This is a genomic window from Gilliamella sp. B2887 (assembly GCF_026537015.1).
Lineage (GTDB): Bacteria > Pseudomonadota > Gammaproteobacteria > Enterobacterales > Orbaceae > Gilliamella.
The window spans coordinates 57,672-115,342 of record NZ_JAFNMX010000002.1; the positions used below are offsets into that span (position 1 = coordinate 57,672).

Genomic DNA, 57,671 nt, shown 5'->3' on the forward strand with positions numbered 1-57,671 from the left:
TCTACCGGTTTTAACAATACCGGTAATAGTTAACTCTTCATCAAAATGAGAACCTTGCTTAGATTTACCCGAAATTGATATTTCATGACCAACGTTTAAATTGGTAAAGTTAGCTACATCGGTACCAATCATCACTTCATGGTCTTTTTTGGGCAAACCGCCCTCAATATGCCAATAAGGACTGGTTTTAGTAATTTGATTGAAGTTTGTACCGACAATGGTATAGGGTTGCTGATTAACACGCACATTACCATAGCGAAACGGTGTGACGCCAAGTAGTTTATCTTGTGGTAATAAGCTTACAGCTTTTTGTACATCAACCATTGACATCGTTGGTTGATTATTACCAGGTAATAATAATAAATTCGCACCATAAGAACGAAACTCCTGCCCCATCTGTCTTGGAAGATCAAAACAAAGCGTAACCATACCTAATAATACCGTTGCGCCAATCGCCACGCCTAATAATGCAATAGTAATACGTGAGCGTCGACGAATGAGCGAACTCAATACAGTTTTAATAATAAAGCGTCGATTTTTATTCATCATCATATCTACCTTTGCCCTTATCGTCCATGCAGTACTTCAGTAGGGCGTAAAAACATCATAATACGCAATGCAGGTAGACTACCTAAAAAAGTAATTAGGGCCACCATTATTAATACTAAAGGAACAATAATCATTTTAGGTTCGACAAACGAACCGAATACGGTATGACCAATAATTTGCGCAAAGCCAAGACCAATAAAGTAACCAAAAATACCACCAATTAAGGCAATAATTAAAATTTCGATTAAAATGAGCATGGCAACTGCCCCATTAGTCGCGCCGAGCGCTTTGAGTAAGCCAATTTCGGTACTGCGCTCAATCACATTTGCCGTTACTAAATTTGATATAGCTAAGGCAGAACACATCAATGATAAAACAGTTAACAATAGCATTAATAACTGAGTTTTTTGTAAAATAGAACCTTCTGAATCAGCCACTTGCATAATGGCTTTAACGCGAACATCTGGCATTAGCTCTTCTAGTTGATAAGCAATTGAACTTATATAAGCAGTACAATACCAGGTATCCCATTCGGTGCGGGATAAGCTATTAGGATCTTGCGCTGCTTTACGGGCTAATTCGTTTTCAGGAGTGGTTAATGCGCTCACATCAACTCGTTCAACCAGTCCATTTTTATCAGCTAACTGCTGTGCGATAGGGAGTGGAACATATAATTGTGAATCTTCAACACCACCACTATGAAAAATATTGTGTACGGTTAAAGTTATTTTTTGTTTAGTTAATGCAGAAGTAATCTCGATACGGTCACCTAATTTTAAACTCCACTGTTTAGCCACCGACTCACCAACCATTACACCTTGCAGGTTATCATCAGTCATCTTATCGCCTTCAATTGTCCACCATGATTTCATGGCTAACATACCAGTATCGACCTCATCGCCAGTTGGTATTTTAAGGTGTTGATTAAACCAAGTTCCGACAAGTGTAATGGGTTTATTATTTAACATTGCTTGAACATTAAGATAAGGAGCAAAATCGACAATATTATATGCCCAGAAAATCATCTTAATTTTAACTAAATCTTCTTGTTTGATGTATTGTATCGTTTGTTGATGATCATTATTATCCAACTTGTACATTTCGCTTACTAATGCGGTACTTTTAGGTACAATATTTAGGTTGGCACCATACGCTTTTAATTCTTGATTGACTTTGTCACCAACATCAAACATTACATTTAACATGGCAGTGGCTAAAGAAACACCCAAAGCAACAGTAAGCGCAATTAAAAAGAGCTTCTTTTTTTGGCGTACTAACACGCTTAGTAACATTCTACGAAACATACTCTATTCCTTGGATACTCTTTATTTAAAACGACCTTTTTCGGCTTCAAGATGCGCAGGACGAATCACCATATTGCCGTCAATAATTTCATATTTAAGTGGTACTGGGTTACAACCTCCAGCAAAACCAATAGTAGCAATGTTCATTACGACATCACACAAAATGCAAACGACTTGATTACCACGTTGGTAGTAACCACTTGCGCCACAAATATCACAAGCATCAAAGCCAACACCATAGGCATTTTCGCTTTTTTTAATCACAATAAAGCGAACCAAAGTACCATCGTTTGCTTGGTAACCATAACGATGCAAATTACCATCATTGATGTGATCAAGAGGAATAACAATTAAATTGTCCGCATTGGCTACAATTGGTTCGGCAGGTGTCAGCTCTACCCCTTTTTCAAAAATATAACGCGCTCGTGTCACTGTATAAGCTGTCATAGCAACGCCAGCCATCAGCAATAATGATGTCCTTCTATCCCGAAGTAATTGCGATTTAAGTTTGCGAATTTGTGCTGGATTGCTACCCACTAACGAGGTTGTTTTTGATTTAAAGTAGAGAATAATCGTTAACAGCGATAAGATTGACATAAAAATAAACGTGAAAAAATTGACATGACTTAAAATAAACATCACCCATTCCATCATCCATTTTTGTGAAGCGATAAATCGTCTAACAATTAAAATTTGCATAATATTAATACCATTTTGAATGGTAAAAATAATCATTAAAAGCATTGTGACTATTGTAACTATCCGATTAGATAACCTGCCACACAGTCGATAAGTAAATAAACCAATTAATACACAAATCAGTAAAGCAAAACCATATCCGACCCATTTGAACAAATATTCATTATTAAAAATAGATTCCATTCCGACAGAAAATTCAAATGGATAAAGCATTAAATTCGGTAGGTATTGTGCCGTAATTAATCCACAAGCCAGCACATATAACATTATCAATAAAACCTTAGTCAAGGTTTTATAACAAAAATTTTGCATACAAATGCAAACTAATAAAGGTAAGGCAATAATGACCCAAGGTATAATTATACCAAGATCATAAAATTCACGGACTGCAAATCCAGTGTTACGTTTTAAAATGGCATAAATTAATGCTGCAATAAATCCTAATATGAAACCAACAGAAATAATTTTTTTTTGATGGAAGGTGTTTGATTTGGCTATTATTGCACTGAGAAGTGCAATCATAATTACAGGAATAAACGTATTGTCGGTAACTTTGATAAGATATTGAAGCATAATCATTGCCTGGTTTTTATAATATAGATCGGCGAACTTAATGCTCGCCTTAAATCATCCTAATTTAAAAAACATTATACTGCTTTTTTATAACACATTACCATGCACGAGGGAGATAATCAAAATCCCAAGAAACTTCAATTGGTTTACTCCAGAAACGTCCTTCAACACCAGTCTCTTTGTCTACATGCAATAAATAACCTTGTTTTTCTGGATTTTCAATAATAAAGGTCACTTTATATTTACCTGCACCTTCAAGTTTAATGTTATTACCATAATGTGGACCATCTGATGCACTCATAGGCATAAAGTTACCTTCAATGGCTTTATTACTGCCTTCTTTTTGGATTTTATATTTTACGGTTAAATAAGGAACAAAACTGCCCACTCCATAACCTAATTTATTGCCTTCTGCTGCTGAAATATCAGCTTCAATATGCATGTCAGCCTTTGATGCTGGTAAACCACCAATACCAGCTGGCTCCATATCAACAGGTTGGAAATATACTGCACCAATATGTAATGGACCAACTGTCACTTCGTCACCGATTGGAAATTCTTCAAAACCTTTTTGTTCACCTGGTGCAGGTGCCGCAGCATGAGCAAATGAAGATAATGCACATATTGATGAAATACCCACGGCTATAAATAATTTTTTCATTGGAGACTCCTTTACAATTTAAATAGTAGTTTAACAATCTTATTGATCAGTTTTAGCTACTTTTGATTAACTATCTGTTATTACTCTTTGATAACAGCACTATCACTTTCAGTACATTCTTTGTTTTGTCAAAACAAGGTTACTAAAATAGTCTGTTACTTTTCCACCTTTGTGATTTAATCGTTAAACCTTAACAAGAAAAATTTTTATCTATTGCTCTTTCTGATTATTTTTACTTTTTTTGTAGTACATCACTGACAGTACCACAATAAGTACCATAATTACCTGTGGTATCAATGTCTCGACAGTTGGATAGATACCTAAAATTTCTACCGAATGTACAAAATCAACGGGTGTAACAGGGATAATATCAGCTTCCTGTAACTCTTTTACACCACCGCCAGCAAAAGCTACCGCCATCACATACATTAGCATGCTTGTGCAAATAAAAAATGGTTTAAGTGGTAATCTCACTGCTCCAAAGCGAATGACAATAAAGATAATTGATAAAATGATTGTTCCTACACACAGACCATACCACACCATATCCATATGTTCTTTGGCATCCGCTAACATGGCTTGATAAAAGATAATGGTTTCAGCACCTTCCCTAAATACGGCTAAAAATGCAGCAAATCCTAAGGCAAAACTACTGCCAGTCGTCACCGCTGTTTGGACTTTACCTTCTACATAGCTTTTCCAAGCTTCCGCTTCAGATTTTGAAACCATCCAGTTACTGATAAATAACAGGACAACAGTAGCTAATAACATGGCACCACCTTCCATAATTTCTTGGTTAGCACCGCTTAAACCAACAACAGTATGCAAGGAAATTGCTGCAAGAATGCTAGCAAAAATGGCTACTAATGAGCTAACATACACCACCTTCAACATTGGTTTATTATTAGTACGCACTAAATAGGCAGAAATGGCTGCAATCACCAATATGGCTTCTAAACCTTCACGGAAGATAATGATGAAAGAAGCAAGAAAGACACTCAAACCACTCTCTTTTTTACCATCTAATTCGTTTGCATCTTCATGTAACATTTTTAAAATTACATCGATTTCAGCACGAACTGTTTTATTCGGTGCGCCGTTGGTCATTAATCGCTTAATTTTAGCAAATTGATATTCAGTATCTGTTCCACGCTTTCCTGAAATATAAGACATTACCGCTCGTTCAACGCCATGCTTTTCATAAAAACCAAAATAGGCATTATTAACTCGAGCCTTAGCTCGTTCGACGTCTTTTATGAAATAGATATCATAGGCATCATTTAAGATTACATCCATTTCATCAATAATTTCGTTCCAGCTTTTGTATTGTTTTTCTTTGGCATAAGATGAGGGTACAAAAGCAACCAAGCTAGCAATAAGCAGTAAAGCTAGCGTAAAAAACTTTTTCATAACGTCCTTTACCTTTTTACTTACCTAACAAAATCATACTTAACGGTACATCATCCTTTGGCAATTGTAATGCTTGGCTTATTGCTTCTGATTTAATGGAATGAATATAACGAGCACTTAATTTTAAAGCCGCCGCTGCTAAATACACATTTTGGCTCATAGCACCAACTGCGGTATAACTAAAGTTAGTGATTTCCTCTGGTGTAATATCAGTTAATGCACCTGCATCTAACACAAAGATCAACGAATAAGCTGCACGTTTAGTAAAACTTTGCTGACCAATATCACCACGGATATCTTGATTATTGATTTCGTGCAGGTAATGACCTTCCCATTCATATAAAAAAGTGCCCTTTTCACTTGCAACATAAATGCGCACATAAGGAGCTTTGCCTTTTGCCATCGGTACTGTCCAACCTGACTTACCACGGTTTAATCCGCTAGCGGCCCAAAGTACTGTAGATAATTCATCAACTGTAACTTGCTCTGAAGGAAATCCACCGCCTGGGGTAGATGCGCGTTTTTTAAGACTTTCAAACAGGCTCATTCCATCTTTAGTTTGTGGTGTCGGTAAAGTAATATCGGCATAACAAAATGATAAAGAAAACAATAATAAAAATAGAACGGCAACGGTCTTCCGTAAACCCCAAGGCATAGCACACCTCTGACCTTTTGGTAATAATGTGGTGATATCTTATTGCTAATGATCATAATTATCAATATCAAATAATAATAATTATCATTTTGAAACAAAATTAAACTGATTATAATTATGAATAATAATCAAACCAATTATCGTTATCGAACATACTCAAATCTCAGCTTTATAGCATTTATTAGCTAGTTATAAAAATACTAATCAAAACAAATTCAATAAGAAAATGCACTAGAAAGTTAATAAAGGTTAATGTTAATATTTAATTATAAAACAGATAGTTATAACCATAATCTCTTTATGTACCGGAATAAACCATTGCAGTTCAAAACGGAAATAGAAACTAAGAAAATGTTTCCAATACATACACGGAGTTTTCTTTTGAGTAAAATTCATTCATCTTTTTCAAAAAGTTTCAGATTATACCTATGTTTCAGTATAAAGACATCGAAAATTCACCTAATCAATTTAGAAATAAAATTATTTAATAACAATATGTTAATAAGATACATAATAATAATTAATAATTAATGCTTTAGTACTTTTACTAAAACAGAAGCAGTAGTGAAAGTAATGTTTTGTCAGTTCTTGATGTTCATTAGTTATCTTCGTACAATAAACAAAATTTTTATTTTGGTTTGTTATGCAATTACATTTAGTGATTAATACGTTTGGATCCGATTTGCAGCGCCGTTATGGAGAAAAAATCTATAAATTGACGTTACATGGTGGATTTAGTTGCCCAAATCGTGATGGTACTCTTGGTGTTGGTGGTTGCACTTTTTGTAATGTGGCGTCAATTATCGATGAATCTATCCAAGTCAAATCAATTTCGCAGCAGCTTGCCACACAAGCGCATCAAATGAAAAAATCGAAGCGCTACCTTGCCTACTTTCAAGCTTATACCAGTACTTATGCTGAGGTTGAAATTCTTAAAAATATGTATCAAGAAGCACTCAATAGTGCTGATATTGTCGGTCTTTGTGTTGGTACACGTCCAGATTGTGTACCTAAAGAAGCATTAAACTTACTTGCTCATTATCAAGATCAAGGATACGAAGTTTGGTTAGAACTGGGTTTGCAAACCGCTAATGATCAAACATTACACCATATTAATCGTGGGCATACCTATGACGATTATTACCAAACAGTACAAAAAGCTCGCCAACTGGGGATTAAAGTTTGTACACATTTAATTATTGGTCTACCGAAGGAAACCAAACAAGATAATTTATTTACGTTAGAACAAGTATTAAATTGTGGTGTGGATGGCTTAAAACTGCACCCGTTGCATATTGTTGATGGTAGTATTATGGCCAAGGCATGGCGCGCTGGACGTCTTGATGTGTTGTCATTAGAAGAATATGTAGATATTGCTGGTGATATTATCAGGCAAACTCCAGCGAATATTTTATATCATCGAATTTCAGCCAATGCCAGAAAGCCAACTTTACTTGCCCCTGATTGGTGTGAAAACCATTGGCAATCGATGAATGCCGTCGATCATAATTTACGTCAATTTGGCGTGCAAGGTAGCGCCATCGGCGATAATTATTGTTTTAAATCATAGGATGATTTAATGGATAGCATTCAAATAGTAAATCATGCATAAAATGATTTACTAATCATCCTATCTTGATATTAATGAATGAATTGTAAAATATTTTTCAACGGATTATCAGCAAACTGTAGATGGTAAAACAATGGGCTTGAGTGAACTTGCTGCCCATTTGCAATTATTGCGTAGTGTGGTCAAACAACGCTTCGGCAGTTAGAATTCCTCTTTTAAATTGGTTGGTATGAATAAAAAATAGAGAAATTGAGACTATGATGTCAATAATTGAACATTAAAATATCTGATAAAGCCTTTTTCAAAGGAAAAATTATTCAACTAATTTAAAGGGGTCAATAAGTTGGTTACGATTCAAATGATTTTATACGTAAAAACTCATTTGTATTAACCGTCATAATAAACTTGACTCTTAAAATCAAACTTTGCGCAACAATCAATACTAAGTATATAATATCCCTTTATTACTCGAGGCAATTTGCATGCAATTAGCTTTTTGTATCTATAAATATTTTCCCTATGGCGGTTTGCAACGTGATTTTTTGCAAATTGCTAAAGCCTGTCATGATCGAGGTCATAAAATTCGTGTTTATGTAATGGAGTGGAAAGGCGATATACCTGACGAATTTGAAGTTATATTGGTTGCCAAAAAAGGCCTTTCAAACCATAGCCGAAATCAAGCTTATTACAATTGGGTTAGGGATCATCTTAAGTCTAATCCAGTCGATTGTATTATTGGTTTTAACAAAATGCCCGGCTTAGATGTCTATTTTGCTGGTGATACTTGTTTTGCCGAAAAATCTGCACACAAAGGTTTTTTTTATAAACAATGCAAACGTTATAAACACTATTTAACATTTGAACAAGCTGTTTTTAATCAAACCTCAACCACTAAAATCATGGTGTTAACAAAACAACAAATTCATGATTTCAAAAATTATTATCATACTCAAGATGAACGCTTTTATTTATTACCACCAGGAATTGCTCTAAATCGCAAATACAATGTTTATGCCCCAATAAAGCGTGAACAATTTCGACAAAAGAATCAAATAAGCCAGGATGATTTTGTAATAGTACAAATTGGTTCAGACTTTAAACGTAAAGGAGTTGATCGTTCATTAAAATCCATTGCTGCTTTACCTAATGAATTAAAACAGAAAGTTACCTACTTGGTTGTTGGACAAGATAAACCTGAACCCTATCAAAAATTGGCTCAAGAATTAAATATTACAAAACATGTACGATTCTTTTCAGGTCGCGATGATATTGCGGATTTTTTATTTTCAGCCGATCTTTTACTTCATCCAGCCAGACAAGAAGCTGCAGGTATGGTATTGATTGAAGCATTAGTAGCAGGTGTACCTGTAATGGTTTCGGGTATTTCTGGCTATGCTTTTCACATTAGCCAGGCTAATGCTGGTATTGTATTAACTGAACCTTATCATCAAAATGATTTAGATCAAGCGTTAATTCAGTCAATCAATAATAAAGAGCAATGGCTGAGTTGGCATAAAAATGCCATTGCCTATAGTAATAATGAAGATTTATATCACCTAGCACAGCGAGCAGCAGACATTATTTTAGGATGTCATCATGAATGAGATTAAACTTAAATCACCCTTTAAGCAGTTATGGCAAAAAAAAGATCCCTTTACTGAGGTTGAACGAATTTCAGGTAAAATCTTTCGTGCAGTCAAACAACGTAAAACTTTAAACTTTCAATTAAAAGGTAAATCATATTTTATAAAAATTCACCGTGGTACAACAATTAAAGAGATTGTAAAAAATCTAATTGCGCTACGTTTACCTGTTTTAGATGCTAAACAAGAATGGGATGCCATTCATCGTTTAGAACAAGCTGGTGTAGATACGATGAATGGTCGCGCATTTGGACGAAAAGGTTTGAATCCACTCACACGTCACTCTTTTATTATTACCGAAGATCTTAACCCTACCATGAGTTTAGAAGATTTTACTAAACCATGGTCTACTCAGCCTCCGAATTATCATTTAAAACGTTCATTGATTGTTAATTTAGCAAATATGACCGCTAAAATGCATGCTGCTGGGGTTAATCATCGTGACTGCTATTTATGTCATTTTTTGCTAGATTTACCGTTATATGAAAACCATCAGCATATTAAATTATCAGTAATTGATTTACATCGAGCCCAAACTCGTAATAAAGTCCCTACGCGTTGGCGCGATAAAGATCTAATTGGACTTTATTTTTCATCAAATCATATAGGCTTAACGGATCGGGATATTTGGCGATTTTTGAAAATTTATTTTAATAAGCCACTTAAAACAATTTTACACGATGAAAATGAATTGATTACAAGTGCACAACAAAAAGCAGAACGTATTGGTCATCGGACAAAGAAGTATCAACTGTAACAATAAGGAAATACTATGTTTATTGAGAAAATTGATATTACAGGATTTCGAGGTATAAGCCAGTTATCTTTGAAATTTAACGCAAGTTCAAGCGTACTAATCGGCGAAAACCGTTGGGGACGCTCTAGTTTAATTAGTGCGCTGTCGTTATTATCCCTAAACAATAAGTTTTATCAATTTGTTGACACTGACTTTTATCACGACCAAAATCATGTTTATGGTGATAGCATAAGCATCAAAATTACTTATTGTGAATCGACCTTAAATGAGCTAGATAATCAAGCTTATCATTCATTAATCCCTGTTAGCTTGTATTCAGAACAAGATAAGTTGCGTCGTATTACATACCATATTAGCGCCGATAAACAAGGTGATGATATTATGAGTCAGCATTTGTTGATTGATGCAAAAGATAAACCATTTGATATTGAAGATCCTAAATTATTGATTGCTCAATTAATCGAATTAAACCCAGTAATGGCGCTAAAAAATACAATTAACAGTAATGATTTACCCATTACTAATCAACCACTGTCACAATATTTTGTTGAGAAACTGTCTACTCAATTAAAAAAACATTCTTCACAATTAAGTCAAAATGAATTACAACGTGGTTTGCAGGCTGCTCGGGCACTTTTGGAGTATTATTTTGTGGATCAGCAGCATCGTTATCACTATAAACAAGTTGCTAAAAAAACGAGCCCACGCAGTGAAGACTGGGATTCGCTTGAACATATCAATAATATTTTAGATGATTTAGATGATTATTACTTACGTACAACTTTGTTGGGGGTATTTGGGTCAATTATTAGTGCCAAAGGTAATAGCACCTTATCAGAAAGTTCAGTACCAATTTTAATATTAGAAGAGCCAGAAAGCCAAATTCACCCAATCATTTTATCGGTTGGATTTCGATTACTTAAACATCTACCGACTCAAAAAATTATTACTTCTAATTCAAGTGATTTAGTATCACTTTTTCCATTAGATAGTATATTTCGCTTGATTCGTCTGCCCAGTAAAATTATTGCTAAATACATTGAGCCATATTCTTTTGGAGCGGATGATAGTCGTCGCATTTTGTTTCATATTTTCTATCGACGTGCCAGTGCCATATTTGCTCGTTGTTGGCTATTGGTGGAAGGTGAAACTGAAGTTTGGTTATTACGAGAACTGGCAGAACAAAGTAATTATCATTTAAGTTCGGAAGGTATACAGTTAATCGAATTTGCCCAATGCGGTTTAAAACCGTTGATAAAGTACGCAAATAGAATGGGCATTCATTGGTATGTAATAACCGATGGTGATATAGCAGGTAAAAAATATGCCGATACCGTAAAATCTCTCTGCCCTGAAGGCAAAGATTTAAGTGATTATTTAACCGTATTGCCTGCTCGAGATATTGAAAATTTTTTATTTAAACATGGATTTAGCGATGTTTATAAATTAGCGGCGTATAATACCGTACAATATATTGATATGCCTATAACTAAAATTATTCAAAAAGCTATCCATCGAAGTTCTAAACCGGATTTAGCCATTGCTATTTGTGATAACGCAAAATCCCGTGGTGTAAGTGCTATACCTAATTTGTTAATGGATACATTTGCTAAAATTGTCAAAGCATCAAAAGATTTAGCTTAAGCGTTTATTAAATAAGTATTATTAAATAGATTAGTTAAAAAATATGGTAAATAATTGCTTGGATAACAGTTCAAAACATAGTGGTTATGTCCCGTTATTTTTTTATTTATTGATTTTCCGCCGAATCATTATCGGCGGATAAGCTTTATTAATAAAAGTATTAGCAATTATTTAGTGATACGTTTGTACTTCGCGCGTTTTGGCTCAACAGCATCTGCTCCTAAAGTACGTTTTTTCCATTCTTCATATTCAGTGAAGTTTCCTTCAAAAAACTCAACATGCCCTTCGTCTTGGTAATCCAAAATATGAGTTGCAATACGATCAAGGAACCAGCGGTCGTGCGAAATCACTAAGGCGCAACCAGGAAACTCTAATAACGCATTTTCAAGCGCACGCAATGTCTCAACATCTAGGTCATTGGTCGGTTCATCAAGCAATAACACATTACCACCAACTTGTAATAATTTGGCTAAATGTACCCGACCGCGCTCACCACCTGAAAGTTCACCAACGCGTTTTTGTTGATCAACGCCTTTAAAATTAAAGCGACCGACATAAGCACGACTTGGAATTTCGAAATTGCCAATGCACATAATATCTTGTCCGTTGGATATTTCATCCCATACGGTCTTTTTATCATCCATGCTATCTCGGAATTGATCAACCGATGCTAATTGCACAGTATCACCTAAGTTAATAGTACCTGAATCCGGTTGTTCTTTACCTGACAACATTCTAAACAGGGTTGATTTACCCGCCCCATTTGGGCCAATGATTCCCACAATTGCCCCTTTTGGAATGGTGAATGAAAGATTATCAATCAGTAAGCGATCACCATAAGATTTACTTAAATTACTTACTTCGATAACTTTGTCACCTAAACGTTGCCCAGGTGGAATAAAAAGTTCGTTTGTTTCGTTACGTTTTTGATAATCATTACTGTTTAGCTCTTCAAATCTTGCTAAACGGGCTTTACTTTTCGCTTGACGACCCTTTGGATTTTGCCTTACCCATTCAAGCTCTTTTTCAATCGATTTACGACGTGCAGATTCGGTTGCCGCTTCTTGTGCTAAGCGTTGATCTTTTTGTTCAAGCCAAGATGAGTAGTTGCCTTCCCATGGAATACCTTCACCACGGTCAAGCTCTAAAATCCATCCCGCAACATTATCCAAGAAGTAACGGTCATGGGTTACGGCAACAACTGTTCCTTCATAATCATGCAGAAAACGTTCCAGCCAAGCAACCGACTCAGCGTCAAGATGGTTGGTAGGTTCATCAATTAATAACATATCTGGTTTTTCAAGTAATAACTGACAAATAGCAACGCGACGACGCTCCCCACCGGATAAATTTTCAATTTTCGCATCCCAATCGGGTAAACGTAAGGCATCGGCAGCACGCTCTAATTGGTTATCTAAATTATGTGCATCTTGTGATTGAATAATTGCTTCAAGTTCTGCTTGTTCTTTGGCTAATTTATCAAAATCTGCATCAGGATCAGCGTAGGCTGCATAAACTTCATCTAACCGAGCGAGCGCTTTTTTGGCTTCACCAACCGCCTGTTCAATCGCCTCTCGTACAGTTTGCTTAGGATCAAGCTTGGGCTCTTGAGGTAAATAACCAATTTTAATATCAGGTTGTGGACGAGCTTCGCCTTCAATCTCGGTATCCACTCCGGCCATGATACGTAATAAAGTGGATTTACCTGCACCATTTAAACCTAGCACTCCAATTTTGGCACCCGGAAAAAAACTTAAAGAGATATCTTTTAATATATAGCGTTTAGGGGGAACAATCTTCCCTACGCGGTTCATGGTATAAACATATTGTGCCATAAAACATCATCCGTTTAATTAATTAAAACTAGCAATCGAATCGAATTGCTATGTGATTGATGGCATATATTGTAATGATTCTATCTGTATGGTCTAGGGTTATTTATGAATTATGATGTAAATTAAGAAAATAGTTATCCAGTAGGTGATCTTTAATAGACTAATTAATATATCACCATCCAAAAAGCAGTTATTTAATTCCATTAGATATAAAATATTGGCTTGGAGCTTATCAGTAAAAATATTGAGAATTAACACATCAAATTAATGAAAAATTGAATGATACAGCGGCAAATATTATGCGATATGTTGGTTTTGATTAATAATAAAAAATGGTGGTTTTAATTAAAGTTAAAAACGAGTATTTATTTTGTCTACATTTTTGTAGTGGTTGTTTTTTCATGAGGCATTAACACGAAAACAACAGCAACCTTTTTAATATAAATCACTGAAATATAAATATTATTATCAAAATTGTGAACTTTGTTTTTTAATTTATCCCACCTATAATTAGATGGGATAATCATAAATATCACTAAAATTTACTGTTTACAAAAAAGTAAAAATTTGTTCTTTTGGTAAACGTGATTTAGGTCGATGTGCATTACCATCATTTTCAGATCGATAACCTAGTGTCGCAATCACTAAACTTTTCAATCCTTTTGCTTTTAAATCTAAGATCTCATCCATTTTTTCACAATCAAAACCTTCGACGGCAGTGGAATCAATACCAATAGTAGCAGCGGCGAAAAGCAATTGTCCTAAAGCAAGATAAGCTTGTTTACCCTCCCAACATTGCTGAGACTGAGGTGTTGAGCTATTTAAGTTAACAAAATAACGTCTACCTTGATCCTGAGCATCTTTTAATTCTGCGGTTGGGATACGCCCATCTTTTTCTTCTTGATTTAATAAATTGACCAAATGCGCTTCATCTAATGACGTTTTAATACAAAAAACAATAGTATGTGATGAGTCTGTAACTCGAGGTTGATTAAACTCAGCAATAGCCGGTAAAATTTTATTTTTAACCGTATCATTATTAATCACAAAAAAATGCCATGGCTGAGAATTGACCGATGATGGACTGTTTCTTAAAACCGTTAATAATTGTTCTATTTTTTCTTTAGGAATTTTCTTACTTTTATCGTAATGTTTTGTTGTGTAACGGTTTTGAGAAATTTCGACAATATTCATATCATAACTCCATCTAGATGATTGTTAATAAAGGTAAATTAAGGATTTTTAAATTAGATTAATTAGATATTCTTGTCAAATTTACGATTTGGCTAACATTAAAAAGAATGCATTCAATGTATTTTCAATAAAAATTGATTAATATTGTGCACGCATTTCGCTCAATTACAATATAATTGTTACTTTAATGACATTTCTTTACGGAATTACCAAAAGAAATGGTCACATTAATAAGCTACATCGCTAATTATAATAACCTATATTTATTAATGTATACAAAATATTTACTCTATTATCATTAGATTAAAATGAATAATCAATAAATATTAGCCTTGACATTCAAATTATTATTTGATAAAACTATTGATAATATTTTGAACAATTTAAATTAAACAATTTGAGAGTTTTAATGATTAAAACAAATTACCTTTTGCTCACTCACCTCCTCGCATTTTTTTGCGCGGATGACTTGTGTGTGGAGTAAAGATAATCAATTAAATAACTCGACAAATTAACAAGAACCCGCGCTAAAGTGCGGGTTTTTTTGTTTTCTTAACATGAAATACCGCAATAGCACTAGAATATAAAAAAAGGAAAAAACAATGAGCGATCAAGTCATTATTTTTGATACAACTTTACGCGATGGAGAACAAGCATTACAGGCAAGTTTAAGCGTTAAAGAAAAATTGCAAATCGCGCTTGCGTTAGAAAGAATGCACGTTGATGTCATGGAAGTTGGTTTTCCTATTTCATCTCCTGGTGATTTTGAATCGGTGCAAACCATCGCAAAAACAATTAAAGATAGCCGAGTTTGTGCCCTATCTCGTTGTGTCGATAAAGATATTGATGTTGCAGCAGAAGCGTTAAAAGTTGCCGATCAATTTCGTATTCATACTTTTATGGCAACTTCAACCTTACATGTGCAAGACAAATTAAAAATGACATTTGAAGATGTCGTAAACAGGGCTGTGCACTGTATTAAACGTGCACGTAATTATACTAATGATGTGGAGTTTTCTTGTGAAGATGCAGGCCGTACCCCAATTGATAACTTATGTCGGATTGTTGAAGCAGCAATTCAAGCAGGGGCAACAACGATCAATATTCCAGATACTGTCGGTTATACTGTCCCTTATCAATTTGGTGGCATTATTCGTACCTTATTTGAACGTGTCCCGAACATTGATAAAGCGATTATCTCTGTTCATTGTCATGATGACTTGGGCATGTCGGTGGCTAACTCGATTAGCGCGATTCAAGAAGGCGCTAGGCAAATTGAAGGCGCGATGAATGGTTTGGGAGAACGAGCAGGCAATACAGCCTTAGAAGAAGTTATTATGGCAATAAAAGTTCGTCAAAATATTTTAAACGTTCACACTAATATCAATCATCAAGAAATTTATCGTACCAGCCAAATTGTAAGCCAAATTACTAATACACCAATACCGTCTAATAAGGCGGTTATTGGTAGTAATGCATTTGCACACTCATCAGGAATCCATCAAGATGGGATACTAAAAAACCGCGAAACTTACGAAATCATGACACCTGAATCAATTGGATTAAATCAAATTCAATTGAATCTCACTTCTCGCTCAGGAAGGGCCGCGGTGAAACATCGTTTAGAGGAATTAGGCTATCATGATAAAGATTATAACTTAGATCAAGTCTATAAAGCATTTCTAGAACTTGCCGATAAAAAAGGGCAAGTGTTTGACTACGACCTTGAAGCGCTTATTTTTATAAACCAACTCAAAGATGAAAAAGAGCATTATATTTTGGATTATTTTAATGTTCAATCTGGCTCAACGATTGTATCAACAGCTTCGGTCAGCTTAAAAATTGGAGATAAAAAGTTTTCCGATGCAGCAACGGGTAATGGTCCTGTTGATGCTGTATATCAAGCAATAAATCGAATCACTAATCAACCTATTGCCATTGTTAAATATCAATTAGCCTCAAAAGGACAAGGTGAAAATGCTTTAGGTCAAGTTGATATTGTTGCTGAATACAAAGGACGAAATTTCCATGGAGTAGGACTGGCTACCGATATTGTTCACGCATCGGCATTAGCATTAATTAATGTTTTAAATAATGTTTATCGAGCAAATCAAGTCGCACAAGAAAAACAAAAATTACACCTTGTTTAATATTATTTTGTTATTCAAGTAATAAAGTAAGTCAATACATTAAATTGTTAAGGAATAAGAACATGACACAAACTTACCATATTGCAGTACTACCCGGCGACGGTATTGGTCCAGAAGTAATGAAACAAGCCTATAAAGTACTTGAAGTCATCCGAAAGAAATATAATCTATCTATTACAACCAGTGAATATGATGTTGGTGGCGCTGCAATTGATATTCATGGCTGCCCATTACCTAAAGACACGTTAGAAGGCTGTGAAAAAGCTGATGCAATTTTATTTGGTTCAGTTGGTGGACCTAAATGGACTAATTTACCATCGGATCAACAACCAGAACGTGGAGCATTATTACCCTTACGTAAACACTTTAAATTATTTGCTAATATGCGCCCTGCCCGGTTATACCAAGGTTTAGAAGAGCTTTGTCCATTACGTGCAGATATAGCAAAACATGGGTTTGATATTTTGTGTATGCGTGAATTAACAGGTGGCATCTATTTCGGTTTACCTAAAGGACGTGAAGGTAGCGGAGCTCAAGAAAGAGCCTTTGATACTGAAGTGTATCACCGTTTTGAAATTGAGCGTATCGCTAAAATGGGCTTTGAAGCTGCACGTTTACGTCGTAAAAAAGTGACTTCTGTTGATAAAGCCAATGTACTTCAAACCTCAATTTTATGGCGTGAAGTTGTGACTGAAGTTGCAAAAAATTATCCTGATGTTGCTCTTGAACACATGTATATTGACAATGCCACCATGCAATTAGTAAAAGATCCTTCACAATTTGATGTAATTTTGTGTTCTAATTTATTTGGTGATATTTTGTCCGATGAGTGCGCAATGATTACAGGTTCAATGGGAATGCTACCATCTGCGAGTCTTAATGAGCAAGGATTTGGTTTATACGAACCTGCTGGCGGTAGTGCACCAGATATTGCTGGTAAAAATATTGCTAATCCTGCTGCACAAATCTTGTCATTAGCGTTATTAGTTCGTTACAGCTTAAAACGCGATGATATTGCAACAGCAATCGAAACAGCCGTTAATCAAGCATTAGAAAAAGGCTATCGTACAATTGATCTTGCCCAAAAACAGCCATCAATTTCAACCGATGAAATGGGTGATGTTATTTGTAAACTTATTTAATAGTTTTTGGTCAATCTAATAAAGGGATATTTGAGTATTAAGAATGCATAAGTCATTAATATCTCTTTTAGGTTTTAATGATTATTTAACTATTAGAGAATGATGTATGTTAGCTAAATTTTTAGTACCCGTTATAAGAAATAACAAGGAAAACAGCAATGTCAAAAACACTGTATCAAAAATTGTATGATGCACATATCGTATACGAAGCGCCAAATGAGACGCCTATTTTATATATCGATCGCCATTTAGTTCATGAAGTTACCTCTCCGCAAGCTTTTGATGGTTTACGAGCCATGAATCGTAAAGTACGTCAACCAAATAAAACCTTTGCAACAATGGATCATAACACTTCAACTAAAAGTAATGATCTTAGCGCTTGTAGTGAAATGGCACAAATTCAATTAACTGAACTGGAAAAAAATGCCAAAGAATTCGGGGTTTCGTTATATGGTTTACAAAGCCCTTTACGCGGTATTGTCCATGTTGTCGGACCTGAACAAGGAATGACTTTACCGGGAATGACCATTGTATGTGGTGACTCGCATACAGCCACACATGGAGCGTTTGGTGCATTAGCTTTTGGTATTGGTACTTCAGAAGTTGAGCATGTGTTAGCAACTCAAACTCTAAAACAAGGTCGAGCCAAAACCATGAAAATTGAAGTCAAAGGGCAGGTTGCTGATGGCATTACGGCAAAAGATATAATCCTTGCCATTATTGGTAAAACGACCAGTGCTGGTGGTACTGGGCATGTGGTTGAGTTTTGTGGAGAAGCTATAAAAGCTTTATCCATGGAAGGTCGTATGACTTTATGTAATATGGCAATTGAAATGGGCGCAAAAGCTGGCATTATAGCTCCCGATGAAGTCACATTTGAGTATTTGAAAGGTCGTCAATTTTCACCAAAAGGTGATGAATTTGACAAAGCAGTAGCTTACTGGAAAACATTGAAAACTGATGAAGGCGCCCATTTTGATACCATAGTGACTTTAGAAGGTAAAGATATTGCACCTCAAGTGACATGGGGAACTAACCCAGGTCAAGTAACTTCAATTGATGCTCAAGTGCCAAATCCTAATAATTTTACTGATCCTATCGAAAAAAATTCAGCAGAACGTGCTCTAGCTTATATGGGCCTAACTGCTGGTACCAAAATCTCTGACATAAAAATTAATAAAGTCTTCATTGGTTCTTGTACCAACTCACGTATTGAAGATTTACGCGCAGCTGCTCAGATTGCTAAAGGCCGTAAAGTTGCCGATGGTGTACAAGCATTAGTCGTTCCAGGATCTGGACCTGTTCGAGAACAAGCCGAAGCTGAGGGTTTAGATAAAATCTTCATTGAAGCTGGTTTTGAGTGGCGTTTACCGGGCTGTTCAATGTGTTTAGCGATGAATGATGATAAGTTGGCACCAGGCGATCGCTGTGCATCCACCAGCAACCGCAATTTTGAAGGTCGTCAAGGTCGTGATGCCAGAACGCATTTAGTAAGTCCTGCTATGGCTGCAGCAGCAGCAATTACTGGTCATTTTACTGATATTCGTGAATCATTTTAAGGAGGCTTGTCATGGCTAAATTTACAAAACATACCGGATTGGTCGTTCCTTTAGATGCGGCTAACGTTGATACGGATGCAATTATCCCTAAACAGTTTTTACAAAAAGTAACACGTACAGGCTTTGGTAAACATGCATTTCATGAATGGCGCTTTTTAGATGATGCTGGTCTGCAACCCAATCCTGATTTTGTACTAAACAAACCACGTTATGAAGGGGCGAGTATTTTATTAGCCCGCGAAAACTTTGGCTGCGGCTCTTCACGTGAACATGCGCCATGGGCACTTGCAGATTATGGTTTTAAAACTATCATTGGTTCAAGTTTTGCTGATATTTTTTATAACAACTCATTTAATAATCAGTTACTTTTAGTTAATTTGTCGGAAGAAGATGTTGATGAATTATTTAAAATTGTTGAAGCGAATGAAGGTATCGAATTTACTGTCGATCTGGTTAACGAAGTTGTAATTGCTGATGATAAACAATATTCTTTTAAAATTGATGCGTTTAAACGTCATTGTTTACTAAATGGTTTGGATAATATTGGATTGACTTTACAGCACGAAGCTGCGATCAGCACATTTGAAAATAAAATCCCACCTTTTTTAGCTTAATCATTGAAGGCGCCCTTTAGGCGCCTAACTACGCAAAATCGCCATGGCAATATATTATAATCATATAAAACTGAAATTTTACCAATAAGCAAACGCCTATTTAACCAGTAAAGTTGATACCCAAGCCCCCATCTTCAATATTTATCTATATTTGTTTGCAATACTTAGGCTTAATTACTTGATATGGGCTACTGAGCAGGTCATATTAGTGTTACTGTCGCACCACATGTAAAACAAGTTATTGCCTTATGATCAATCTAATGAAATGATATCTGTTGTGTTTCAAACAGCTAAGGAACATGGTTTAAGTAATCTCATCGACAGTACCAGATTGTGCCGAACAGCATACTTTTGCTGATAGTCAATTTGATTTTGTTGCAAGTCACTATTCCACACACCACTATTGTGACATGGATAAAAGTTGACATGAACTGTATACGATCATTAAAACAAATGGCAAATTAATAATAATGGATGTGGTATTCTTTAAACATCCAGTATCGGATATTTGGTTACAAATAATTGAGGCGTTGCATGATACACCACATGTTTGTGACTATACGCCTCGTGAATAGTTAACCTTTATGACCAAAACAGAATTTACGATCGATAATATTGCTGATCACCCTTTAACATACTGTTTTGATACATAGATTAAACACATGCGCACAACGATACTATTAGTCGAAATTATTGGAACTTATCAAGAATCGCTATTAGTTATACAGAAAATTATTTTTAACGGCAATTTGACGGCTTATTCACAACAAATATTATAATTAATCAAATCAATAGAATTTTTTAATTTTTCCATTCAAATGATTGTAATAACACTTTTGCTTTAACTTATAGCTCAAAGCTGTTTTCGTTGACTTGATGGTGGAATAGACAAAGCTTCTCGATATTTGGCCACTGTCCTTCGAGCAATAATTATTCCTTGCTTTTCCAACATCGAAACTAACTTACTATCACTCAATGGTTTTTTACGGTCTTCTGTGGATATGTATTTTTTTATTAATGCCCGAATAGCTGTTGACGAAGCTTCCCCCCCAGATTCAGTATTAACATGGCTTGAGAAAAAGAATTTTAGTTCAAATATTCCAGCAGGACTCTGTAAATATTTTTGAGTAGTCACACGAGAAATTGTTGATTCATGCATATCAATAGCCGTAGCCACATCCGATAAAATCATTGGTTTCATAGATTCTGCACCATGCTCGAAAAACTCTTGTTGGTGTTCAACAATAAATTGGCTAACTTTTAACAAAGTCTCGTTACGATTTTCTATACTTTTAATAAACCAATTAGCATCTTGTAAATGTGATTTTATATATTGGCTATCGCTTTGACTGGCAATTTTTTCCATAGCTGCATATTGCTGGTTAATACGTAAAGTAGGCATCGTGTCATTATTTAAATCAACAATCCATCTCCCATTCATTTTTTTGACTAATACATCTGGGATCACATAATCTGGAGGGGTAGTATTTACTGAATCACCCGGATAAGGTTGCAAATGCTGAATAAAATCAATAGATTCTTTGAGTTGTTCATCTGTTGCATTCAATATTTTTTTCAGTGTGCGATAATCACGAACTGCTAATAAATCAAGATAATTATCAATAATTTGTTTAACAAATGTTGGTGGAGTCAAATATTGGATTTGAATTGATAAACACTCTTGCAACGTCCTTGCTCCAACCCCTATTGGATCAAAATGCCAAATTCGTTTTAAAACCGTTTCAACTTCTTCAAGTTCAATCTCATCATTACCTTGTTCTTCTAAGATTTCATCCAATGAAACAGTCAAATAGCCTCTTTCATCAATAGCATCAAGAATTGACACAGCAATGGCACGATCAATGTCGCTAAAAGGGGTTAAATCAAGTTGCCATTTTAAATAGTCATATAATGTTTCATGAGTTTCGCCTTGATAAACAGGTAATTCATCATTACGATAATCAGAATGAGTTCCTGAGGGCGTTCCTGCTGTATAAATATCATCTAATGAAGCATCAAGCGGTATATCATCAGGAATTTCTCGGCTATCTAAGGCTTCACGAGTGTCAACGTTTTCACTTAATTCAATTTGCTCAATATTTACTTCATCATATTGATCTGCAATCTCAAGTAACGGATTATTTTCAAGTGCACTTTGAATTTCTTGCTGTAATTCTAACGTTGACAACTGTAACAGTCGTATCGCTAGTTGAAGTTGAGGTGTCATTGACAACTGTTGAGAAATTTTCAGTTGTAAACTGGGTTTTATCATAATCTAAATTCATTTCCTAAGTAAACGCGTTTAACATATTCGTTACTTAAGATATCACTTGGTGAACCCTCAGCAATTAAATGTCCTTTATTTACAATATAAGCCCGTTCACAAACGTCTAATGTTTCGCGCACATTGTGGTCCGTTATTAATACGCCAAGTCCTCTATCGCGTAAATGTTTAATTATATTTTTTATATCAATAACCGATATAGGATCAACTCCTGCGAAAGGTTCGTCAAGTAAAATAAATTTAGGGTTAGCCGCTAACGCTCTAGCAATCTCAACTCTACGTCTTTCACCACCAGATAAAGATTGTCCACTATTGTCACGTATATGGGTGATATGAAATTCCTCAAGAAGTTCTTCAGCTCGTTCAATTTTTTCGTTTTTATCAATATCATTCCGTGTTTCTAAAATGGCCATAATATTGTCAATAACCGAGAGTTTCCTAAAGATTGAAGCTTCTTGAGGTAAATAACCGATTCCCTTTTGAGCTCGTTCGTGTAAAGGTAATATGCTTATATCATGATCATCAAGAAATATTTTACCCGCATTTAAAGTTACAATACCAACAACCATATAAAAAGTGGTGGTTTTACCAGCACCATTAGGCCCTAATAAACCAACAATTTCACCTGAGTTTACAGTTAAACTTACATCTTCAACCACACGACGTTTCTTGTAAATTTTGGCTAAATTTTCCGCTTTTAAAATTGACATTTTATTTATTAATCTCTTTAACTTGGCTTGGAATTATAGTGCTTTTTACTCGACCTTGTTTAGGTTGAGCTAGTATCAACTGCTTTTTAACATTATAAGTAATGATTGAACTAACAACATGATTATCCTGCTGAAATAATTCTGCATTATTCTGCAAGGTGACAATATTTTGTTTAACATCATAGATAATTTGCTCTGAATGTCCTGTCACAATTTTATTATTTTGAGGTAATATTTGTTTAAAGTTTACTGGATTACCATAAGCTGTAATTTTCTGTTTTGTAGAATCCTGCATATCAGTAACAATCACTTTATCAGCTATGATTGTTAAACCATCTTGAGTTATATGTACATTACCACTAAATGTTATGATATTTTTGTCAATATCAATCTGTTGGTTATTAGCATCTATAGTAATAGGTTTATTATTAACTAACATCTTTTTATCTTGTTGTACTTCGGGTGTTGATGTATTTGGTTCATCAGCAAAACACCCATATGAAATAAATAATATAAAAAATAATGGATAAATAAACCGTTTTTGCAATCTCATTTTTTTATTGTGCCCCAGTGTTATAATAAGTTTTTATATTTTCAAGTATGTTCGCGGTTTTTGTTCGTAGATTTCCAGCTAATCCTTGACCCTTTGAAAAAAAACCAACCCCTTTTATAGTAACAAGATCTTTAGAGGTGACATTTTGGGTCGTTAAATCAATAATGGCATTATCTGTTAATATATGCTGTAATTGAGCATCAGTAGTTAAATTATCTAATTGAACATTTTGATTTAGGTAAATCAGCTTATCATTGGTTAACGTAGCTTTTTGTGAGTGAATATGCCATGTAGCAGAATGCATTCGATCATAAATAGTCAAATTGGGTAAATCAAATTCAGTATTATTTGATTCTTCAAAATGTCTAACTTTAACTGATTCTATTTTATAGATGATCTCTCCTGATATGTCATAAATATTTGTTATCATATTATCGCTTTGATATATTGGTGTATCAGTTAAATTGATTGTTGACATTGTATCTGAGTCATCATCTTTCTGATAATTATAATAAACACCAATCACCACAATGATAAGTAAGATATAGATTAAATTTTTTTTATTCATAGCATATTTTTATCACACGAATAAGTTTAATCAATAACAAGGATAAATCGTTATCTTTAAGTTCAGCAATTCAGTTATTTTACTTTATTTTTTATTAAATTAATATCTGACATTAAAAGAAGTTAAATCAATATCAGGTATTAATTCATAAATACTAACATTGCTAATTCGAGCAGAAGAGGGACCCCCATGGTTAAGCCATTCAGTGAATTGGGTTATTTGCAGACTATCTCCTTGAACAAGAATTTCAACATCACCATTATCCAAATTTTTAACGTAACCCAATAATCCAAGTTTTTTCGCTTTTTGTTGAGTAAAAAAACGAAATCCAACCCCTTGTACCCGTCCACTCACTTGAATTTTTAATTGTTTAATCATATTACAACTTTACCCAGTTTTTTCAAAACAAAAACATCCTAGCATAATGATAACCAATAATTTCATTCTTCTTTAACTAAAAGCCAAAGATATAAATCTAACATTTTAAAAATGGTTCGGTTTTACAATCCATGAAATAAAAATTAATCAATAAACCATTCATTTTTTTTCTGCGATACAATTGTTATGGTTTGAAGAATCGTCGACAAATGTTCATGTAAAGCTTGTACTGCAAGCTCTGGATCATGATTTTCCAGTGCAATCAAAATTTTTTCATGTTGTTTAACTAAATCTTCCGGTGGAGAAATATCTTCTAATGTTAAAAATCTTACTCTATCCATCATTGCTTTGATATTTTCTACCGTTTGCCATGCCATGGGACAATCAATTACATTCATTAATATTTGATGGAATTCATCATCTTTTTCCAGAAAATAGCATACATCTTTACATTCATTGGCTTGTTTTTGTTCCGCAAGATTTTTTTGTAACAATGAAATATCTGATTGGCTAATTTCTATAGCGGCGCGTTTGATAATAGCGCATTCAACCGCTTCACGAATAAATTGTCCATCAATTACTTTTTTAATAGAAATTTTGGTTACGAATGTGCCACGTTGAGGGAGAATTTGTACAAGACCTGCTTCAGCTAGTTTAATGAACGCTTCACGAACAGGTTGGCGAGAAACATTGAATTGACTGGAAATTTCTTTTTCTGAAAGTAAAACACCAGGCAATACATAACAGGTAATAATAGCTTTTCTTAATGTACGATAAATTTGTTGATTAACAGGTTCAGAAATATTTAAGTCGATAGATTTAAACATATACCATCTTAAAGTAATAAAATAAATTACTAAGAATAGTAGGTGATTTTTAAGTATATGAAAAGTTTTTTTAATAAAAACTCAAAACAATAAAATGGGTTCTGTCTTATACTTAAATATTTAGAAAAGTGTAATACCATTACTGGTAATTACACTTTGATTTTAGGGATTATTGTTAGTTGTATTGAAAACTCTGCGCTAATTGTTCGACGGTTTGTTTAGCCCCTTTATCCCTTAAAGATAAATAAGCGTTGGTAACTTGATCGATAAAATATTGATTGCTGGATAAATCTTTACCAAAAACATGCGTCAATGATAATAATGCTTTGATTCGTTCTTGATTATCTGGGCTGTTTGATACCAACGCTTTTAGTTGCTCGGCAGCAGGATCACTAACTTCAATAACTTTACCATTATCATCGACACCACTAACATATCGCATCCAAGCCGCGATACCTAAAGCTAAACAATGAAATGGTGTATTATTCGCTAAATGAAAACGAACCGAATCGAGCATGCGTTGTGGTAATTTTAATGTACCATCCATTGCGATTTGCCAAGTACGATGCTTAAGACCCGTGTTACGATAACGATCAAGTAACGAATTCGCGTAGGCTAGTAAATCTATATCTTTTACACGTAAGGTTGTTGCTTGCTCCTGAAGTATAAGGTGACGAGCGGCTTTTACATAATAAGGATCTTGCATACATTCATCTATGTGTAGATACCCAGCCAAATAGCCTAAATAGGCTAAAAAGGAGTGACTACCGTTCAGCATACATAATTTCATTTCTTCATACGGAAAAACATCATTTACTAACTCAGCACCGGATTTTTCCCATTCTGGGCGACCTGCTACAAAATTATCTTCGATAACCCATTGTATGAATGGTTCACCGGCAATACCAACAAGATCCTCTATGCCTCCCAACTGCTTTTGTATTTTTGCCATTGTATCTAACGTTACTGCCGGCACAATTCGATCAACCATTGTAGATGGAAAGCTGACATTTTTTTCAATCCATTGTGTTAAATTTGCATCCCTTATTTTTGCTAAAGCCAAAATCACATTACGTGTTACATGACCATTTTCAGGCATATTGTCACAAGACATGACAGTAAAGGGTTTTAAGCCTTTTTCTTTACGAATACGTAAAGCTTCAACAATTACACCCGGTGCACTTTTAGGATTAGTTGGATTATCTATATCGTGTTTAATAAGTACGTTATTGATATCAATTGATGCTGTTGCGGGTAAATAGCAATAACCTTTTTCGGTAACAGTTAGTGATATAATCGCGATTTGTGGGTGCGTCATGACATCTAGAATTTTCACTATGCCATCTACATCAACATGTAATGCTTCTTTAGCTACACCCACAACTCGGGTAGACCAGTTATCATAGGACATCTCACACACACTAAATAAATAGTTTTGCTCTTTAAGATCAGCGATTTGTTTTTCACCACCCATTAAATTGACTTCACAGTATCCCCAATCACTATTATGTTCTGCAGCTAAAATATCGGTAAACACTGCTTGATGAGCACGATGAAAAGCACCAAAACCAAGATGAACTATTTTCGTTTTAATTTGATTTCTATCATAATTTGGGACAATGACCTCTTTAGGTAGTTGTAATAAAGCTTGATTAGATAATTTCATTATTTTTTTTCCATTTTTATATTTTTATATTTATTCTGCAGCATCTTTTAAATCAGATAAATTACGATCTTTGACTTCTGGCATAAAAATTGCGGAAATTAAACTGATGCATGAATAGAGAATAATCATAACAACAATTGGCCACCAATCATTCACCATATTACAGAAAATTCCCGCTAATATTGGCCCAAACCCTACAGCAATAAGTCCACCCGCTTCTTTGGATATCGCCATTTGTGTAAAACGATTACGAGCCCCAAACATTTCCGCCATTGTAATGTTTTCTAAAGCGAACAGTCCTAATACTGCAACATTATGAATAACAATTAAACATAACATAATGGTATTTACTGGGTGATTTTTATTAACAGTAATGGATAACATTGGATAAGCAAGAATCATTGCTGACAAAGTCATAATGATATAAGGTAGGCGGCGACCAATTTTATCTGATAACAAACCTAAGAAAGGAATTGTGAAGAATCCAACAATCGAACTGATCATTAAAGCATCAGTTGGTATACTTTTTTCAAATAATAATGCTTGTACTAAGTAACCGGCTAAAAAAGTTTGGATTAAACCTGAATTTCCAGCTTGACCAAAACGTAAACCCGTTGCTAACCAAAAAGATTTGCTTTTAAACATTTCTAATAACGAAATATGCTTAATTGATGGTTCATCATTAAATTTTTCTACATTTGCATCACTTATATCATCAAATACAGGACTCTCTTTTAAATTCATTCTAAGCCATATGGCAAAAAACATAACAATGACACTAGCAATGAATGGTACTCGCCAACCCCAAGATATGAGCTGATCTTTGTCCAGTAAAAAAAACATTATTGCCCAAATTGCTGTTGCACTTAAAGTACCACAATTGGTTCCCATTGCGACAAGTGATGAAATAATCCCTCGTTTACCTTTTGGTGCATATTCTGCGAGCATAGTACCAGCACCAGAAATTTCAGCACCAGCACCCAATCCCTGAATAATACGTAAAACAACCAACATTAATGGTGCCAAAATACCAACTTGTGCATAAGTTGGTAAAAATCCTATCAACGTGGTACAAATACCCATCATAGTGATCGTTATAAATAATACTTTCTTTCTACCAATGGCATCCCCCATGCGACCAAAAACAAAAGCGCCAACAATACGTGCAATGTATCCTGCGCCATAGGTTCCCATAGCTAATATCAATGCCATAATTGCTGATTGTTCTGGAAAAAATATTTCGCGAAATACAAGTGCTGCGCCTAAAGAATATAATTGGAAATCCATAAATTCTAATGCGGTTCCAAGCCAACCAGAAACAGCTGCTTTAACTAAATCTGAAGTATTTCTGTCACTTTTATTATTTCCTATCTTATTCATATCTAACTCGCTTATCATTTAGTACATAAAAATTCACCTAACTAAAAGTCAGTAAAACCTTGCAACACTTACTCTGATCTTTTTCGAAAGTTTGGATAGCCTCAATCACATCTGTATAATCAAATCGATGAGTAATAAGTTTTTTAGGATCAATGAGTTTCTTATTTAACCAATTAATAACAATTGGGAATTTATTCGCATTGAGTCGTGAAGAGAATATAGAAAGCTCTTTACTGGTAATGCCCTGTTGTGTTATCTGACATGGATCGCTTGAAAAGCCCATTATGAGAATTCTTGCTGCTGGCGATGCAATTGTAATAGCCTCTTGTAAAATCGATGGGTGACAAGCGGCATCAATAATTACCGTTGGTTTGATATTCAATTTTTCCAATTCATCTTTTACAGAAAATGATGTGTTATTAATAATCCGATCAGCACCGCTATCTTTTGCCATAATTAAACGTTCATCAATGCGATCAACAACGACCACTTCTTTAACGTTATACACACCCTTCAGAGCTTGTACTGAGGTTAATCCCATCGGACCTGCACCATAAATTAATGCAGTATCGTTTGGGGTCGGTTTTAACTGTGCCGTTGAATTAGCAGCTATTGTGAAAGGTTCTATCATTACGGCAAGTTCATCATCGATTTCAGTTGGTATTACATAAGCATTTTTACTTGGTACAACTGCATACTGACTAAATCCACCATCACGATGAACACCCAGTACAGTTAATGATGTACATACATTTGGTCGACCAACCGAGCAAGGATAACAATCTCCACAGCTAAGTACAGGATCGATTGAAACACGCTCACCAATTCTTGATTGCTCAACTCCCTCTCCAACTGCATCAATTACACCAAAAAATTCGTGTCCAATTACTCTTGGATATTTGGCGAAAGGATTATGACCGCGATAAATATGACTATCTGAACCACAAATGCCTACTAATTTAACTTTTACTCTAACTTCTCCAGATTTCGGCAGAGGAACTTCACGCTCTTCAATGGCTAATTCATTAGGTTGTTTTATTACAATACTTTTCATATAAACTCCTTGAACTTACCAATTCCATAAAGTGCCATCTTCTAAACGAGCAATTGGCAGATAAGCTGGGTTGTATGGGTATTTTTTGGCGAGTTTTTCATCAAAATCGATACCTAAACCCGGTTCATCACTTGGATGCATATAACCATCATTAAAAGTCCAATTAGGTGAAAAGACTTCTAACATTTGTTCTGAGTAGCCCATAAACTCCTGTACACCAAAGTTAGGTACCCACATATCAAAATGTAGAGCAGCAGCATGACAAATTGGTGATAAATCAGATGGTCCATGAGAGCCAGTTCTAACTTGATAAAGTGCAGCAAAATCAGCAATACGACGCATGTGAGTAATACCACCTGCATGAGTAATTGTAGTTCGGATATAATCAATCAACTGTTCTTCAATTAGCTGTTTGCAATCCCATATACTGTTAAATACTTCACCGACAGCAATGGGAGTAACTGTATGTTGACGAATTAGACGGAAACATTCTTGATTTTCTGCAGGTGTTGGATCTTCCATCCAAAATAGACGATAATCCTCAATACTTTTACCAAAACGCGCAGCTTCAATTGGAGTTAAGCGATGGTGCATATCATGTAATAAATGCTCGTTGAAACCGAATTTGCTTCTTACCGCTTCAAACAATTTTGGTGTAAAGTCGAGATATTTATCTGTTGCCCAAAACTGCTCTTCAGGATAATTGCCACGCGTAGCAGGCTCATATGCCAGATTTTTCCCTTTGCTTTGACCATATGTCGTTTTCATTCCCGGTATACCGCATTGGACTCGAATTGCTTTAAAACCCATCTCTTTATGTCTAGCATAATCATCCAATACTTCTCCAATATCTTTTCCTGTAGTATGACAATACACCATTACGCCAGTGCGTGAAGCACCGCCCAATAATTGATAAAGTGGCATATTGGCAACTTTACCTTTGATATCCCATAACGCCATATCTATGGCAGATATCGCTGACATCGTCACGGGGCCTCGACGCCAATAGGCACCTTTATAGAAATATTGAAAAATATCTTCTATTTGACTGGCATCTCTCCCTATTAATTGTGGGCAAAGATGATCTTTAAGATAAGAAGCCACTGATAATTCACGTCCATTAAGTGTTGCATCACCAATACCACAAACCCCTTCATCTGTAGTTATTTTCAATGTGACAAAGTTTCGTCCTGGACTGCATACAAAAACTTCGGCTTTAATTATTTTCATTTGATACCTCTTTGTAGAAATTAAGCATCACAAAAATAGCGATATTAATACTACCATACAAGTAGAGTTGTATGTTTTTGCGAGTGGCATCACAAAAATAAGGTAATCTTGTCAAGATGTTTCAGGTTATGGGTACGTTTAAGTAAAAAAATAAGAATAATGTGCAATATTAAGTTAGCAATCATCTCTCATTTGAGTTTCTTGCTTGTATAATGGAGCCAGAAGTATACAGATTTAAACTAAAGCTAACTTGATTAATCAAATCAATGTAATAAAAGTGTTATCGATAATGTCGGCTGTAGTGTCTTATCATTTATAATGATGATTTACATCATTACCAAGTTGACAAAGAATTTTTTTAATTAACGGAAAATATTTTGATACTATTAATAGATAATTATGATTCTTTTACGTTCAATATATATGATTATTTATGCCGATTGGATGCAACTGTCCAAGTGATAAAAAATGATGAAATGACCATTGAACAAATAAAACAGCTCCCCTTTGCTAAAATAATTATTTCACCTGGCCCAGGAACACCAAGTAATGCCGGAGTATCACTTACTGTGATTGCTGAATTTGCTCATTATTGCCCTATATTAGGAATTTGTTTGGGACATCAAGCGATTGCACAGTATTATGGTTATTCTATTTGTAAAGCACCTTTACCTATGCACGGCAAAATCGATGAAATTACACATGATGGTCAAGGATTATTTAAAGGCATTAAAAACCCGCTTTCTATAGTTCGCTATCACTCTTTAATTGTTAACGACAATTTATCTCACACAAACTCTCCACTAATTGTTACTGCGCGCAACAAACAAGGTCTTATTATGGGATTACGTCATAAGACATTACCTATTGAATCGGTGCAATTTCATCCAGAAGCAATCAAAACAGAATCAGGTTTACAAATGATTCATAATTTTATATATGAGTAAAATGAATATGAAAATGTATATTGATTTTGAGAATCAACAGAAATGTTTTTCTGACCCAATAACAATTTTGAGATCTAACGATTACACTACTGTTAAACAGCAATTAGATGCAATTGAAAAATTCACTCAGCAAGGCTTTTATGCGGTCGGTTATCTTGCTTATGAAAGTGCAATGGGATTTAATCAAGCAAATAGAACCAAAAAAATCTCTAACTCAAGTGATGCATTACCTGTGTTACTCTTTGGTATTTACAGGGATTATTCAATAGTTGAATCATCAACCAAAAATGATTATCAACCTTCTCTGTTCGATTTAAAATGCGATACTTCAATTGAAGAATATAATCAAAAAATCGACTATATCCGCGAACAAATTGAATTAGGAAATACTTATCAAACCAATTACACGATTCAATTTAGTGCACCATTTAATGATAATGCCTTTAATTACTATAAATTTTTACAAAAAAATAACCAAGCGCATTATTGTGCTTATCTTGAATTTGAACATTATCAGATTTTATCAATTTCACCTGAGCTATTTTTTAAATTAGACAATCAAACGATTACGACAAGGCCGATGAAAGGAACCGCTGCTCGTGGTTTAAATAATCAACATGATAAACAACAGTTAGAAACATTATTTTCTGAGAAAAATCAGGCTGAAAATATGATGATTGTTGATTTATTACGTAATGATTTAAGCCGAATTGCTAAGACAGGATCAGTCATTGTACCCAAATTATTTTCTACCGAAAAATACCCTACCGTTTGGCAGTTAACCTCAACCATTCAAGCTGAATTAGCAGAAAATGTCAGTTTGTATCAAATTTTTCAAGCATTGTTTCCTTGTGGTTCAATTACTGGTGCACCTAAAACAAGTACAATGCGGATCATTGCAGACACGGAGAACTCACCTAGAGGCATATACTGTGGAACCATAGGTTACATTAAACCCTATAGGAAAGCAGCAATATTTAATATTCCAATTCGGACGTTAACCATTCACAATCAGCAGATACATTATGGTGTTGGAGGAGGAATCACTTGGGATTCAACATCACACGATGAATACGAGGAAATTTTAGCTAAGACCGCTATATTAAACTCCACAACAACGACTCCTCGATATCTTATTGAATCATTATTATTAGAAAATGGGCAATTTTTATTACTCAATGAACATTTAACCAGACTGACTGATTCGGCTAGCTATTTTGATTTTAAATGTGATATTGAATCTATCAAATTGCAATTGGTTAAATTAGCCAATTCAGATACTGAAGGTAGTTATAAAATCAGAATTTTACTACAACAAGATGGTCAATGGAAAATAAGTAAAGATGTTATTAATACAGCTATGAACATTAATGAAATCGTATTGGCACCACAATGCGTGAATAACAAAAATGTCTATTTGTATCACAAAACATCAAACCGTGAACATTTCCCACAATTAACTATAGGTAAGGAATATATTAATTTTAATCAATATAATGAAATAACTGAATTTGTTAACGGCAATCTTGTGCTATTGATTAATAATCAATGGGTAACACCTAAAATTGAATCGGGATTATTGGCTGGTACTATGCGACAATTTTATTTGGATAAAAAACAAATAATTGAAAAAACAATCTTAATTAACGAATTATTAAATGCAGATAAAATTGCCTTTATTAATAGTGTTCGTAAATGGGTTGAAATTGATAATAAAGTATTTGATCGGTTTAAGCGGCTCTTGTGATCTTTTATTATTTAAATATTCCGCCAGAATTCTGACGGAATATTTAATAATTTAATGTGTTATAGAATAAACAAAATCTTGCTCTTCTTCTTGCCAACCTTTTGACAATGCTTTAACTAAAGCATCATAACCATTTTTTGCTAATGGAACATGGCGTTCAAATGGTTTTGTTTCAATATGATTTTTATTATCAGTAACAATCCAACGTCCTTTTATAATTGCATCACCATTATAACTACCATGAAAACCATCAATAAAAAGTTTCACAGTTAATGTTGGTGTGGTCAAAGATGTACTCGAAACCAAATAATCTGGTAGTAACAAACTTAAATCTTGTACTAAACGTTCTTCAAGCTGTTGAGAAAGCGTCGAAACCCATAAATTATTTGTTGCTGTGACATACTTGATATCTTCTGTTTGCAAAACAATACCAGACTTATTTAAAAAACTGACCACATCAACTGAGTCGATCATTAGAAAACGATCGGTTGATTTCAATGTTTTTGGTGTTTGAATAGGTAAACTAGTAGCTAATTGGAAATAACTTTTGTTAGGTATATTCGTTGAACAGCCAACTAATAACATAAATGCAGTTCCGCAAAATGTTAGAAGTAAATTTCTCATCATCTTATTCATTATTTTTTACCCTTTGCTTTCGGTTCTTGATCTTTCTTAATCGGAGCTGAGAAAATCAATGCATTACTTTTATCATTGAGTATATTAAGTAATGGCGTTAATTCATCCATCATTTGTTGAACTTTTTGCAAACTCTCATTCATTTGCTTATTAAGTTCTGATCCTGGTTGTATGCCTTTCATGGTATCATTTAATGTTCTTAAGGTTTTTTGTAGATCTTTTGGCATATTTTGCATTTCATTACTTGCCATTATTTGATTTAATGAATTTATTAAGCGCTGACTTGAAGCGAGCGATTTATTAAATTCCGTCATAGTATTATTCAATGGTAAATGATTAAAATTGTCTAATAACTGCATGACTTTGGCTTGAATTTGAGCAATACCTGTTGACGTTGTTTCTATAGTACTATAACCATATTGATTGGATAAGTTGGCATTATATTTATTTTTTAATTCAGGATAAAAATCAAGATCAATATAAAGCGCACCTGTAAACATATTAGAAGTTTTTAACGAGGCTCTTAATCCATTTTTTTGCTCATTCATTATTAAGTTTGCGATATCGATCTTTTCATCAACCCATTCCGATAAGCGATCAGGCTCAATCCTGATTAAAACAGGTACTTTTTGATTTAAAATAGATGTTTTATCTAACATTTCAGCTGTATAAAATGGGACTTTTGATACTGTACCTAGCCGAATACCATGATATTCAACAGGTGCCCCTTCAACCAATCCTGATATGGATTCAGAGAGCATAATCAGAAACTCTTTATATTCTGTGTATTGTGAATCTTGAATTGATTTTTTATTTTCATATAATTTATATACTGCATATTGCTCAGCTGGCGCTCCTAACTTAGAGCCATCCGGCAAATCAAAACTAATCCCACCAGACATTAAAACATCTAAGGAAGGTACGTTCAGACTAGCACCGGACGAAGACAATGTTAAATCAATGCCTCCTTCCTTCCAAAAGCGGACATTTTGAGTGACTAAAGCATCATAAGGTTTAGTAATAAAAATTTGGTATTTCATTTTACGTGAATTAATATCAAACTCGGAAGTTTCAACATTACCAACACGATAACCATGAAACATCACTGATGCTCCACGTGGAATCACACCATTTTGATCACTTTCAAGATTGACTCGAATTCCTTTAATACTTGGATCAGATAATGGTGGAGTATCGGATAGTATAAAAGGATTATTTTTGAAATTATGCGTATCGTTTCCTGACGCTAACTCAATATAAACACCAGATACAATAGTACCTAACCCTGTCACACCATCACGACCAATCTCCGGTTTGACAACCCAAAAAATAGAATCATTTTTTAGAAGTGGTTCCATATCATTATAGATCCGACCTTTAATAACCACTTTTTCAAAATCTTTTGATAAAGTTACTTCATCGACAATACCGATATCAACACTACGGTTTTTTATAACTGTTTTGCCTGCGACAATACCACTTGCATCTTTCGCAAGTAAGGTAAAAGAAGTCCCTCTATCAGCAAAATGCGAATAGATGATCCAAAGACCAACAATTGCAGTAACAATTGGAATAATCCATATAGCCGAGATAGCTCGAATTTTGATGATTTTCGCTAATTTACTTGATGTTGCCATAGTATTCCTATTTATTATAACTTTTAACTGGAGAGTGATCCCAAATTAAGCGCGGATCAAATTTTTGTGATGCAATCATAGTAATAATCACAACGGTTGCGAAAAAAGTAACTCCTATATCAGGATAAACCCCCATCATTTGTTGATTTCTAACTAGTGAACAAACAACCGATACAACAAATATATCAATCATTGACCATTTACCAATAAACTCAACTGCACCATACAATTTCTTCATTTGCAGGCAATTATGCTTATTTTTTCTTTTCACTGCTATTGCAAAATAGCAAAGCCAGCTTAATGAAATTATTTTCAAAATTGGAATAACGATACTGGCAATAAAAATAACTAATGCCACAGGCACATCACCTGCCTGCCACATATAAATAACACCATCCATAATTGTCGATGTTGATGGTGAACCAAAAACTACCGTTATCATGATCCCAAATACATTCGCAGGAATATAGATAATTAGTGAAGTAACTAATAACGCTATCGTCCACTGTATTTTATCGCGATTTCTCACGGCACTTTTTTGTTTACATCTTGGGCATTTACCAAAAGCTATTGGCATCATGGCATGGCAACAACCGCACAACTTCAAGTTTTGACTTATTGCCGTTTTACCAACTTTTAATGGTGTTTGAGCAAAATTATTAGTATGAATTTCTTCCCAAATTGTTTCTGGTGAAAAAATAACTTGGGCTTTTATATAAAAAAATACAAATAAACAAAATGCCCAAAATGTACTTGTGACACCTATACTGCCATAACTCATTAGTTTTACGAAGCTAACCAAAATGCCTGTGATAAATATTTCAGGCATACACCAATGTTTAAATTTTTCATAAATAATTAATAAATCTCTTTTACGATACTTTGATATTTTAAATTTTGAACAAAGCAAACCAATGATTAGAAGATTTATTATGGGAAAAATTAAAACAAATAAAATAAAAAGTGCTGATATATAACTATATTTATCAAAAAAAAGGGTTTTTGGAATATCTAAAACACTTACACCATTAAAATTACCAACAAGGCGAATATCAATAAAAATAAAACCGCAAGCTACAATAATCATAATCAGTGAACAAACCGCATACATTGCAGCTCGAAATTTCATATTAATGCTTTTTTTGGCTAAAGTTGTATTACAACGAGGACATATAGCTTTATGACCTATTGTTACATCAGCTAATTCTATGACCAAATCACAGTGCGAACATAAAACATATTGTTGTTTATCAACAGTCATTATTTCTCTTTATTTGATAGTTATTTTAAATGTAAAGATGTTTCAGGTTAGCGTAATATTTAAGTAAAAAAATTGATACATTACTTTTACTTTATCACAAGGGGATAATTACTTTTAATATATAAAATGACTAAAACTTCTTCGTTACTCATCATATCAAATGCCATTTTTTTATGAAAGCATTACCAACTCAAATTAGCATAATTTGATTACTCACTTTTGAGTATATCGGTTGGTTAAGAAATGTTTTTTATATATTAAATGAAAAATCTTACCTCAAAATTAAAATGCATAAAACATTATAAAAACCGTATATAAAATTATATCATTATCGAATCCATTCATCTGTTTAAATGTAATCTTGAATCTTTTCGTTTCGTCACTATTTGTTACAATCAAATGAACTATTACCAGTAATATTTAAACAAAAATTGTGAAGGATTTCCCATTATTAACTAAATGATTATTAGATATAAAAAAAACTTGATACTGTATAACAATACAGTATAATGTGTATCAATATACTAACTCATTGGAATTTTATAATATGAACGAAAACAAACAACGAGCACTTTCGGCTGCATTAAGTCAAATAGAAAAACAATTTGGTAAAGGTTCTATTATGCGTTTAGGGGATACCCAAACGTTGGACGTTGATTCTGTCTCTACTGGATCTTTAGGACTCGATATTGCATTAGGTATTGGCGGCTTACCAATGGGTCGAATTGTTGAAATTTTTGGACCAGAATCATCGGGTAAAACAACATTAACTTTATCTGTTATTGCACAAGCGCAAAAAGAAGGCAAAACATGTGCATTTATTGATGCTGAACATGCTTTAGATCCAATTTATGCCGCTAAATTAGGCGTGCAAGTTGATGATTTATTAGTTTCTCAACCTGATACTGGTGAACAGGCACTTGAAATTTGTGATGCCTTAGTTCGTTCTGGTGCTGTTGATGTTATTATTGTTGACTCAGTAGCAGCATTAACACCTAAAGCAGAAATTGAAGGTGAAATGGGTGATTCTCATATGGGATTACAAGCTCGCTTGATGTCACAAGCTTTACGTAAATTAACCGCAAATATTAAAAATGCTAACTGCTTAGTGGTGTTTATTAACCAAATTCGTATGAAAATCGGTGTAATGTTTGGTAATCCAGAAACAACAACTGGCGGTAATGCGCTTAAATTCTATGCATCAGTTCGTTTAGATATTCGACGTATTGGTGCAGTAAAAGAAGGCGAAGATGTTATTGGTAGTGACACACGTGTAAAAGTAGTGAAAAATAAAGTTGCTGCACCATTTAGACAAGCTGAATTTCAAATTCTTTACGGTTGTGGTATTTCTAAAGAAGGAGAATTGATTGATCTAGGTGTCAAACATAAATTAGTTGATAAAGCTGGCGCTTGGTATAGCTACAATGGCGAAAAAGTTGGTCAAGGCAAAGCCAATTCAATTAAGTTTTTACAAGAACATCCAGAAATAGCTGAAGAACTTGAAACAAGACTACGTGATTTATTATTAAACAGTCCTGCCGTTTTTTCTGCTGAGGACGTAGAGACTGCATCGGAAGATGAAAGCTTTGAATAATGGATAAAAAACTCAATAAATTAATCTTAAATAAAGCTGTGCAATTACTTGCACAGCGCGATCATTCATCTTACGAACTAACCAATAAAATTATCCAATTTTTTACAAAAAAAATAAAAAGCTCAGAAGATGAATACTATGAGCAATTGAATCAACTCAAAATTGAAACTGCTGATGTGGTTCAATATTGTACTAATCAAAATTGGATGAGCGATACACAATATATCAAAAAATATATTGTTATGAGATCTAATAAAGGTTATGGAAGATATAAAATCGCTATGGAATTAAAACAACGAGGTCTACCTAATAACTTAACTAATGAACTTTTAAGTAAATTAGATATTAATTGGTCGTATAATGCCTACAAGCAAATATTAAAAAAATTTAACCAAATTAATGTTAAAAATCTCTTGGAAAAACAAAAGATAATGCAATTTTTAGTTACCCGAGGTTATACCCAAGATGATATAAAAGATGTGTATAATTTATTGACTTAAATTTTGATAATATCTAAAATACACAGGAATTAAATTATTCATTACCCATTAGTTAAGCTCACTAAATCATTTTATTTTTCCTTTTATTTGCATGTAATATTAGCTAGAACAACCGTATTATAAAGAATTTTTTACTTTTCTTTACTTTTCAACTTTAGTTGTAACAGGTATATTACTATGTTTAAAAATTTATCGTTTATATGGATGCCTAAATGAAAAGCACTGCAGAAATTCGTCAAAATTTTCTTGACTTTTTCAATAGCAAAGGACATGAAATTGTAGCAAGTAGTTCCCTTGTTCCTCATAATGATCCAACGCTATTATTTACTAACGCGGGAATGAATCAGTTCAAAGATGTATTTCTAGGAATAGAAAAACGTCCCTATACCAGAGCAACAACTGCACAACGTTGTGTTCGCGCTGGCGGTAAACATAATGATTTGGATAATGTGGGTTACACTGCCCGACATCATACTTTTTTTGAAATGTTAGGAAACTTTAGTTTCGGTGACTATTTTAAACATGATGCGATTCATTTTGCTTGGGAGTTATTAACCAGTAGAGAATGGTTTAATATTCCTAAAGAGAAATTAACCGTCACTGTTTATGAAACAGATGATGAAGCATACACAATTTGGGAAAAAGAGATTGGTATACCCAAAGAACGTATCATACGTATCGGTGATAACAAAGGTGCTCCTTTTGCTTCAGACAACTTCTGGCAAATGGGTGATACAGGACCATGCGGACCATGTACAGAAATTTTTTATGATCATGGTGATCACATTTGGGGTGGCCCTCCAGGCAGTCCTGAAGAAGATGGTGACCGATTCATTGAAATTTGGAACATTGTCTTTATGCAGTTTAATCGTCATCCTGATGGCACAATGGAGCCTTTACCAAAGCCATCGGTCGATACTGGTATGGGATTGGAAAGAATTGCTGCAGTTTTACAACATGTTAATTCTAATTATGAAATTGATTTATTTAAAAAATTAATTCATGATGCAGCAGGAATCATTCAAACTAAAAATTTAGAAAGTAAATCTTTACGTGTTATTGCTGACCATATTCGTTCTTGTGCATTTTTAATTTCAGATGGCGTATTGCCTTCTAATGAAGGTCGTGGTTATGTGTTGCGCCGTATTATTCGACGAGCTGTACGTCACGGACATATGTTAGGTGCTAAAGGAATATTTTTCTACAAATTGGTTAAACCTCTCATTGATGTAATGGGAAGTGCAGCAGATGAATTAGCGAATAATCAAAAAATAGTAGAAGATGCACTTAAAATTGAAGAAGAGCAATTCTTAAAAACATTAGAACGAGGATTGTTTTTACTTGATCAAGAATTAGCTAAAATTACCAATTCGGTATTACCTGGTGATGTTGCATTTAAACTTTACGATACTTTTGGTTTTCCATTAGATTTAACCGCAGATGTCTGTCGCGAAAAAAATATTGCCATTGATGAAGATGGATTCAATCTATGTATGGAAGAACAACGTAAACGTGCTCGTGAGTCAAGTGCTTTTAGTGTTGACTATAGCAATGTAATTAAACTTGATGATACTACCGAATTTTTAGGTTATCAAGCTACCGAAGCATCAGGGAAAATAATTGCCATTTTCCAAAATGGTCAAAAAGTTGAAAGTGTCAATGCTGGTGATGAAGCTATTATCATCTTAGATAAAACGCCATTCTATGGAGAATCAGGCGGACAAATTGGTGATAAAGGTTTGTTAACCTCTGCAAACGGCGAGTTTACTGTTTTAGATAGCCAAAAGTATGGCAAAAGCATTGGACATATCGGTAACCTTGTTAAAGGTTCTCTAAAAGTTGGGAACTTAGTAACAGCGGCAATTGATGTTGAGTTAAGAGAACGTATTAAACGCAATCATTCAGCAACCCATTTATTACAAGCTGCATTACAACAAATTTTAGGTAACCATGTTCATCAAAAAGGTTCTTTAGTTACTGATAGTTATCTGCGTTTTGATTTTTCACATAATCAAAGCATTACGCAAGAACAAATTGTTGAAATTGAAAATCTAGTTAATCAACAAATTCGTTGTAATCTACCTGTTGACGTTGAACTGATGCCAATAGATGAAGCTAGAAATAAAGGGGCTATGGCACTATTTGGAGAAAAATATGAAGAAATTGTTCGTGTTTTAACTATGGGCGATTTCTCAATTGAATTATGTGGTGGTACTCATGTAAATAGAACAGGCAATATAGGTTTATTTAAAATAATATCTGAATCAAGCATTGCTTCTGGAGTTCGCCGTATTGAGGCTACTTCTGGGCAAAGTGCAATGGATTTTATACACCAAGAAGCAAATTTATTAAATCAAATTGCACAATTGGTTAAAAGCGATAAATCAGCAGTTTTAGTTCGTGTAGAGCAATTGCTTGAACAAACTAAACTACTTGAAAAAAACATTGAGCAATTAAAAGCGCAAAAAGCTAGCCAACAAAGCGCTCAATTAATTAATCAATGTGAAAAAATCAATAATAAAAATTTACTAATTGCTAAACTTGATAATGTTGAGGCAAAAGTATTACGTACCATGATTGATGATCTTAAAAATCAATTAAAAACGGGAGTAATTATTTTGGCCGCTGTTAATGATAACAAAATCAATTTAGCCGCTGGCGTAACGAATGATTTAATCAATATTGTCAAAGCCGGCGAATTAGTTTCCCAATTAGCATTAAAAGTAGGTGGTAAAGGCGGTGGGCGGCCTGATTTCGCCCAAGCAGGTGGAATGGATCTATCAGCATTACCAGAAGCATTGTCTTCAATGAAAAAGGAAATCAGTAATAAATTACAAGCAAGTTAGCCAGATATATTTCAGTATTGGTTGATATAATATTTATTAACTGAATATTTGAGTATTTCTGTAAAATTCCGTCTTTCTGTCCTATCGATGGGGGGCTGACGAAGCTATATCTTAAAATTGTGATGTATACTTAACTGATATTAGGAGATCTAATGTTAATTTTAACTAGGAGAGTAGGTGAAACACTAATTATTGGTGATGATGTTGTTATTACTATTCTTGGCGTGAAAGGTAATCAAGTCAGAATTGGTATTAATGCACCTAAAGAAGTCTCAATTCATCGAGAAGAGATATACAATAGAATTCATCAATCTCAGAACAAAAATGATGAATTACCTGAGTCCAAAGAGTAATATTGGGCACGAAATAAACAACCAGCACGCGTAAGCAAAAAAATGTTTGACTTATTTTTTGTAAAACGTAATATGTGCGCCACGACATTATGATTTTGTTGTTCAAGCAAAGTCATAATGTTTTTGGTGAGATGGCCGAGAGGCTGAAGGCGCTCCCCTGCTAAGGGAGTATGCGGTCAAAAGCTGCATCGAGGGTTCGAATCCCTCTCTCACCGCCATTTAAAAAAATTAAAATATGCATCCGTAGCTCAGCTGGATAGAGTACCCGGCTACGAACCGGGCGGTCAGGGGTTCGAATCCCTTCGGATGCACCATTTTAACAAATTCAAAATGCATCCGTAGCTCAGCTGGATAGAGTACCCGGCTACGAACCGGGCGGTCAGGGGTTCGAATCCCTTCGGATGCACCATTTTTTTACGAACTTACACGCATCCGTAGCTCAGCTGGATAGAGCACTCGGCTTCGAACCGAGCGGTCAGGGGTTCGAATCCCTTCGGGTGCACCATTGCGGTTGAATCCCGATATAATTCTAGTATACTAAGCTCAAAATATTTAATATCTATAATCAATCTACTTTTTGATTTATATGTTTTGTTAACTGTATTAGAATAATAATTAAAGTAGAAAGATATTTCCTTATTAATAAGAATGGACGTTATTTATGTTGGACCCGAATTTACTCCGAAATGAATTAAATGTTGTCGCTAAAAAATTAGCTCGCCGTGGATTTAAACTAGATGTTGATACTATTAGTCAACTAGAAGAAAAACGCAAAGTACTGCAAATTGAAACTGAAAGCTTACAAGCGCAGCGTAATGCTCGTTCTAAAGCTATTGGTGAAGCTAAGGCTCGAGGCGAAGACATTACAGCTGTACGTGAAGAAGTTAATAAAATCGGTGAAAAACTGAATAATGCTAAAGCTGAGCTTGAAACCTTATTAACTAAAATCAAAGATATTACCTCTACGATTCCGAATACTCCTGATGATTCTGTACCTGATGGTAAAGATGAAAACGACAACGTCGAAATTTCTCGCTTTGGAACTCCAAGAATATTTGACTTTCCAATACAAGATCATGTTGCATTAGGTGAACGTTTAGGGGGGCTCGACTTTGCTGCAGGTGTAAAACTTACTGGTTCACGTTTTGTTGTTATGAAGTCACAGATAGCTCGCCTACATCGTGCTATCACACAATTTATGTTAGATCTTCATACAGAGAAACATGGTTATGCTGAAGTTTATGTGCCCTACCTTGTCAATCAAACTACTTTGTACGGTACCGGACAATTACCAAAATTTGCAGATGACTTATTTCACACAAAACCGCTTGATGAAGAATCAGAAAGCAGTAATTATGCCCTAATTCCAACTGCTGAAGTACCAGTAACTAATTTGGTACGTGACGAGATTCTTGATGAAAGTGTGTTACCTCTAAAAATGACCGCGCATACCCCATGCTTCCGTTCTGAAGCTGGCTCTTACGGTAAAGACACTCGTGGTTTAATCCGTATGCATCAATTTGACAAAGTAGAATTAGTCCAAATTGTTAAACCCGAAGAATCAATGAAAGCTTTAGAAGAATTAACCGCACACGCAGAAAAAGTTTTACAATTATTAGAATTACCATATCGCAAAATTGTATTATGTGCAGGTGATATGGGCTTTGGATCATGTAAAACATATGATCTTGAAGTATGGGTACCGGCACAAAATACTTACCGTGAAATTTCTTCTTGTTCGAATATGTGGGATTTCCAAGCTCGTCGTATGCAAGCACGTTATCGTAATAAAGCTGATAATAAAACTTATTTAGTACATACGTTAAATGGCTCTGGTTTAGCTGTAGGGCGCACGTTAGTTGCAATTTTGGAAAACTATCAGCAAGCTGATGGAAAAATTAAAATTCCGTCCGTACTAGTACCTTATATGAATGGTGTAGAGATAATTGGATAAATAAAATTTGTCCGGCTTTCATTACATATAGATAATAGCGCTAATAATTAGCGCTATTTTTTATTAATAAAGGTGAAAAAATGATAAAGGGCGTTGCGCTTTCAATATTTGCATCATGTCTTTTTGGTTTACTATATTACTACCCTGTTCTATTACAACCACTGTCCGTTATTGATATCTTTTGCTGGCGATTATTAACCTCCTTTCCTGCAATAATTTCTCTAATTATTGTCGAAAAACAAGGGTCAGCAATTATCAATCTATTTGTTCGGATTAAACAACAACCCTTGATTTTAATCGGTCTCATATTTTCTTCATTTCTATTGACCATCCAAATGTTGATTTTTATTTGGGCTCCGATCAATGGTCATGGATTATCAGCTTCACTAGGCTATTTTTTACTGCCATTAACGATGGTCGTTTTTGGACAAATATTCTATAAAGAAAAACTGAGTATTTTTCGAAAAGTAGCAATTCTGCTAGCCTGCATAGGTGTTGTTTTAGAAATTTATATAACTGGCGCTTTTTCGTGGGAAACAGCGGTTATTGCATTGGGTTACCCAATTTACTTTATGACACGCCGTAAATTACAAATAGAAGGCATTTCAGGGACATTTTCAGATTTCTTTTTTATCTTTGTTGGCTGCCTCATTTATTTTAATTTGCATTACTCTTTAAATCAGATTATAAGTGATCTATCTCACTTTCATATTTTTATTCCAATGCTAGGTATCATTACAGCCATTGCTTTTGCCATGTATTTTGTTGCTAGACAGTTGTTACCGCTTGGATTATTTGGATTGCTCGGATATGTAGAGCCAGTACTGCTTACTCTTGTATCGGTGTTATTTTTACATGAATCTGTTTCTAAAGAGCAGGTTGTACCATATGGACTTATTTGGTTATCTGTATGTGTTTTAGCATTAGAAGGTAGTATTTATCTATTACGTACAGTAAAGCGCAAAAAATTGAAATAACTGCCAATAGGCACCATAATAGGAGCCTATTAACAATGGATAGTTAACTATTTGCTGAATGTTACTGGTTGACCATAACTTTCTATAATTGCTTGAATTCTGTCAAGTGTTTCACGAGGCGGAGCTTCTACGCCTTGTAGTTTGTATTCATCGCCCATGGTATCCCATTTATAAGCGCCCATTTTATGATAAGGAAGTAATTCCACTCGTTCTATATTATTCATACCTTCAATAAATTTACCAAGCAAATGTGCTGAGTTATCGTCATCTGTCCACCCAGGAACAACTACGTATCGAATCCAAGTCCGTTTATTAATTTTTTGGAGGTGTTTGGCAAATTCAAGCACACGTTTATTAGATACTCCGACAAGTTTTTGATGAATTTCATCATTGATTTGCTTCAAATCAAGCATTACTAAATCTGTTACCTCTAAAAGCTCATCAACCGTTTGGTCTAACTGCCTCGCATAACCATTAGTATCTAAACATGTACTAATACCTTCTTTATGGCAGGCTTTAAACCATTCAGTGATAAATTCAGATTGCAAGGTAGCCTCGCCACCTGATGCTGTAACACCGCCACCATTAGGGATAATAAAACTTTTATAAGAAACAATTTCTTTCATCAGTTCTTCAACAGTGACTTCTCGCCCAGCTTTCAAATCCCATGTATCACGATTATGGCAATACAAACAACGCATTAAACAGCCTTGAAAAAAAACAATGAAGCGAATTCCAGGACCATCAACAGTACCAAAGGATTCAAAAGAATGAATACGACCTTTTATAGGTTGTTTCGTTGTCATAATAATATTTTGTTCCATACATATTCTCTAATAATTACTCACATTGCTTTTTGCTTTATACTTTTCATTCTTATTTTAACTCAGATAATACTTTGCTTACACCAATTGCATTAATTGATATGATGTGTATTTAACTAAATTATACAAAAGAACAACAATATCTCATTATTCTTGCTGCACTATGATTTTGTTAACTTTAAAGCAACTATTTTTCTATTTAATAAAAAAATAGCGCCTTTAAGGCGCTATTTTAAGTTTAGTTGTTCAATTAACTAAATTACATTGATTGAGTGAAAGTACGTGTAATAACGTCTTTTTGTTGCTCTTTAGTTAATGAATTGAAACGTACTGCATATCCAGAAACACGAATTGTTAATTGTGGATATTTTTCAGGATGTTCCATCGCATCTAATAAAGTTTCGCGATTTAATACGTTCACATTTAAATGTTGACCACCTTCAACAGTAGCTTCATGGTGGAAATAACCATCCATTAAACCTGCTAGGTTACGTTTGCGTGCATCATCATCTTTACCTAATGCATTTGGAACGATAGAGAAAGTATATGAAATGCCATCTTTAGCGTAAGCAAATGGAAGTTTAGCAACAGATGTTAATGAAGCAACAGCACCTTTTTGGTCTCGTCCATGCATTGGGTTAGCACCTGGTCCAAATGGCGCACCAGCACGACGACCGTCTGGAGTATTACCAGTTTTCTTACCATATACAACATTTGAAGTAATGGTTAATACTGACTGAGTAGGAATTGCATTACGATAAGTTTTAAGTTTTTGAATTTTCTTCATGAAACGTTCAACTAAATCAACAGCAATATCATCTACACGCGGATCATTGTTACCGAATTGTGGATATTCACCTTCGATTTCAAAATCAGTTGCTAAACCATCTTCATCACGAATCGTTTTTACTTTTGCGTACTTAATTGCAGATAATGAGTCAGCAGCTACAGATAAACCAGCAATACCACAAGCCATAGTACGAATAACATCACGGTCATGCAACGCCATTAATGACGCTTCATAGCTGTATTTATCGTGCATATAATGAATAGCATTTAAAGCCGTTACGTATTGTTTCGCTAACCAATCCATAAAGTGATCTAAACGAGCGAACACTTTGTCAAAATCAAGATATTCGTCAGTGATTGGCTCTTCTTTAGGACCAACTTGCATTTTTAATTTTTCATCCACACCACCATTGATTGCGTATAGAAGAGTTTTTGCAAGGTTAGCACGAGCACCAAAGAATTGCATTTGTTTACCAACGATCATTGGGCTTACACAACATGCAATTGCATAGTCATCATTATTAAAGTCAGGACGCATTAAATCATCATTTTCATATTGTAATGATGAAGTATCAATTGATACTTTAGATGCAAATTCTTTAAATCCACTTGGTAAGTGTTCAGACCAAAGGATAGTCATGTTTGGTTCCGGTGATGGACCCATTGTATATAAAGTATTTAAGAAACGGAAAGATGTCTTAGTTACTAAAGTACGACCATCAACACCCATACCAGCAATAGATTCAGTTGCCCAAATTGGATCGCCAGAGAATAATTCATCATATTCAGGTGTACGTAAGAAACGAACCATACGTAATTTCATCACGAAATGGTCGACGATTTCTTGTGCTTCTTGCTCAGTGATTAAACCAGCTTCTAAATCACGTTGGAAGTAAATATCAAAGAACGTCGAAGTACGACCTAATGACATTGCCGCACCATTTTGAGATTTAACCGCAGCTAAGTAACCAAAATAAGTCCATTGAACAGCTTCTTGTGCAGTTGTTGCTGGTGCTGAAATATCAAAACCATATTTTGCAGCCATTTCTTTAATTTGACCAAGTGCACGATGTTGCTCAGCAATTTCTTCACGACGTTGCATCGTCATTGGTAAATCAACACCATTTTCAAAGTCAGCTTGTAATGAAGTAAATTGAGCATATTTATCTTGCATTAAGTAATCAATACCGTAAAGTGCCACACGACGGTAGTCACCAATGATACGACCACGGCCATACGCATCAGGAAGACCAGTAATAACGCCTGATTTACGACAACGAAGGATATCTGGAGTATAAATATCAAACACACCTTGATTGTGAGTTTTACGATATTCAGTAAAGATTTTTTTGACTAGTGGATCTAAAGTTCTATCGTAAGCTTTACAAGAGTTTTCAATCATCTTGATACCACCAAACGGAATAATAGCACGTTTTAATGGTTTTTCAGTTTGTAAACCGACAATCTTCTCTAAATCTTTTTCGATGTAACCCGCATCATGAGCAGTAATAGTGGAAATTACACTCGTATCAAAATCAACTGGTGTATGAGTGGAGTTTTCAAATTTGATGCCTTCCATCACTTTTTCCCACAATTTAGTGGTTGCATCTGTAGCGCCAGCTAAGAAAGATTCATCACCCTCATAAGGTGTATAATTCGTTTGAATGAAATCACGAACATTGACATTATTTTGCCAATCACCTTCTTTAAATCCTTTCCAAGCCTTTGCTTGTACTTCGTTTAAATTACTCATAATTATTAACCTCAGGTTTACAAAAATATCTATTTACCCTCTCCTATATGAGGATAAATATCATAAAATCAATGTGGTTTACGCAAATATAAAGCCCAATATGGTAGCGCTACAGCTAAACCACCTAAAATATTTCCAATTGTTACAGGAATTAAATTATTTAAAACAAAATGCTCTACAGTCAGTTCTTTAAATGTATCTGGCGATACCCCTACTGCAGTCCAAAACTCAGGAGATGCAAAGTTATTAATTACAATTCCCATAGGAATCATAAACATGTTTGCAATACTATGCTCAAAACCGCTTGCAACGAACATTGCTACAGGTAAAACCATAATTAACATTTTATCAAGTAAGCTACGTCCAGCATAACTTAACCAAGCTGCCAAGCAAACCATCAAATTAGCCAATAAACCAAGAAAGACGGCTTCAATAAAAGTATGGTGTAACTTATGATCTGCTGTTTGTAGGACATTTAAACCCCACATTCCGTTAGCTACCATATATTGACCAGAACACCAAATAACTGTTACAAACAGTATAGCACCAATAAAGTTACCAATATAGACTAAAATCCAATTACGGATCATTTTTGTCCAACTAACTTTATGAGTCATTTTTGGTAAAATCGTCAATACAGTTGAAGTAAAGAGATCTGCACCACAACAGACTACTAACATTAATCCTAATGAGAAACAGATGCCACCAACTAGTTTAGCTAAACCAAAAGCAACCGTTGCAGTGCCAGTTGTTACAGTAATATAAAATACGAAAGCAATAGAAATAAACACGCCTGCGATAATCGCAGATAAAATAGTACTATATGGGTGTTTACTTAATTTGTAGTTGCCGAGGTCTTCAGCAATTTGTGTCATTTGTGCGGGGGAATATGAATCCACAAGTTTATCGGTACTCAAACTAACATCCTCAAAAAAACTAGGGTTTTATGAGACGCATAGTATACTCAAAATTTGAAGTAGATCACGTTTTTTTTTATTAAAAAATTTTTAAATTTTAAAAATCTTATTTTTTTAAAGATATTACTTCCAATAAAACAATACCCCTATTTCTTGTTTCTTATTTTATTTGTAATAGCTAGTATTATTTAACTTAATTTTATCTGTTATCTAATATATTACTCACTTTTATCAGATAGTTACGTGATTCCTGAGAGACATGTGACGTGACTAATTTTCGAAAAACTTGTTGTGGCGTCATTGAATTAATAATATCAATTGCTCGAACCCGATCATTAGAAAACGTGCGCAATACACTACCTGCCCCACCATTATAAGAAGTAATCATTGCATACCTTAAAGATATGGGATTATTAATACCAGCCAAATATTTTGTTTTTAATAATGATAAGTAAGCTGTACCCATATCGACATTATTATGTGGATCCAGTAAATATTTTCGACTCGGTTCTCCAGACTTACCACGTAATTGAAAAATATCCCGTCCAGCGGTATGCTGCTGTACTTGCATTAATCCAAGCGCATCTGAACGACTTACAGCATAAGGGTTAAAAGCAGACTCGACTTCCATAATTGCTAGAATCAACCTTTCATCAATGAAATAGCGGTTTGAAGCTTCCGTCACTAATGGTAAGAATTTTCTTGCCCGTTCACTAATGTGATTAGGGACCAATTTGATTTCAACATAAGTAATTTTATGCATTCCTGATGAGCGAACTTTCAAGTTATTAGCAAGCACATAATCAGCAAAATTATTTGCTCGACCACTCCAACGAATGGGTTGTTGTTCTTGATCTAAAACCTGATTATATAAAAAAGGTTCTTGTGACAAATTTTGATTAAATTTATCATAACGGATGATATCAACCGGTTCAGGCATTAATAGTGTTGAAACTATTGCTTCTTTCAAAGATTCTATGGGTAAATCGGATAAAGTTTCAATGGTTATCACCCCAGAAACGAAGTTGATATGAACTCGAGTTTGCAAGTTATCTTCATACTGAACATAATCTTTTGGACCAGCAATAAGGACTTCCTGCGGTCCCCAAATTTCTTCTATATTATTTGCATATTGACTAATTAAAATATTGAAGGCATTAGTATCTTTAATATAAAAATCTTCATTTTCTTTAGCTGAATTATTACCTGAACATCCATTTAAAAGACTTACCGCTATAAATAAGATAATGATATTTTTATTGTTTTTCATGTTATACCTCAGTTTTGGGGTTTATATCCATTAATAACAATCTCTTCACCTTCAAATAAAAATTTAACCATTTCCGTTTCAATTTGTTTACGATGCTCAGGATTCATCATATTAAGTTTATTTTCGTTAATTAACATAGTTTGCTTTTTGAGCCATTCTTGCCATGCAGGTTTTGATATTTCATTGAAAATACGCTTACCAAGTTCACCTGGATAAAGCTGAAAATCTAAACCATCTGCTTCTTTTTTTAAATAATGGCAATAAATAATACGACTCATTTTTAACTCTTTTAAGTGCAATTAACCAACATAATTTGATTATACCTGAAAATAATTATAGAAAAGAAGCAAATTAATGAATAGGTTTTAAATTTAAATATTTTTTACAGATGAATATTAATTCACTATATTTGAATAATTATTTACTTTACTCAACAATTAATTAGCATAAAATAAACGATATTCCATTCAATAAAAATAGATCAGGACTTAACAATGCAAGCAAAAATCACACGCCAACTCTTTGATAAGGTCATTTTACCTGTTTATGCCCCAGCCCAATTTATACCTGTTAAAGGGCAAGGCAGCCGAGTATGGGATCAGAATGGTGAAGAATACATTGATTTTGCTGGTGGCATAGCAGTCAATGCCCTAGGTCATTGCCATCCAAAATTAGTTAAAGCGTTGCATGAGCAAAGTGAAAAAATATGGCATGTTAGTAATGTTTTCACCAACGAACCCGCATTAAATTTAGCACAAAAACTAATTGATAATACTTTTGCTGATCGTGTTTTTTTTGCCAATTCAGGAGCTGAAGCAAATGAAGCGGCTTTTAAATTGGCTCGGTATTATGCTATCGAAAAATACAATCCTTATAAAACCAAAATTATCGCCTTTCATCAATCCTTTCATGGACGAACATTTTTTACCGTGTCTGTAGGCGGTCAAGCTAAATATTCAGATGGTTTTGGTCCAAAACCTGCTGACATTATTCATGTTCCATTTAATAATTTTGATGCAGTAAAAGCAGTGATAGATGATCATACCTGTGCTGTCGTGCTAGAACCTGTACAAGGTGAAGGAGGATTAACTTGCGCTTCAGTGGAGTTTTTAAAAGGTGTTCGCGAACTTTGTAATAAATATAATGCTTTGCTTATTTTTGATGAGGTTCAATGTGGAATGGGTCGAACAGGAAGTTTATATACTTATCAACAATATGATGTAACACCGGATATTTTGACTTCTGCCAAAGCGCTGGGCGGTGGATTTCCAATTAGTGCCATGCTAACAACAGAAGACATTGCTACAATAATGCATCCTGGTGTCCATGGTACAACTTATGGCGGTAATCCTTTAGCTTGTGCTGTTGGTTGTGAAGCATTTGATATCATTAACACAACAGAAGTTTTAGAAGGGGTGCAAAAACGACGTGCAATCTTTATTGAACAACTTGAAAAGATTAATGATAGATATAAAGTATTTCGAGAATATCGTGGTAAAGGTCTATTATTAGGCGCAGAACTACAACCAGAGTTCCATAACAAAGCTCGAGATTTTTTAAACGTTGCAACAGAATTTAAAGTAATGATATTAAATGCTGGATCTAACGTATTACGTTTTACTCCTTCATTAATTATCTCGGAAGAAGAAATTCAAGAAGGTATGATACGATTTACAAAAGCAGTCGAAAAAGTTGTCAATGCCTGAGTTTTTCTATACAGTAGCGGCATTTAAATCAATTAAGTGCCATTATAGCATTTAAAGGATACTTTTTATGACTGATATTCGTCCATTAAATTATGCAAAAACACATTTTATCTTAAGTGCACCTGATATTTCTCATTTACCAAGTGACAGTGGTGTAGAAGTAGCATTTGCTGGCAGATCGAATGCAGGTAAATCCAGTGCTCTCAACACATTAACCAACCAGAAGTCTTTAGCTCGAACAAGTAAAACACCGGGACGGACACAATTAATCAACCTTTTTGAGGTAGAAACAAATTGCCGATTAGTGGACTTACCGGGTTATGGTTATGCTCAGGTTCCTGAAGCAATAAAACGTCAATGGCAAAAATCACTAGGAGAATATTTACAAAAACGCGAAAGTTTATTGGGATTAGTGGTTTTAATGGATATAAGACATCCTCTAAAAGATTTAGATCAACAGATGATTCATTGGGCAGTTTCAGTAGAAATCCCAGTCATGTTATTACTCACTAAAGCGGATAAACTTGCTTCTGGTGCAGTTAAAAAACAGGTCAATATGGTAAAAGAGGCTATTTTACCTTTCCAAGGTGATATTACTGTCACGCCTTTTTCCTCTCCTAAACGAGTAGGACTTGAAGCGTTAAAACAAAAATTAGATGAATGGTTTAATCAACAATAACGAGAGGAATCATTCAATGGATAGTTCAGCATTTTCATTTCAATTTTTATCACCCGATCTTATTGTCAAGAGTTTATCTTCAATTGGCATTTATATAAATTCGGGTTTAACTGCTTTAAATAGTTATGAAAATCGCGTCTATCAATTTCACGATGAAGAACATAAACGTTATGTTGCTAAATTTTATCGCCCCCATCGTTGGAGTCGAGAACAAATAGTCGAAGAACACAAGTTTACAGAACAGCTATACCTTGCTGATATTCCTGTAGTATCGCCAATTGCACATAATAATAATACATTACATGAGTATCAAGGTTATTTGTTTGCTTTATTTCCTAGTTTTGGTGGTAGACCCTATGAGATAGATAATCGAAATCAAATGGAGTCGGTAGGTACTTTGATTGGTCGAATTCATCAAATTGGTGCAACACAAACTTTCTCATACCGTCCAATTATTGGACTTGAAGAGTATCTTTATCGTCCACAAGATATCCTATTATCATCGGCCTATATTCCCAAAAATATACAACTTGATCTTAAAACTGTATTAGCAAAGCTTATCAAAACAGTTGAACAATATTGGCATACTGATTGGCAACCTATACGCTTACATGCTGATTGCCATGCAGGCAATATTTTATGGCGCGATAGTGCTACGCTTGTGGATTTTGATGATTCTCGTAATGGTCCAGCAATTCAAGATCTTTGGATGCTGTTATATGGAAACCAACAAGCTCAGCGCTTACAATTAGAAGAATTGATTGAATTGTATCAAGAGTTTTATAATTTTGATAAAGGACAACTCAAACTAATTGAACCTTTACGAACTATGCGAATGGTGCATCAATTAGCTTGGATCGTAGAACGATGGAAAGATCCTGCCTTTCCTACTGCCTTTTCATGGATAACCGATGTCGATTATTGGCACCGACAATTATCAGAATTCAATCAACAGATAAATGCGCTTACTGCGCCACCTTTACAATTAATGTCAATGTGTTAAGAACATATTAATGAACAAAATGATAAGTAACAACATTATTGATTATGCAAAGTAAAACTGTGACATGGTTTCTATATATTATAAGAACCGCTAAACAATCTTTATATACAGGAATCACAACCGATGTGGTTAGGCGTTTGCATCAGCATCAAAATGGAAGTGGTGCTAAATATTTAAAAGGTCATAAAGATCTTCGTATTGTTTACCAACTACATGTTGGCGATAAAGCAACAGCTTTAAAGCTGGAGTATCATATAAAACAACTTTCCAAACAGAAAAAAGAACAATTGGTGGTAAACGCTCCAGACTTAGCGAAATTATTAACTACTATTAATCAATAAGTTAATTAATAAATTGATAAGAATTTTAGGAATTTGTAACTGCAAAATTATTTTCAACATTTACAATACTAATGGTATACAAAAGCATTAACCAATTTATTTGCTGACTAACATACGCTTAAACAAAAGCCACATTTTTTAATGTTTTTGCAATTAATTTAGTTTAGTTTATTTATTTTAATGTAAGAGATTAGAATCAAATCAACCTTAAAATAGCTGTAATACAGTCCAAAGAATTTCAGTATAACCAATAAAATAAAAATTGATATTTTTAAAACAAAATGATCTCCTTTATTTTTTTGAGGAAAAAATAGTTTGGCATTCTTATTGAATTAGTAACATAAATAAAAAATGAAAAATTGATCAAAAAGTAACTCATGTGAATACTAATAACCATTTCTTGGTACGCTAAATATCAGCAATAACTTTAACATTCACTCCTTAACCATTAGTAAAGTTAATCACTGTAAAACAAGGGACACGTATGGCGGTAATCCATCTATCCCTTATTCCAGGGTTGTAAACATTTTTACCTTTTGACAATCTCACCAATAACTTCTGCCCTAACACCGTTGATTTGTTGACAAAATTACCTCAAATTTTTTAAATAATTAAAGATAAATCTGTGATGAATCATCATTAAAGTGAATAATTTCACGTTTATAGAAAAAATGATGTTATCTATTTAAAGTTAGAAAATTTACATTTTTAGGTACTCACCCGTATATAGAAATGCATTACTATTAGTTATTGATGAGACGAGATTTATACATACTTTATTTGTATATTAAAATAGAAGCACTGAGAGTATTATCTAATCTCTTTGCGTCTATCAACTTGTACCTACCTTAAAAATCGACTGTTTCATTTACTTTATGCTTGATAGTGTTTAAGATAAACCAATTTTTTGATACATCTTGGGACTTAAAATTTGAATAACTTTGCAAACATTATTGAAATCGAACGCGGTGATATAAAGTTCGCGTATGTGGAAAATGATGAAATCAACTATTTAAACCTTTTTGACCAATTTTTGGCAGAAGAAGGACATCATGAGCTTCTTGACCCCAGTGATAAGTTGGAGCGATATACTTATTTAATAAATCATAATCAAAGCAAATTTATTTTTAAGATCGATGGAGGTGTAGAGAAGCGTTTAGAGCGTCGTATTATTGCCATGATGACTGGTGATTTTTATTTCAATTTAATTCATAAGTTAGCAAAAATTTCACTTGATAAATGTGACATCGCTTATGAGCTATACTTGGTAGCTTTTGATAAAAAAACTCAACGTCACTATATGATATTCAATTTTGTGGAAGGTCGTTCCTTGAAATGGGAAGAAATGAATAAATATGGTGTTCAAGTAAAGAACTGTATTGAAAAATTACATAGTTATAATTTGGTTTCAAATGATGTACATGGCGGTAATTTTATTTTAACACCTGAAGGAAAGATTAAAGCAATTGATTTAACCAATTCAGGTTTTATTTGGTTAACGAAGGCCAATGATGCAATCGAGTTAAAAGAACGTTTTAACATCAAAATCAAAGTCCCTGTTATGGCGATGGCAATAAAAAAATTCACCCATGGATTTAAAAAATTATCTCGAAAATTACGAGGTAAAGAGATGTAAAATAATGAGAAAAATGCTATTTTCTCTCATATCTAAATTGTTATTTTAATAGTATATCTTATTGAATTAATGCTAATAAATAACCTATTTTTGATTATTATTCTTATTGCTTTTACAGACACTAATAAATCAATTGGTAAACAACTAGAATTAGTTGGCTTATTCTACAAAGGGCGTTGCATGAAAAATTTAATTGGGATTTTAACAATATTTGCTTTGCTAACTGGCTGTACCTCTCAAAAAATGATGTTAATTTATAAAACTGAGGGAGTCGAAATAGGTCAAAACACGTCTGGCATAGATATATTAAAAAAATACAGTATTTCAAAACCTATCACCGCACTTCGCTCTTCATTATCGCTCTGCATCGCTCAAGAACTTGATAATAGTCCAGTAGTGCTCATTAATGAGAATTATTATGGTTCACATTGGTGGTCTTATTACAATATGCCTAATCATCAATCAATCACTGTTAGCGGTGGCGAAACAATAAAACTTGTTGAAGGTAATAATGTTGTTGCTAGTGCTGTAACAAATTATCAATATTATTCAAAATATTTTGTAAGTTATACTTTAACTGCGACTCGTAACAAAAATGATATCAATTATCTATTTAGTAATATTAAGCAAGCTCAGCAATATTCTGGTTCATCAGTAAATGATGGATTTGAAAATATCAAAACTGTTGCAAGAGCTCATCCTGATCTCGTTATTGAGTCTCTAAATAAAGAAGTTGCTAAAATTCACGAGTGTTTAGAACGTCAATAATGTTGTCATCATGCATAACAATTTTGTAAAAAAGTTTGAGATTAAGTATACATTTAAGTATATTTTTAATTAGGTAACTATTTTTGGTGATACAATAAATTCACTCAATGCAATATGTTAATAGTTTAATAACTATCGTTTTAAATTATATGAACTTTCTATTGTAAATCAGATAACACCACCGTCTTCCCTCCTCTTTATTGAGATTATTTTTACATATTCCAAAAATAACTCGTATCAAGATTATGGTGATGTTATTGCTAATATAACTAACATTAAATATGTCATTTCATAGTAATGCATTCATTTAAAGGATATATCCGTTTCACAAAATTAAAACCAACTTATATAACATATTAAATAATTTAACAATCGATTAATTAAATTATAATAATAATGACTAAATTATTATTGATAATGGTTCTAATTACTATATTATTATTTATTACTAAAGATTTATTACGCAATAAAAGGAAAAAATAAGCAATGGAAAAAAAACAATTAGTTGGAATTATTATTTTTAGTAGTTTATTAATGGGTTGTGCTCAAGAGTCATCAAAAACCATCGTATCCCCAACAGTCAATAGTTATAACTCACAATATAATGGTGTAAAAACCAATATTGCCATAGGTAAATTCGAAAACCGTTCAAATTATCAAAATGGTATATTTTCAGATGGTATTGATAGACTTGGTAATCAATCAAAAACATTACTCATCAGTCATTTACAGCAAACAAATCATTTCAATGTATTAGATAGAACAAATATGGGTGAACTAGCTGCTGAAGCGAATTATAAAAAACAAAAACAAAACATAATTGGTGCCAATTACATTATTTCTGGTGATGTCACTGAGTTCGGACGCAAAGAAGTGGGTGATCATCAGTTATGGGGAATTCTTGGAAAAGGTAAACAGCAAATT

Annotated in this window: 49 protein-coding genes and 4 tRNA genes (2 of these 53 cut by a window edge); 27 read left to right on the plus strand and 26 right to left on the minus strand. The window is 34.1% G+C overall.

Annotated features, from left to right (window positions below; genetic code table 11):
* From J3U13_RS02085 to J3U13_RS02110, 6 genes are all read right to left on the minus strand, one after another.
* Positions 1 to 549, minus strand: the beginning of a protein-coding gene (locus J3U13_RS02085; RefSeq protein ID WP_267339815.1) for an ABC transporter permease. It extends 594 nt beyond the left edge of the window; the window shows 549 of its 1,143 coding nt (coding positions 1–549); it begins with the start codon at positions 547 to 549; the stop codon falls past the left edge of the window.
* A gap of 17 nt (positions 550 to 566) precedes the next feature.
* On the minus strand, positions 567 to 1,853 hold the full coding sequence (locus J3U13_RS02090) for an ABC transporter permease (protein WP_267339817.1): 1,287 nt from the start codon (positions 1,851 to 1,853) through the stop codon (positions 567 to 569).
* 21 nt (positions 1,854 to 1,874) lie between these two features.
* Positions 1,875 to 3,125 carry a Fe-S-containing protein gene (locus J3U13_RS02095; RefSeq protein ID WP_267339819.1) on the minus strand — a complete coding sequence of 417 codons (1,251 nt, stop codon included), beginning with the start codon at positions 3,123 to 3,125 and terminating at the stop codon, positions 1,875 to 1,877.
* Between the two features lie 97 nt (positions 3,126 to 3,222).
* Positions 3,223 to 3,786 carry an iron transporter gene (locus J3U13_RS02100; RefSeq protein ID WP_267339821.1) on the minus strand — a complete coding sequence of 188 codons (564 nt, stop codon included), beginning with the start codon at positions 3,784 to 3,786 and terminating at the stop codon, positions 3,223 to 3,225.
* Between the two features lie 210 nt (positions 3,787 to 3,996).
* On the minus strand, positions 3,997 to 5,196 hold the full coding sequence (locus tag J3U13_RS02105) for an FTR1 family iron permease (protein ID WP_267339823.1): 1,200 nt from the start codon (positions 5,194 to 5,196) through the stop codon (positions 3,997 to 3,999).
* A 16-nt stretch (positions 5,197 to 5,212) separates the two neighbouring features.
* Positions 5,213 to 5,851 (minus strand): nitroreductase family protein, encoded by a 639-nt coding sequence (locus J3U13_RS02110; protein ID WP_267339824.1) that lies wholly within the window; start codon positions 5,849 to 5,851, stop codon positions 5,213 to 5,215.
* 643 nt (positions 5,852 to 6,494) lie between these two features.
* On the opposite strand from J3U13_RS02110, the gene J3U13_RS02115 reads away from it, so the two are divergent.
* From J3U13_RS02115 to J3U13_RS02130, 4 genes are all read left to right on the plus strand, one after another.
* Complete coding sequence (locus J3U13_RS02115; protein ID WP_267339825.1) at positions 6,495 to 7,421, plus strand: TIGR01212 family radical SAM protein; 927 nt, start codon at positions 6,495 to 6,497, stop codon at positions 7,419 to 7,421.
* 482 nt (positions 7,422 to 7,903) lie between these two features.
* Entirely contained in the window at positions 7,904 to 9,025 is a 1,122-nt protein-coding gene (locus J3U13_RS02120; protein WP_267339826.1) for a glycosyltransferase family 4 protein, read from the plus strand.
* Complete coding sequence (gene rfaP, locus J3U13_RS02125) at positions 9,018 to 9,821, plus strand: lipopolysaccharide core heptose(I) kinase RfaP (protein ID WP_267339828.1); 804 nt, start codon at positions 9,018 to 9,020, stop codon at positions 9,819 to 9,821. Before J3U13_RS02120 ends, rfaP begins: the two co-directional genes overlap by 8 nt.
* A 15-nt stretch (positions 9,822 to 9,836) precedes the next feature.
* On the plus strand, positions 9,837 to 11,465 hold the full coding sequence (locus J3U13_RS02130) for a DUF2813 domain-containing protein (RefSeq protein WP_267339830.1): 1,629 nt from the start codon (positions 9,837 to 9,839) through the stop codon (positions 11,463 to 11,465).
* A 167-nt stretch (positions 11,466 to 11,632) separates the two neighbouring features.
* Here J3U13_RS02130 and ettA read toward each other — a convergent pair whose 3' ends face one another.
* Both ettA and nfsB read right to left on the minus strand, forming a co-directional pair.
* Positions 11,633 to 13,300, minus strand: coding sequence for an energy-dependent translational throttle protein EttA (gene ettA / locus J3U13_RS02135; RefSeq protein ID WP_267339831.1), 1,668 nt, complete (start codon positions 13,298 to 13,300; stop codon positions 11,633 to 11,635).
* A 549-nt stretch (positions 13,301 to 13,849) separates the two neighbouring features.
* Positions 13,850 to 14,494 carry an oxygen-insensitive NAD(P)H nitroreductase gene (gene nfsB, locus J3U13_RS02140; protein WP_267339833.1) on the minus strand — a complete coding sequence of 215 codons (645 nt, stop codon included), beginning with the start codon at positions 14,492 to 14,494 and terminating at the stop codon, positions 13,850 to 13,852.
* Positions 14,495 to 15,096: 602 nt separating this feature from the next.
* On the opposite strand from nfsB, the gene leuA reads away from it, so the two are divergent.
* From leuA to leuD, 4 genes are all read left to right on the plus strand, one after another.
* On the plus strand, positions 15,097 to 16,644 hold the full coding sequence (gene leuA, locus J3U13_RS02145) for a 2-isopropylmalate synthase (RefSeq protein ID WP_267339834.1): 1,548 nt from the start codon (positions 15,097 to 15,099) through the stop codon (positions 16,642 to 16,644).
* Between the two features lie 62 nt (positions 16,645 to 16,706).
* The gene (gene leuB, locus J3U13_RS02150; protein WP_267339835.1) at positions 16,707 to 17,786 is read left to right on the plus strand and encodes a 3-isopropylmalate dehydrogenase; all 1,080 of its coding nucleotides are present in this window, start codon (positions 16,707 to 16,709) and stop codon (positions 17,784 to 17,786) included.
* 158 nt (positions 17,787 to 17,944) lie between these two features.
* A complete protein-coding gene (gene leuC, locus J3U13_RS02155) occupies positions 17,945 to 19,345 on the plus strand; it encodes a 3-isopropylmalate dehydratase large subunit (protein WP_267339836.1) in 1,401 nt (466 codons plus the stop codon).
* An 11-nt stretch (positions 19,346 to 19,356) separates the two neighbouring features.
* On the plus strand, positions 19,357 to 19,959 hold the full coding sequence (leuD, locus tag J3U13_RS02160) for a 3-isopropylmalate dehydratase small subunit (protein WP_267339837.1): 603 nt from the start codon (positions 19,357 to 19,359) through the stop codon (positions 19,957 to 19,959).
* A gap of 853 nt (positions 19,960 to 20,812) precedes the next feature.
* Here leuD and J3U13_RS02165 read toward each other — a convergent pair.
* The 10 genes from J3U13_RS02165 to manD all read right to left on the minus strand — a co-directional run bounded on the left by J3U13_RS02165 (position 20,813) and on the right by manD (position 30,609).
* Positions 20,813 to 22,228, minus strand: a complete 1,416-nt coding sequence (locus J3U13_RS02165; protein ID WP_416380550.1) for an RNA polymerase factor sigma-54 — start codon at positions 22,226 to 22,228, stop codon at positions 20,813 to 20,815.
* Positions 22,228 to 22,953, minus strand: coding sequence for an LPS export ABC transporter ATP-binding protein (gene lptB, locus J3U13_RS02170; RefSeq protein ID WP_267339839.1), 726 nt, complete (start codon positions 22,951 to 22,953; stop codon positions 22,228 to 22,230). The genes J3U13_RS02165 and lptB overlap by 1 nt, the downstream gene beginning before the upstream one ends.
* A 1-nt stretch (position 22,954) precedes the next feature.
* Complete coding sequence (gene lptA, locus J3U13_RS02175) at positions 22,955 to 23,506, minus strand: lipopolysaccharide transport periplasmic protein LptA (protein ID WP_267339841.1); 552 nt, start codon at positions 23,504 to 23,506, stop codon at positions 22,955 to 22,957.
* 4 nt (positions 23,507 to 23,510) lie between these two features.
* Entirely contained in the window at positions 23,511 to 24,074 is a 564-nt protein-coding gene (gene lptC / locus J3U13_RS02180; RefSeq protein ID WP_267339842.1) for an LPS export ABC transporter periplasmic protein LptC, read from the minus strand.
* A gap of 99 nt (positions 24,075 to 24,173) precedes the next feature.
* The gene (gene yccX, locus J3U13_RS02185) at positions 24,174 to 24,452 is read right to left on the minus strand and encodes an acylphosphatase (protein ID WP_267339843.1); all 279 of its coding nucleotides are present in this window, start codon (positions 24,450 to 24,452) and stop codon (positions 24,174 to 24,176) included.
* Between the two features lie 143 nt (positions 24,453 to 24,595).
* On the minus strand, positions 24,596 to 25,279 hold the full coding sequence (locus J3U13_RS02190; RefSeq protein ID WP_267339844.1) for a GntR family transcriptional regulator: 684 nt from the start codon (positions 25,277 to 25,279) through the stop codon (positions 24,596 to 24,598).
* A gap of 175 nt (positions 25,280 to 25,454) precedes the next feature.
* A complete protein-coding gene (locus tag J3U13_RS02195; protein ID WP_267339846.1) occupies positions 25,455 to 26,945 on the minus strand; it encodes a mannitol dehydrogenase family protein in 1,491 nt (496 codons plus the stop codon).
* Positions 26,946 to 26,975: 30 nt separating this feature from the next.
* On the minus strand, positions 26,976 to 28,325 hold the full coding sequence (locus tag J3U13_RS02200) for an MFS transporter (protein ID WP_267339847.1): 1,350 nt from the start codon (positions 28,323 to 28,325) through the stop codon (positions 26,976 to 26,978).
* Between the two features lie 37 nt (positions 28,326 to 28,362).
* A complete protein-coding gene (locus J3U13_RS02205) occupies positions 28,363 to 29,379 on the minus strand; it encodes a Zn-dependent oxidoreductase (RefSeq protein WP_267339848.1) in 1,017 nt (338 codons plus the stop codon).
* Between the two features lie 15 nt (positions 29,380 to 29,394).
* A complete protein-coding gene (gene manD / locus J3U13_RS02210) occupies positions 29,395 to 30,609 on the minus strand; it encodes a D-mannonate dehydratase ManD (protein WP_267339849.1) in 1,215 nt (404 codons plus the stop codon).
* A 377-nt stretch (positions 30,610 to 30,986) separates the two neighbouring features.
* Between manD and J3U13_RS02215 the strand changes: the two genes are divergently transcribed.
* Both J3U13_RS02215 and pabB read left to right on the plus strand, forming a co-directional pair.
* Positions 30,987 to 31,556, plus strand: coding sequence for an anthranilate synthase component II (locus J3U13_RS02215; protein WP_267339850.1), 570 nt, complete (start codon positions 30,987 to 30,989; stop codon positions 31,554 to 31,556).
* Positions 31,557 to 31,563: 7 nt separating this feature from the next.
* Entirely contained in the window at positions 31,564 to 33,303 is a 1,740-nt protein-coding gene (gene pabB / locus J3U13_RS02220) for an aminodeoxychorismate synthase component I (protein WP_267339852.1), read from the plus strand.
* A gap of 51 nt (positions 33,304 to 33,354) precedes the next feature.
* Here pabB and J3U13_RS02225 read toward each other — a convergent pair whose 3' ends face one another.
* From J3U13_RS02225 to J3U13_RS02235, 3 genes are read right to left on the minus strand one after another with little or no spacing between them, the layout of a single operon-like run.
* Entirely contained in the window at positions 33,355 to 33,888 is a 534-nt protein-coding gene (locus tag J3U13_RS02225; protein ID WP_267339854.1) for an ABC-type transport auxiliary lipoprotein family protein, read from the minus strand.
* 50 nt (positions 33,889 to 33,938) lie between these two features.
* Positions 33,939 to 35,576: an intermembrane transport protein PqiB gene (pqiB, locus tag J3U13_RS02230; protein ID WP_267339855.1), complete on the minus strand. Its 1,638-nt coding sequence runs from the start codon at positions 35,574 to 35,576 to the stop codon at positions 33,939 to 33,941.
* A gap of 7 nt (positions 35,577 to 35,583) precedes the next feature.
* Positions 35,584 to 36,837: a PqiA/YebS family transporter subunit gene (locus J3U13_RS02235; RefSeq protein WP_267339856.1), complete on the minus strand. Its 1,254-nt coding sequence runs from the start codon at positions 36,835 to 36,837 to the stop codon at positions 35,584 to 35,586.
* Between the two features lie 547 nt (positions 36,838 to 37,384).
* On the opposite strand from J3U13_RS02235, the gene recA reads away from it, so the two are divergent.
* The 10 genes from recA to rarD all read left to right on the plus strand — a co-directional run bounded on the left by recA (position 37,385) and on the right by rarD (position 45,061).
* A complete protein-coding gene (gene recA, locus J3U13_RS02240; protein WP_267339858.1) occupies positions 37,385 to 38,431 on the plus strand; it encodes a recombinase RecA in 1,047 nt (348 codons plus the stop codon).
* Positions 38,431 to 38,931: a regulatory protein RecX gene (locus J3U13_RS02245; protein ID WP_267339860.1), complete on the plus strand. Its 501-nt coding sequence runs from the start codon at positions 38,431 to 38,433 to the stop codon at positions 38,929 to 38,931. Before recA ends, J3U13_RS02245 begins: the two co-directional genes overlap by 1 nt.
* 212 nt (positions 38,932 to 39,143) lie before the next feature.
* On the plus strand, positions 39,144 to 41,777 hold the full coding sequence (gene alaS / locus J3U13_RS02250; protein ID WP_267339861.1) for an alanine--tRNA ligase: 2,634 nt from the start codon (positions 39,144 to 39,146) through the stop codon (positions 41,775 to 41,777).
* A 152-nt stretch (positions 41,778 to 41,929) separates the two neighbouring features.
* Entirely contained in the window at positions 41,930 to 42,130 is a 201-nt protein-coding gene (gene csrA, locus J3U13_RS02255) for a carbon storage regulator CsrA (RefSeq protein WP_198235577.1), read from the plus strand.
* A gap of 125 nt (positions 42,131 to 42,255) precedes the next feature.
* Positions 42,256 to 42,348, plus strand: a tRNA-Ser gene (locus J3U13_RS02260).
* A gap of 19 nt (positions 42,349 to 42,367) precedes the next feature.
* Positions 42,368 to 42,444: transfer RNA gene (locus tag J3U13_RS02265), tRNA-Arg, on the plus strand.
* An 18-nt stretch (positions 42,445 to 42,462) separates the two neighbouring features.
* Positions 42,463 to 42,539 (plus strand) — tRNA-Arg (locus tag J3U13_RS02270).
* 19 nt (positions 42,540 to 42,558) lie between these two features.
* Positions 42,559 to 42,635: transfer RNA gene (locus tag J3U13_RS02275), tRNA-Arg, on the plus strand.
* A 156-nt stretch (positions 42,636 to 42,791) separates the two neighbouring features.
* On the plus strand, positions 42,792 to 44,084 hold the full coding sequence (serS, locus tag J3U13_RS02280; RefSeq protein WP_267339863.1) for a serine--tRNA ligase: 1,293 nt from the start codon (positions 42,792 to 42,794) through the stop codon (positions 44,082 to 44,084).
* A gap of 80 nt (positions 44,085 to 44,164) precedes the next feature.
* The gene (rarD, locus tag J3U13_RS02285; protein ID WP_267339864.1) at positions 44,165 to 45,061 is read left to right on the plus strand and encodes an EamA family transporter RarD; all 897 of its coding nucleotides are present in this window, start codon (positions 44,165 to 44,167) and stop codon (positions 45,059 to 45,061) included.
* A 47-nt stretch (positions 45,062 to 45,108) separates the two neighbouring features.
* On the opposite strand, the gene pflA is transcribed toward rarD, so the two are convergent.
* From pflA to J3U13_RS02310, 5 genes are all read right to left on the minus strand, one after another.
* Entirely contained in the window at positions 45,109 to 45,885 is a 777-nt protein-coding gene (gene pflA, locus J3U13_RS02290; RefSeq protein ID WP_267339866.1) for a pyruvate formate lyase 1-activating protein, read from the minus strand.
* A 259-nt stretch (positions 45,886 to 46,144) separates the two neighbouring features.
* Positions 46,145 to 48,427, minus strand: a complete 2,283-nt coding sequence (pflB, locus tag J3U13_RS02295; RefSeq protein WP_267339867.1) for a formate C-acetyltransferase — start codon at positions 48,425 to 48,427, stop codon at positions 46,145 to 46,147.
* A 68-nt stretch (positions 48,428 to 48,495) separates the two neighbouring features.
* Entirely contained in the window at positions 48,496 to 49,344 is an 849-nt protein-coding gene (gene focA, locus J3U13_RS02300) for a formate transporter FocA (RefSeq protein WP_267339868.1), read from the minus strand.
* Positions 49,345 to 49,543: 199 nt separating this feature from the next.
* Positions 49,544 to 50,614 carry a membrane-bound lytic murein transglycosylase MltC gene (gene mltC / locus J3U13_RS02305; RefSeq protein ID WP_267339870.1) on the minus strand — a complete coding sequence of 357 codons (1,071 nt, stop codon included), beginning with the start codon at positions 50,612 to 50,614 and terminating at the stop codon, positions 49,544 to 49,546.
* An 8-nt stretch (positions 50,615 to 50,622) separates the two neighbouring features.
* Positions 50,623 to 50,892, minus strand: coding sequence for an oxidative damage protection protein (locus J3U13_RS02310; protein ID WP_267339872.1), 270 nt, complete (start codon positions 50,890 to 50,892; stop codon positions 50,623 to 50,625).
* Positions 50,893 to 51,108: 216 nt separating this feature from the next.
* Here J3U13_RS02310 and J3U13_RS02315 point away from each other — a divergent pair, with 216 nt between their 5' ends.
* From J3U13_RS02315 to J3U13_RS02345, 7 genes are all read left to right on the plus strand, one after another.
* The gene (locus tag J3U13_RS02315) at positions 51,109 to 52,320 is read left to right on the plus strand and encodes an aspartate aminotransferase family protein (protein WP_267339873.1); all 1,212 of its coding nucleotides are present in this window, start codon (positions 51,109 to 51,111) and stop codon (positions 52,318 to 52,320) included.
* A 67-nt stretch (positions 52,321 to 52,387) separates the two neighbouring features.
* On the plus strand, positions 52,388 to 52,999 hold the full coding sequence (gene yihA / locus J3U13_RS02320; RefSeq protein ID WP_416380537.1) for a ribosome biogenesis GTP-binding protein YihA/YsxC: 612 nt from the start codon (positions 52,388 to 52,390) through the stop codon (positions 52,997 to 52,999).
* A 16-nt stretch (positions 53,000 to 53,015) separates the two neighbouring features.
* Complete coding sequence (locus J3U13_RS02325) at positions 53,016 to 54,002, plus strand: serine/threonine protein kinase (RefSeq protein ID WP_267339874.1); 987 nt, start codon at positions 53,016 to 53,018, stop codon at positions 54,000 to 54,002.
* 44 nt (positions 54,003 to 54,046) lie between these two features.
* A complete protein-coding gene (locus J3U13_RS02330; RefSeq protein WP_267339875.1) occupies positions 54,047 to 54,343 on the plus strand; it encodes a GIY-YIG nuclease family protein in 297 nt (98 codons plus the stop codon).
* A 931-nt stretch (positions 54,344 to 55,274) separates the two neighbouring features.
* On the plus strand, positions 55,275 to 55,979 hold the full coding sequence (locus J3U13_RS02335; RefSeq protein ID WP_267339877.1) for a lipopolysaccharide core heptose(II) kinase RfaY: 705 nt from the start codon (positions 55,275 to 55,277) through the stop codon (positions 55,977 to 55,979).
* 180 nt (positions 55,980 to 56,159) lie between these two features.
* Positions 56,160 to 56,747: a hypothetical protein gene (locus tag J3U13_RS02340; RefSeq protein ID WP_267339879.1), complete on the plus strand. Its 588-nt coding sequence runs from the start codon at positions 56,160 to 56,162 to the stop codon at positions 56,745 to 56,747.
* Between the two features lie 486 nt (positions 56,748 to 57,233).
* Positions 57,234 to 57,671, plus strand: the 5' portion of a protein-coding gene (locus J3U13_RS02345; protein WP_267339880.1) for a CsgG/HfaB family protein. 234 nt of this gene lie beyond the right edge of the window; only the first 438 of its 672 coding nucleotides appear in the window; the start codon lies at positions 57,234 to 57,236; its stop codon lies beyond the right edge, outside the window.

Bases quoted from the DNA above. Each gene is read 5' to 3' on its own strand.
- J3U13_RS02090 (WP_267339817.1), bottom strand. From the start codon at position 1,853: ATGTTTCGTAGAATGTTACTAAGCGTGTTAGTACGCCAAAAAAAGAAG.
- J3U13_RS02095 (WP_267339819.1), bottom strand. From the start codon at position 3,125: ATGCTTCAATATCTTATCAAAGTTACCGACAATACGTTTATTCCTGTA.
- J3U13_RS02100 (WP_267339821.1), bottom strand. From the start codon at position 3,786: ATGAAAAAATTATTTATAGCCGTGGGTATTTCATCAATATGTGCATTA.
- J3U13_RS02105 (WP_267339823.1), bottom strand. From the start codon at position 5,196: ATGAAAAAGTTTTTTACGCTAGCTTTACTGCTTATTGCTAGCTTGGTT.
- J3U13_RS02110 (WP_267339824.1), bottom strand. From the start codon at position 5,851: ATGCCTTGGGGTTTACGGAAGACCGTTGCCGTTCTATTTTTATTATTG.
- J3U13_RS02115 (WP_267339825.1), top strand. From the start codon at position 6,495: ATGCAATTACATTTAGTGATTAATACGTTTGGATCCGATTTGCAGCGC.
- J3U13_RS02120 (WP_267339826.1), top strand. From the start codon at position 7,904: ATGCAATTAGCTTTTTGTATCTATAAATATTTTCCCTATGGCGGTTTG.
- rfaP (WP_267339828.1), top strand. From the start codon at position 9,018: ATGAATGAGATTAAACTTAAATCACCCTTTAAGCAGTTATGGCAAAAA.
- J3U13_RS02130 (WP_267339830.1), top strand. From the start codon at position 9,837: ATGTTTATTGAGAAAATTGATATTACAGGATTTCGAGGTATAAGCCAG.
- ettA (WP_267339831.1), bottom strand. From the start codon at position 13,300: ATGGCACAATATGTTTATACCATGAACCGCGTAGGGAAGATTGTTCCC.
- nfsB (WP_267339833.1), bottom strand. From the start codon at position 14,494: ATGAATATTGTCGAAATTTCTCAAAACCGTTACACAACAAAACATTAC.
- leuA (WP_267339834.1), top strand. From the start codon at position 15,097: ATGAGCGATCAAGTCATTATTTTTGATACAACTTTACGCGATGGAGAA.
- leuB (WP_267339835.1), top strand. From the start codon at position 16,707: ATGACACAAACTTACCATATTGCAGTACTACCCGGCGACGGTATTGGT.
- leuC (WP_267339836.1), top strand. From the start codon at position 17,945: ATGTCAAAAACACTGTATCAAAAATTGTATGATGCACATATCGTATAC.
- leuD (WP_267339837.1), top strand. From the start codon at position 19,357: ATGGCTAAATTTACAAAACATACCGGATTGGTCGTTCCTTTAGATGCG.
- lptB (WP_267339839.1), bottom strand. From the start codon at position 22,953: ATGTCAATTTTAAAAGCGGAAAATTTAGCCAAAATTTACAAGAAACGT.
- lptA (WP_267339841.1), bottom strand. From the start codon at position 23,506: ATGAGATTGCAAAAACGGTTTATTTATCCATTATTTTTTATATTATTT.
- lptC (WP_267339842.1), bottom strand. From the start codon at position 24,074: ATGAATAAAAAAAATTTAATCTATATCTTACTTATCATTGTGGTGATT.
- yccX (WP_267339843.1), bottom strand. From the start codon at position 24,452: ATGATTAAACAATTAAAAATTCAAGTGAGTGGACGGGTACAAGGGGTT.
- J3U13_RS02190 (WP_267339844.1), bottom strand. From the start codon at position 25,279: ATGTTTAAATCTATCGACTTAAATATTTCTGAACCTGTTAATCAACAA.
- J3U13_RS02195 (WP_267339846.1), bottom strand. From the start codon at position 26,945: ATGAAATTATCTAATCAAGCTTTATTACAACTACCTAAAGAGGTCATT.
- J3U13_RS02200 (WP_267339847.1), bottom strand. From the start codon at position 28,325: ATGAATAAGATAGGAAATAATAAAAGTGACAGAAATACTTCAGATTTA.
- J3U13_RS02205 (WP_267339848.1), bottom strand. From the start codon at position 29,379: ATGAAAAGTATTGTAATAAAACAACCTAATGAATTAGCCATTGAAGAG.
- manD (WP_267339849.1), bottom strand. From the start codon at position 30,609: ATGAAAATAATTAAAGCCGAAGTTTTTGTATGCAGTCCAGGACGAAAC.
- pabB (WP_267339852.1), top strand. From the start codon at position 31,564: ATGAAAATGTATATTGATTTTGAGAATCAACAGAAATGTTTTTCTGAC.
- J3U13_RS02225 (WP_267339854.1), bottom strand. From the start codon at position 33,888: ATGTTATTAGTTGGCTGTTCAACGAATATACCTAACAAAAGTTATTTC.
- pqiB (WP_267339855.1), bottom strand. From the start codon at position 35,576: ATGGCAACATCAAGTAAATTAGCGAAAATCATCAAAATTCGAGCTATC.
- J3U13_RS02235 (WP_267339856.1), bottom strand. From the start codon at position 36,837: ATGACTGTTGATAAACAACAATATGTTTTATGTTCGCACTGTGATTTG.
- recA (WP_267339858.1), top strand. From the start codon at position 37,385: ATGAACGAAAACAAACAACGAGCACTTTCGGCTGCATTAAGTCAAATA.
- J3U13_RS02245 (WP_267339860.1), top strand. From the start codon at position 38,431: ATGGATAAAAAACTCAATAAATTAATCTTAAATAAAGCTGTGCAATTA.
- alaS (WP_267339861.1), top strand. From the start codon at position 39,144: ATGAAAAGCACTGCAGAAATTCGTCAAAATTTTCTTGACTTTTTCAAT.
- csrA (WP_198235577.1), top strand. From the start codon at position 41,930: ATGTTAATTTTAACTAGGAGAGTAGGTGAAACACTAATTATTGGTGAT.
- serS (WP_267339863.1), top strand. From the start codon at position 42,792: ATGTTGGACCCGAATTTACTCCGAAATGAATTAAATGTTGTCGCTAAA.
- rarD (WP_267339864.1), top strand. From the start codon at position 44,165: ATGATAAAGGGCGTTGCGCTTTCAATATTTGCATCATGTCTTTTTGGT.
- pflA (WP_267339866.1), bottom strand. From the start codon at position 45,885: ATGGAACAAAATATTATTATGACAACGAAACAACCTATAAAAGGTCGT.
- pflB (WP_267339867.1), bottom strand. From the start codon at position 48,427: ATGAGTAATTTAAACGAAGTACAAGCAAAGGCTTGGAAAGGATTTAAA.
- mltC (WP_267339870.1), bottom strand. From the start codon at position 50,614: ATGAAAAACAATAAAAATATCATTATCTTATTTATAGCGGTAAGTCTT.
- J3U13_RS02310 (WP_267339872.1), bottom strand. From the start codon at position 50,892: ATGAGTCGTATTATTTATTGCCATTATTTAAAAAAAGAAGCAGATGGT.
- J3U13_RS02315 (WP_267339873.1), top strand. From the start codon at position 51,109: ATGCAAGCAAAAATCACACGCCAACTCTTTGATAAGGTCATTTTACCT.
- yihA (WP_416380537.1), top strand. From the start codon at position 52,388: ATGACTGATATTCGTCCATTAAATTATGCAAAAACACATTTTATCTTA.
- J3U13_RS02325 (WP_267339874.1), top strand. From the start codon at position 53,016: ATGGATAGTTCAGCATTTTCATTTCAATTTTTATCACCCGATCTTATT.
- J3U13_RS02330 (WP_267339875.1), top strand. From the start codon at position 54,047: ATGCAAAGTAAAACTGTGACATGGTTTCTATATATTATAAGAACCGCT.
- J3U13_RS02340 (WP_267339879.1), top strand. From the start codon at position 56,160: ATGAAAAATTTAATTGGGATTTTAACAATATTTGCTTTGCTAACTGGC.